This window comes from Arthrobacter bambusae (assembly GCF_022606295.1).
Classification (GTDB): domain Bacteria; phylum Actinomycetota; class Actinomycetes; order Actinomycetales; family Micrococcaceae; genus Arthrobacter; species Arthrobacter bambusae_A.
The window spans coordinates 1-56,873 of sequence record NZ_JAHHZS010000017.1 but is presented as its reverse complement, the minus strand read 5'-3'; the positions used below and the strand labels follow the sequence as shown (position 1 = coordinate 56,873).

The following is a 56,873-nucleotide window of genomic DNA, read 5'->3' as shown; positions in this document are numbered from 1 at the left end:
ATGCGGGTAGCCGCCGTCTTCGTCGTAGCTCACCATGACGTGCGGCTTGAAATCGCGGACCAAGCGGACGAGCGGTGCTGCCGCCCGCTCAAGGGGCTGAAGCGCAAAGCAGCCGTTGGGCAGGGGCGGCAACGGATCGCCGTCGGGCAGTCCGGAATCCACGAAACCGAGCCAACGCTGCTTGATTCCCAAGACCGCTGCGGCCTGCTTCATTTCCAAGCGGCGCGCGCCTGCCATGTCCCGCTTCGGGTGCGGAGCCGACTCCATGGCCGGGTTCTGGATGTCCCCGCGGGAACCGTCGGTGCACGTGGCCACCATCACTTCCACTCCGGAAGCCGCATACATCGCCATGGTTGCCGCGCCCTTGCTTGATTCGTCGTCCGGGTGTGCATGGACGGCGAGCAGCCGGAGCTGCGTGTGGGGGCTGGTGGATGTGCTCATCCGGTACGGTTCCTCTTTCCGGGTCATGCTGTTCTGGGCTTGCTCGTGGCTGTGCTGATCAGGTGTTTCCAACGCGTGCGGCTCCGCCGTGTGCAGGGACGCGCCAGAAGCCCACTAAACTAGGTGGGTGACTTCGGAAGACCCCTCGGGCACGGCGCTGCCGGCAACTACCAGCCTAGCCAATCGCTACGGCAGCCAAAAGCGCGCCTTCGGGGGGAAGACCAAACGCAACATCTTCATCGCTGTCCTGGTCGTGGCCATAGGGCTCTTGTTCTGGGTCACCACGTCTTCTTCGCAGTCGTCTGTGTCATTCAAGGACATCGGCTACAGCGCCACCGATGCCACCCAGCTTTCGGTCGATTTCCAGGTCACCAAGAACCCTGGCGCCACCGCAAAATGCGCGGTCAAGGCCATGGACTCCGGGTTCGGGGTGGTCGGCTGGAAGGTCGTCCAGATCGGCCCGAATGCCCCAAAGGACGGCGCCGACGGCGGCCAGACAACCGCCCAGAGGACCATCCTGCGTACCGAGTCCGCGGCCGTGTCCGCTGTCGTGGACAACTGCTGGATTGTGGACAGCGGCAAATAGCATAGGTGTGACCCGCGACTCAGTGAGCTTGGGTTTGTCCACAGGATTGACTACACTGGATCAATACCTTAACCCCGCTGAGTTGGTTGCTGAGTTCCACGAGTGGCCTGCACCGGCGGGGTCTTTGCTTGTCAGATCCATAAGGAGAAGTCCGTGTCGACCACCAACAGCGCGCCTGCAGCTTGGCTTACCCAGGACGCATTTGACCGCCTGAAGGCAGAGCTGGACCACCTTTCCGGCCCTGGCCGTGCGGAGATCGTACAGAAGATCGAAGCCGCCCGTCAGGAAGGCGACCTCAAGGAAAACGGTGGATACCACGCCGCGAAGGAAGAACAGGGCAAGATCGAGGCCCGCATCCGCCAGCTGACCGTACTGCTGCGCGACGCCCAGGTCGGAGAAGCTCCGGCCGATGACGGAATCGTCGAGCAGGGCATGGTCGTCGTCGCGCGCATCGCCGGTGACGAAGAAACCTTCCTGCTGGGATCCCGCGAAATCGCCGGCGATTCAGATCTCAACGTCTTCAGCGAGAAGTCCCCGCTGGGCGTGGCAATCATGGGCCACAAGGAGGGCGACAAGCTCAGCTACGTCGCCCCCAATGGCAAGGAAATTCCGGTGGAGATCGTTTCCGCCAAGCCGTTCGCCGGCTAATAGCTCCGCAAAAACAACGACGCCGGCCCACCCCTTCGCGGGGCGGGCCGGCGTTTTGCTTTGTGTTCCCCCAACTGACTCGCAGTTGTTGTCGTTTTGAAGGCTCATAACGACAACAACTGCGAGTCAGTTGGGCTGGGTTACGGCGTCAGTGCACCACGATCGGGTGGAAGCCCTCCGCGCGAAGGGCTGCCAGGACCTGCTCGCTGTGCTCGTGGCCCTTGGTTTCCAGGTTGACGGTGATGGAGACGTCGCCCATGCTGATCGCGCCTCCCACCCGGGTGTGGTCCAGGCCGGTCACGTTGGCATCGTTCTCGGCGATGATGCGGGCGATCGTGGCCAAGGAACCCGGCCTGTCATCCAGCATCATGCGCACGGTCATATAGCGTCCCGCAGCCGAGAGGCCGCGCTGGATCACCTTGAGCATCAGCATGGGATCGATGTTGCCGCCGGAGAGAATGACGGCGGTGGTCCCCGGGTTTTCGATCTTGCCGTCCATGAGGGCAGCGACGCCGACGGCACCGGCCGGCTCAACCACCATCTTGGCGCGCTCGAGCAGGAAGATGAGCGCCCGGGCCAAGGAGTCTTCGCTCACGGTGACGACGTCGTCCACAAGTTCGCGGATGATGCTGAACGGCAGCTGGCCGGGGCGTCCGACGGCGATGCCATCCGCCATCGTGGAAACCTTCTTGAGCGGCACCAGGGCATCGGCGGCGAGCGACGGCGGGTAGGCGGCCGCGTTCTCGGCCTGTACGCCGATGATCCGGATCTCGCGTCCCAGCTCCCTGGCCCTCGCTTTGATCGCGACGGCGACTCCGGCCAGCAGACCGCCGCCGCCGACGCCCATGAGGACGGTGTCGACATTGGGGACCTGGTCCAGGATTTCGAGCCCTACCGTCCCCTGGCCCGCCACGACGTCGACGTTGTCGAAGGGGTGGACAAAGACGGCGCCCGTTTCGTCCGCGTAGCGCTGCGCCTCGGCCAGGGCCTCATCGACGTTGTGACCGTGGAGGATGACTTCCGCTCCGTGGCTGCGGGTCGCAGCGAGCTTCGGAAGCGCCACGCCGAGCGGCATGTAGATGCGCGCCTTGATGCCCAGGCTCTTCGCCGCCACAGCAACGCCTTGGGCGTGGTTGCCTGCCGAAGCCGCGACCACGCCGCGCTTCTTGTCCTCGTCCGACAGGCGCGCCATCCGCACGTAGGCACCACGGACCTTGAAGGAACCTGCCCGCTGGAGGTTTTCGCATTTGAAGAAGACCTCGCCGCCTACCATGGCTCCCAAGGCCCGCGAGGACTCGATGGGGGTCTTGGTAATAATGCCCTCGAGCAGCTCCCGCGCCTTAAGGACATCGTCCAGGGTGACGGGCAGGGTATCGAGGGTATTCACGGGTTAGTCTCCTTTGTTGGTGTGCGCTGCGGCATCCTTGGGGAATGTCCGTTCCGCAGCCGCGTGCTGACCTGCGGCGCCTTCACCGCTGTTGGACCGTGCGGCCGCGTTGGCGCCGGGACGGTGGACTTCCTTGATGGTGGGGTCCTCATCGAAGTCCGGTGCTGCAGTCCCTGCGCCGGCGTACGCCGTCATCAGTCCTTCCTCATGTTCCCACGTCCGCGCGGCAATATAGCGAACCGCCGTATTTGCTACGGCGAGGAGCGGAACCGCGAAGAGCGCTCCCGGGATTCCGGCCAGGTATGAACCGGCTGCGACTGACAAGATCACGGCGACGGGATGCAACGACACGGCTTTGCCCATGATGAGCGGCTGGAGGATATGGCTTTCGAGCTGCTGCACGAACAACACGATGGCCAACATGCCGAGCGCGTTCAGGGGACCGTTGGCCACCAAAGCCAGGAGCACGGCAATGGCTCCCGTCACGAGGGCACCGACCACCGGGATAAATGAACCGATGAACACCAGGACACCCAGGGGCAAGGCCAGGGGAACCTGGATGATGGCGGCCCCGACGCCGATCCCCACGGCGTCCACGAACGCCACGAACATCTGGATGCGCACGTAGCTGACCATGGACGACCAGCCGCGCTTGCCCGCACCGTAAGCCGCTGCGCGGGCAGTCCTGGGCAGGAGTCCTACAATGAACCGCCAGATCCGGGATCCTTCCAGAAGGAAGAAGATCAGGATGAAGAGGGCCAGGACCATGCCCGCGGCGAAATGTCCGGCAGAACTACCGAAGGACAGTGCACCGCTCAGGATGCTGCTGCTGTTGTTCTGCAAGGCCGAGGTTGCGCTCTGGATGTATGTGTCGATCTGGTCCGCGGTCAGGTGCAGCGGCCCGTCAGCGAGCCACGCCTGGATTTGCTGGATGCCGGCAAAGGCTTCCTGCCACAGCTCGCCGAACCCCGCGGCAAGCTGCCGCCCCACCAACGCCAGGGCTCCGGCAATGACCCCGAGGAATCCCACCACCGTGATGGCGACGGCCGCTCCTTGCGGCATCTTGAGCGTCCTGAGCCACCCCGTGACGGGGTAGAGCAAGCCGGCCAGGAGGGAAGCGACCATGAGCGGGATGATCAGGAAGCTGACCCTCCCCAACAGCCAGATGAGGGCTCCCACCACCACCATGATGAGGCCCACCCGCCAGGCCCACGCGGCGGCAATCCGCACTCCGTATGGAATGTCTTGCGCGATGTGAAGCTCGGACATTGGTCCGGACATGGCCGAAACGGGGTCGCGTGGAGGGGTGGCGTCCTGTCTTGGCGTCATTTACCCATAATTCCGCAGGGAGTGCCGGATGGGAAACCCATCTACAGCGCGCCCACAATTCCCCACCTCATGGTGAAGGTCTCCCCTGGTCCAAGCCACCGGAGGCCCTCCCCCGAGTTGAAGGCGTTCGCCGGACCGGTCATGGGCTCGATCGCTACCGCCTTGGAGCGGCCGGGAAAAGTGTCCGTGACGAAGACGTGGGCGAAGGCGCAGTTTTCGTCCTGCTCCAGGGAGACGCTGCGGCCGTCAGGCGCCGAGAGCGTTTGGCGGGCGATGCCGCCGTCGAACTCCAGATCGGTGAACGACACATCGACGTCCAGGCTGCCCACGCTCCGGCCGCCGCCAAAATCAAACTCACCGGAAACAGGCACCGAGCTCCGCGGAATGAGCCGCTCGTCGGCCACGAGCCGCGTTCCGGCGTGGACAGTCAGGACCATCTCTTCCGGCGAAACGTCCCCGATGCGCAAATACGGGTGCGCGCCGAGCACGAAAGGCGCGGGCGCGTCCGAATCGTTGATGAAAGTCTGGGAGACCCGTAGAGCGAGCCCGGCGTCGATCTCGTAATGGACCCGGTGCCGGGCCAGGAAGGGGTAGCCGTGCTGCGGGAAGATCACGGCTTCGAGGGTCACGGAGAACTCGTCTTCCGCCACGAGGGCGTACGACGAGTTGCGCAGGAGCCCGTGGCTCGCGTTGTTGCGGGACACCTCGGTGATGTCCAGTTGTTGCTTCTTCCCGTCGAGGTACCAGATACCGTCCTCGATCCGGTTGGCCCACGGAGCCAGGGTGATTCCGGTGGCGCCGGGCGGCAGTTGCCCGTCGCCGTAGCTCTCGGTGAACTGGACGCCGTCGCGGCTGAACAGCCGCAAACCTGCAGCGAGTTCGGTGACGACGGCGAGCGCGTCGCCGCGGATGATCTCGAACTGGCGCCCGCTGGCAAAGCGGCGGGATACGGTCTCGTCGCCCTGCGCGGGAAATGGTGTTGTGGGAGGCATGGCACCACCGTACTGCATCGCCCGCTTTGCCTGCCTCACTCTCAATGTTCCTTTTTGTTAGATATTTTGCCTTTTTGAGCACTCTGTGGCACCATGAATCCATGACTCGCCTTACCAGCACGCGTCTCGCCGATGGCCGGGAGCTGATCTATTTCGACGACGCCGGCTCACCGGAGCGCGACGCCGGCTCACTGACAGATCACCGCGAGCTGCCGCCGCGCGCCGATCCGGGCGAGTTGCGTTTCGACGCCCTGAGCGGCGAATGGGTCGCCGTCGCGGCCCACCGCCAAAGCCGCACCCACCTGCCGCCCGCGGACCAATGTCCGATCTGCCCCACCACTGCCGCGAACCCTTCCGAAATCCCCGCGCCGGACTACGACGTCGTGGTCTTCGAGAACCGCTTCCCCTCGCTGGGACCCGCGGTCGGAACGATCCCCGGCACGCCCGCCTGGGGCACCTCGGGCCCCGCCTACGGCCGCTGCGAAGTGGTCTCGTTCACCCCCAGCCACACCGGCTCCTTTGCCGAACTCGGCGACACCAGGGCCCGCACGGTCATTGAGGCGTGGGCGCACAGGACCGAGGCGCTCAGCGCGCTCCCCGGAATCCAGCAGGTGTTCCCGTTCGAAAACCGCGGTGCGGACATCGGGGTAACGCTCCACCACCCGCACGGACAGATCTACGCCTACCCCTACATCACTCCCCGCGCGGCGAGCCTCGGTGCCGCCGCCAACCGGTACTTCGACAACTCCAAGGGCCGGGAATCGCTGACGTCCTCGATCCTCAAAGCCGAACGGCTGGACGGGAGCCGAATGGTGCTCGAAGCAGAGCACTTCAGTGCCTACGTGCCGTTCGCCGCCCGTTGGCCGCTGGAGGTGCACCTCGTCCCGCACCGCCAAGTTCCGGACCTCGCGGCCCTGAGCGGCGAAGAACGCGACGAACTGGCCCACGTCTACCTTGAGCTGCTCAAGCGCCTCGACGCCCTGTATCCAACCCCCACGCCGTACATTTCCGCCTGGCACCAGGCACCCTTGGATCCCGCCTTGAGGCCCTCCGGGCACCTGCATCTGCAACTCACCTCCCCGCGCCGTGCCGCCGACAAGCTCAAGTACCTTGCCGGTTCCGAGGCCGCCATGGGAGCCTTCATCAACGACACCACGCCCGAATCCGTGGCAGAACGGCTGCGTGCCGTCGCCAGCGATTCGCAGCGCGCTATTCCGGAAGGGGCCCCAGCATGACTTCCACTCCCGACGCCCCCGCCGTGGGCGCCTTGTCCGGGCTTTTCGAGTCGACTTTCAGTTCAGCCCCCGACGGCGTGTGGCAGGCACCGGGACGCGTGAACCTGATCGGCGAGCACACCGATTACAACGAAGGTTTCGTGTTGCCCTTCGCGATCGACAAGACCGCGAAGGTTGCGGTCCGGATCCGCCATGATTCACGGGTCCGTCTGCTGTCCACTTTCGGCGGGCAGGGCATGGTCGAGGCCGACGTGGACATGTTGGCTCCGAAAGCAGCCCACGGCTGGACGAAGTACCCGCTCGGCGTGGTTTGGGCCTTGCAGCAACGCGGCGTCCTTGTCCCGGGCTTCGACCTCCTCATGGATTCGAATGTCCCCTTGGGCGCCGGGCTGTCCTCCTCGCACGCCATCGAATGCGCAGTCATCTCGGCCCTCAACGAGCTGAGCGGGGCGGGACTCGGAGCCGAAGACATGGTCCTGGCGACGCAGCGTGCCGAAAACGACTTCGTGGGCGCCCCCACCGGAATCATGGACCAGTCCGCCTCGCTCCGCGGGTCAAAGGGCCATGCGGTCTTCCTGGACTGCCGCGACCAAAGCGTGCAACTGGTGCCCTTCGACGCCGAAGAAGCCGGGCTCGTGCTGCTGGTCATCGACACCAAGGTCTCCCATTCCCATGCCGACGGCGGCTATGCCTCCCGCCGGGCTTCCTGCGAACTCGGGGCGCAGGTACTGGGAGTCCCGGCCCTCCGCGACGTGGGGGTCGGCGATCTGGAGGAAGCCAGCGGCCTCCTGGACAGCACGACTTTCCGGCGGGTGCGGCACATCGTCACGGAGAACGACCGCGTGCTGCAGACCGTGGAACGCCTCACCACCCAGGGACCCGCCCACATCGGCAGGCTCCTGGATGCGAGCCACGCCTCCATGCGCGATGACTTCGAGATATCGTGCCCGGAACTCGATCTCGCCGTGGAAACGTCCCGCGCCCACGGAGCCATCGGTGCCCGGATGACGGGAGGCGGTTTCGGCGGCTCGGCCATCGCCCTCACCCCGGTGGGCCATGAGCAAGAGGTGCGCGACGCCGTCGTACTCGCCTTCGCTGCGGCCGGTTTCACGACGCCGGACATCTTCACCGTGACCCCGGCCGACGGGGCCGCACGCCTCGCCTGACGTCGGCTCATTCGCCGCCTTCGGCGAGCCGGCCCCGGCGTAAGCTGGGGGCATGACTGAGGCCGTCATCGTTTCCACCGCCAGAAGCCCCATCGGACGGGCCTTCAAAGGGTCCCTCAAGGACGAACGCCCCGATGACCTCGCCGCGGCCATGGTGACTGCCGCGCTGGCCAAGATACCGGCTTTCGATCCGGGAGCACTGGACGGGCGCGGCCTCGATGACCTCTATCTTGGTTGCGCCGAACCCAGCGGCGAAGCCGGTTCGAACATGGCCCGGGTGGTGACCGTGCTGACCGGCCTGGACACCGTCCCCGCAGCCACGATCAACCGCTTTTGCGCCTCGAGCCTGCAGACCCTGCGGATGGCGTTCCACGCCATCCGCTCCGGGGAAGGCCACGCCTTCGTCTCGGCGGGGGTCGAGTCCGTGTCGCGTTACCAGAACTGGGTCGGGGCAGGCGAAACGGACACCAGCCTGCACAACCCCTTGTTTGAGGCGGCGCGTGCCCGCACGACTGCCCGCGCCGGGTCCAACACCCCATGGACGGATCCCCGCCTGGGTGGACGGATGCCGGACGTCTACATCGCAATGGGACAGACGGCGGAAAACGTCGCCACGAGCCACGGAATCAGCCGGGAAGAGCAGGATCTGTGGGCGGTCCGGAGCCAGAACCGGGCAGAAGCGGCCGTTGCGTCCGGTTTCTACGCCCGCGAGATCACGCCTTACACCCGCAAGGACGGAACCGTCGTGGAGCGCGACGATTCACCGCGCTCCGGCGTCACGCTTGAAGCGGTCAGCGCCTTGCAGCCTGTCTTCCGGAAGGAAGGGACAGTGACAGCCGGCAACGCATGCCCGCTCAACGATGGCGCCGCGGCCGTGGTGGTCATGAGCGACGTCGGGGCCCGGGAGCTTGGCCTCGAGCCGCTGGCACGCATCGTCTCGACCGGCGTCAGTGCACTTTCCCCGGAACTCATGGGCATGGGACCCGTGGAGTCCTCGCGCCGGGCCCTGGCCTTGGCGGGCCTTAGCATGGCGGACATCGACCTCGTGGAGCTCAACGAGGCCTTCGCCGTCCAGGTGGTGGCGAGCGCACGTGAACTCGGCATCGATCCGGAGAAGCTCAACGTTCATGGCGGCGCCATCGCCCTGGGGCACCCGTTTGGCATGACAGGCGCCCGGATGACCACCACCTTGCTCAACGGCCTCCGGGAACGGGATGGGACCTTGGGACTGGCGACCCTGTGCGTCGGCGGTGGGCAGGGCATGGCGGTGGTCTTCGAGCGGCTGTCTTAGGTCCCTGGATTTCGCACACGCGTAATGCCCCCAAAGACGCATCTTCGGGGGCATTACGCTGAGCCAATCCTGGGAGGCTAGTCGTCGCCCCGCAGGATCGCCAACAGGCGGATGATTTCCACGTAGAGCCATACGAGCGTGACGGTCAGGCCAAAAGCGGCCGTCCAGGAGTACTTCTCCGGAGCACCGTGCCGGACGCCCTGCTCAATGCTCGTGAAGTCCATGACCAACGAGAACGCGGCCAGGCCGATGGCCAGGATCCCGATGAAAACGCCCAGCGGGATGCCGAAGATGTGCACGCTGCTGCTCAGCCCGAACGGCGACTGGACGGCGCCGGTCCACAACAGGACCATGTTGATCACCGAGAAGACGAGGTAGCCGAGGACGGCGATCATGAAGAAGCGCATTGCCTTGGGGGTTGCGCGCACCTTGCCGCTCTTGAAGAGAGCCAAGGTTACGCCGAACACCGCGAGGGTGCCGATGACTGCCTGCAGGCCAACGCCCGGGAACATACCGTCCAGCAGGCGGGTCAGGCCTCCGAGGAACAAGCCCTCAAGGCCGGCATAAGCCAGGATCAGCGCTGGCGAAGGCTGCTTCTTGAAGGAGTTGACCATGCCCAGCACGAAGCCACCCAACGCGCCGGCAACCATGAGGAGGTTTGCCGTGCCGGGAGCAACGAACAAGGTGACGGCTGCGCCAATCAACAGCACCGCGAGGCAGGCCGCGGTCTTCACGATGACGTCGTCGAAAGTCATACGGCCCGTCTCGGCCGGACCGGCCGCGGGCTGGTTGTACATCTGCTGCAGCTGATCGCTCGTCATGGGCTGCTGCGCGGTCCAAGCCGGCTGGCCGTACTGGTTTTGGCCGTACTGGGGCTGGCCGTGGGAGTAGCTGGGAACAGGCGGAGCCTGTGTGGCTCCACGGAAATTCTTTCCGTTGAAGATCGGGTTGCCGCCGAGTGCCATGGTGGGTGTCCTTCTTGCTGTGGGTGCGAAGTGATAGTTCACGCTACCAATTCCCACGCTTGGTCCGCACCGAAAGTTCCACCTCCGTCGATGCCGGCACCCGCTCCTTGAGAGGGTGCCGGCACACGCGGCTATCCGACGCCGAGGTACGCTTCCTTGACCGCCGGGTTGGCAAGCAGTTCCTTGCCGGTGCCCCGGTGCGTAATCGACCCGGTTTCAAGCACGAAAGCACGGTGCGCACGGGCGAGCGCCTGGTTGGCGTTTTGCTCCACCAGGAGCACCGTGGTGCCTTGGTTGTTGATCTCCGTGACAATCTTGAAGATCTGGCGGATGAACTGCGGAGCAAGCCCCATGGAAGGTTCATCCAGCAGCAACAGCTTGGGGTTGGACATCAGCGCCCTGCCAATCGCGAGCATCTGCTGTTCGCCACCGCTCATGGTGCCGCCAAACTGCTTGATACGCTCCTTCAACCGTGGAAACAAGTCGAAGACACGTTCCAGGTCTTCTGCCACCTTGGTCCGGTCCTTGCGGCCGTAGGAACCCATGTCGAGGTTCTCCTCCACCGTCATGCCAGGGAAGATTCCACGTCCCTCCGGCGCTTGCGAAATGCCTTGGACAACACGGATGTGGGCCTTCATCCTGGTGATGTCCTGGCCGGCAAAGGTGATGGAGCCGGCCGAGGGAGCCAGCAATCCGGAAATCGTCCTCATGGTGGTGGTCTTTCCGGCACCATTCGCGCCGATGAGCGAAACGATCTCGCCTTCTTCCACGCTGAATGACATGTCGGAAATCGCCTGGATCCGGCCGTAGTGGACGGATACGTTCTTCAGCTCAAGCAAGGTCATCTTCAGGCTCCCCGAGATAGGCGGAAATAACTTTCGGGTCGTCGCGAATGATCTTGGGCAACGCGTCCGCGATCTTTTTGCCGAACTCCAGGACCACGATCCGGTCGGTGACGCCCATGACCAGCTTCATGTCGTGCTCAATGAGCAGGACCGTGTAGCCGTCGTCGCGGATGGTCCGGATCAGGGCCATGAGCTCTTCCTTCTCCGCGGGATTGAACCCGGCCGCAGGCTCGTCCAGGCACAGGACCTTGGGATCCGTGGCCAGTGCCCGCGCGATTTCCAGGCGACGCTGGTACCCATAAGGAAGGTGCCGCGACAGGAAATGGGCGTGATCGGCGATGCCCACGAATTCAAGCAATGCCATGCCGCGCTCGATCGAGGTCTTCTCTTCCCTCACATGGGTCGGCAGGCGCAAGAGAGCCCCGCCGACACTCGTGCGGTGGCGCGCGTCGAGGCCGACAACCACGTTTTCCAAAGCCGTCATCTCACCAAAGAGGCGGATGTTCTGGAACGTCCGCGCCAAGCCTCGCCGGGTGATCTTGTGCTGGGGCAGTCCGTTGAGCAACTGGCCTTCCAGCAAGACCTTTCCCGAAGTCGGCTTATACACCCCTGTCATGGCATTGAAACACGTGGTTTTTCCCGCACCGTTGGGACCAATCAAACCGAGGATTTCGCCCCGGTTGATATCGAACGTGACGTTGTCCAGGGCGACCAGGCCACCGAACTTGATCGTCAGGTCCTGGACCTGGACCAGGGCTTCGCCCACCTTGGTGGCGATCTCCCTCTCGGGTGCCACCTTCTCGGCGACATCAAGGTCCACACCCTGCTCCTTGAGTGCGTCGACGTCGATATCCGGTTCGATCGCTTCACTCATTTGTCAGCCCCCTTTCCCGGTTCCAGGACGACTTTGCCCGAAGGAGGGATATCGCCCACGGCACCCTTGAGCTTGTTGTAGGCCAAGCGTCCATAGGCGAGGAGGCTCTGGCGTGCCGGCAGGAGGCCGCCGGGACGGAAAATCATGATGATCACCAGCGCCGCCCCAAAGATCAGGTACTTGAACTCCGCAATCGCGGTGAAGCGGAGTGGGATATATGCCACCAACGCACCGCCAAGGATCGCACCCACCTTGTTTCCCGTGCCGCCCATGACGACAGCGGCGACGAACAGGATCGAGGTGGCGATATCGAATTTCTGGTTGTTCACAAAACCTACCTGGCCGGCGAACAACGCACCCGAGAGTCCGCCCACGGAAGCGCCGATCGCGAAGGCCCACACCTTGTACTTGAAGGTGGGGACACCCATGATTTCGGCAGCGTCTTCATCCTCGCGGATGGCAATCCACGCCCGTCCCACCCTGCTGCGCTCAAGGTTTCCGGCAGCCAGGAGCACCACAATGATGATGGTCAGCGTCAGCCAATACCACGGGGTTCCGTTCGAATTCTGGAAGATCGTTTGTCCGCTGGAATCCGTACCAGGCGGGTGGCCGACATTCTGGAAGCCGACCTGGCCCTTCATGGCCGGAATGATGGTGGCCAGAATGCGTACGATCTCACCGAAGCCGAGCGTGACGATCGCCAGGTAGTCGCCGCGGAGGCGAAGCGTGGGAACACCCAGGACCACGCCAAAGAACATGGCGACTGCCATCGCCAATGGCAGCGTCCACAAGTAGGGAATGTGCACATACGGCGAATCCGGACTGGTGAACATCGCTGCGGTATAGGACCCCAGGGCGAAGAAGGCCACATAACCCAGGTCGAGGAGGCCCGCATAGCCGACCACCACGTTCAGGCCGACAGCCACCAGGGCATAGACAGACATCTGCGCGAGTGCGATTTGCCAATTGTTGCCCGGTTCCGTCGTGATCAACGGCGGATTGAGGATAGGAAGCAAATACGCAAGGACAACAACGACGATCAGGATCAGCCATTGGGTCTGGCGCGGGAGCGCATTCCATTTGTCACTGAGCCCCGGGAACCAGCCCTTGCGCTGCCGCATCTTGGCTTCGCGGTCGGCAATCTCCTGTGCAGAAGCATCATCGGGAATAAGTGTGGGGCCGTCTGTTGTGCTCATGCCTTACTCTTTCCTAGCGAGCTACCCAAGACACCTTCGGGTCGCACAATCAATACCAACACCAGGACCACGAACGCGACAACGTCCGTCCATTGGGAACTGCCCAGGAGCACCTGGCCGTAGTTGCCAATCAAACCGATCAGCAGGCCGCCCAGCAAAGCACCGCGGACATTGCCGATGCCTCCAAGGACAGCGGCCGCGAACGCTTTGACGCCCAGGATGAATCCGCCGTTGTACTGCACGCCGGACGGAATTTTCATGACGTAGAACAAAGCAGCCGCGCCGGCCAGGATGCCGCCGATGATAAAGGTGGTCACAATGATTTTTTCCTTGTTGACACCCATCAGGGTTGCAGTATCCGGATCCTGCGCCACTGCCCGGATGCCTCGGCCGGTCCGGGACCGCCTAATGAACTGATCAGTGGCGATCATGAGGATAACCGCGGCGACGATAATCACAACCTGCTGCGAATCGACGATCGTCCCGAAGACGTCGAAAATCGCGAGCGGCCGGAACATTGTGAGCGCAGCTTCCGGGCTCGGTCCACGCCACCAGTAGATGGTGTACTGGATGGCGAAAGAAACACCGATGGCGGTAATCAAGAATGCCAGTCGGGGCGCCTTACGTTGACGCAAAGGTTTATAAGCCACCCGTTCCACGATCACTGCCATCAGGGCTGAGGCGATAATGGCGACGACGAGGGCGAGGATAAGGTTTCCCACAATGGCCCAAAAACCCAGCCTCGGAGCGGAGGGGCCGAAATTCAGGGCGCTGAGGGTAAAGAACACTCCGTAGCAGCCCGTGATGAACACTTCCGAGTGGGCAAAGTTGATGAGGTTGAGAACGCCGTAGACGAGCGTATAGCCGAGGGCAACCAAGGCGTAGATTGCGCCGAAGGTCAACCCGTCAAAGGTGGAACTCCAGAAGTTTTGGGTAAAGGAGTTTACGTCGAAGGTGATCCACGTGTCGTCCACGGGAACCGAGTGGAGCAGGGTGGGAATTACTTCACTGATCATGGCACTTTCCTGATGTAATCAAAAGAAATGCTGGGGGTCGGCATGGATGCTAACCCCCAGCATTCATCTGGGCTCGGTGTTATTTTCCGATGACGCCGATGGGAACGATCTTGCCGTTCTCAACTTTGTAGCCGTAGACATCAGGCGTTGCCAGTTCGCCGGTTGAATCCCACTTGTAGTGCTTCGACAGGCCATCTGCGTCGTAGGACTTGACCCAGGACAGCAGGTCCGCGCGGGACTGCTTGCCCTTGTCGATGCCCGAGAGCAGGACCGTGACGGCGTCGTAACCTTCGATGGAGTACGTTCCGGGCTCCGCGTTGGCCAGCTTCTTGTACTCGCTCTCGAAGCTCGGGATCAGCTCGCCCGGGATGCAGGGGCAGGTGAAGTACGCGTTGGACGACGCATCGCCGGCCAGCTTGATGAACTGGTCATCCTTCACTCCATCGGGGCCCACGAAGGATCCGGTGAATCCCTTTGCGACCAGTTGCTGGTCGAAGGGGGCACCCTCTGCGTAGTAGCCGGCGTAGTAGACCGTGTCTGCCTTGGAGTTCATGATCTTGGAAATCACGGCCGAGAAGTCCTTCTGGCCCGTGACGACCTTGTCGGATCCCACCATCGCGGAGCCAAGGGCGGCGGACGTTGTGGTTCCCAGACCAATGCCGTAGTCAGAGTCGTCCTGGACCAGGTAGACCTTCTTTGCCTGCAGCTTGTCCGTGAGGAACTTTGCTGCCGCAGGACCCTGGACGGCGTCATTGCCGAGGGCCCGGAAGAAAGTGGTCCAGCCGTTCTTGGTCAGGCTCGGGTTGGTAGCGGAGGGCGTGATGTGCACCAAGCCCTTCTGCTCGAAGATGTTGCCGGTGGCCTTGGACTCTCCGGAGAACGGCAAGCCCACCACTCCGATGATGTCCGGTTCGGAAACGATCTGCGTCACCGGGCCCGTGGCCTTGTTCGGATCGCCTTCAGTATCGAATTTCTTGAACTGGACCTGGCAGCCGGGGTTCGCGGCGTTGTGCTGGTTGATGGCCAGCTGGATGCCGTTGAAGATGTTGATACCCAGCTGGGCGTTGGGTCCTGTCTCGGCACCGGCATAGGCAAGGGTGGTGGTGGACGGGCATGTCCCCTTTCCATCGCCTGCAGGCAAAACAGCTCCGGCAGGAACGTCGACTTTGGAGATCGCGGGGATATTGACCCTGCTGCCGCCACCCGAGGTTTCCGTGCCGCTGGGAGCGGTCTGGTTCGCACAGCCCGCTACGAGCATGCCAAGGGTGGCTGCTGCTGCAATCGCCGAAATGACTTTCTTCCTGTACATAAATAGCCTCCGCGGTGCGTCTGATTCGTGGTCATTCGCCCGAAGTCACTTTCACTTCGAACATGTTCCATGAGAGTACTACCAAATATGTGTCCTAGAACACATATACGCAGGTCAGGATCTAATAACGGTGTGTCACCGCAGTAACCGGAGAGCTCTTCCCGTGAACACGGGGTTAAATCCTTGTCACGGCACAGCTTGGCGCAAACAAAGAAGGTGGCGCGGCCCGCATTTCTCGTGCGTGCCCCAGGTGGGACTCGAACCCACAACCCGCGGATTTTAAGTCCGCTGCCTCTGCCAATTGGGCTACTGGGGCGCCCGGATAATGGTAACCCAGCGCACTCCCCTCTTTTGGCCTCCTACAGCGCTTGGAAGGGCGCGGCATAACGAAAGGTTCCGCTGGCGCCGTCGGGCCATGCTTTGAGGGGCAAGAGCTGGAAATGGTCTCCCCACCCTGCGCCGGGGGCCGACACGCCCAGCTTGCGGGCGGGAAGAAATCCGAAGCGAGGGTAGTACTCGGTGCTGCCCAGCAGCGCGATGCCCAGCTCCCCCGCCTCCTCGGCCCGCCGGGCCGTTTCCCGCAAAAGCGCAGATCCGATGCCACGCCGCTGGAGGTGCGGCTGGACGCTGATGGGGCCCAGTCCCAAGAGCCGGAGTTCTCCGACCCTGCCGCGGGTGCAGATGACGTGGCCTACGATTTCCCCGCCCATCTCCGCCACGATGCTGAACTCCTGCAGGTACTCATCGGAGTCGAACAGTTCCGTCAGCAGCTTCACTTCGGCCGGGACTCCTTCGACGGGCAATCCGGTGACCGCGCTCGTGGAAAACGCGGCCGCCGTGAGCGCCAGCACCGACTCGCGGTCCGCCGGCCGCTCCGTCCGCAGCACTACGCCTTGGCCCAGCAGCTCCAGCACTTCCATGGCGTGCCGCCGCTCAGTGGACGGAACCAAAAGGTGGTCGTGATGGAACCCGGCGAGGACGTTGCAGCTGATGCCGGCCGCCGTCAGGGCGGAGCTGACTGCCGCGGTGAGCCCCACGGCTTCCAGCGCGGAGTGGATTTGAAGAGTGATCCACGCGGCCACGAAATCGTAGGACAGCCCCAGGCGGCCGGCTTCCTCGCGCCGCAGCACCACGGTGAGGCCTTCCGCTTCGCGGACAGCGGCTTCGATATTGCCTTCAAGCGGTCTTCCGTGCGGCCACAAAGCGTAGACGTAGTCGCCCTCCCGAATCACGGGATGCATGGATCTCAGGAGGGTGGTCAGATCGCTTTCGCCAGCCATGCTGCAAGTCTAGGACCCGGCGTCGCGGAGATGCCGAACCGCCGCCGCGGACCGGACGGCAAGGCACGAGGAATAAAACGACGACGGCGGCCGCCTCCCGCGTGGGAGATGGCCGCCGTCGGCGGGACTGCTTGAGGTGCTGCTACTTGGCGTCAGCCGTGACCGGAGCCTTGGCTTCGGAAGGTGCGGCAGCCGGTGCGGGTGCGGCGGCCGGCTTGGGAGCCGGGGTGGCCGCGGCAACGAAGGCGCCGCGCGGGTTGTCGAGGTCCAGCAGCTGCGTGGTGTCGCGGCCCATGGTCATGCCAAGGATCCAGTTGAAGATCACGCGGACCTTGCGCTCACCGGTGGGGATGGCCAAGCCGTGGTAGCCGCGGTGTGCCAGCCATGCGAGCCCGCCCTTGAGGCCGATGCGGCCCAGGAGGTTGATGTTGGCAACGCCCTTCCACTCGCCGAAGCCGGCGACCGCACCGAGGTTCTTGTGCTTGTAGTCACCCATGGGCTTGTCCCAGCGGGAGGCCCACAGGTTCTTGGCGAGGCGCTTGGCCTGGCGAAGGGCGTGCTGGGCGTTCGGAACACAGGTGCCGTCCGGCAGGCCGCTGCCCGTGAGGTCCGGAACCGCGGCGATGTCGCCGGCGGCCCAGGCGTTGTCGATGATGCCTTCGTCGCCAGCGATCCGCAGGTCCGGGAGGACGCGGACGCGTCCGCGCGGCTCGAGCGGGAAGTCGGTGGAACGGATCATCGGGTTGGCCTGCACGCCGGCGGTCCACACGAGGGTGTCGGCTTCGAACTCCTGGGCAGGGGTCTTGTCCGGCAGGTTGATGAGCTTGAGGCTGCCCTCTGCGTTGTCGAGGGAGGTGTTGAGCAGGACCTCGATGCCGCGGCTGCGGAGGTGTCCCACAACCCACTCGGCCTGGGCTGCGGTGACCTCGGGCATGATGCGGCCCATGGCTTCGACCAGGACGAAGCGGACTTCCTCCTGGCGGATGCGCGGGTTGTTCTTGACGGCAGCGCGGGCGAGGTCTTCCATCTCGGTGATGCACTCGATACCGGCGAAACCGCCACCCACCACCACGAAGGTCAGGGCCTTGGCGCGCTCGGCGGCGTCGGTCATGGTGGAGGCGACCTCGATGCGCTCAAGCACCTTGTTTCGCAGGGCGACCGCTTCTTCGATGGTCTTCAGGCCAATGCCTTCGTCCGCGAGGCCCTTGATGGGGAAGGTGCGGGTAATGGCACCGGCGGCAACCACGACGTCGAAGTAAGGGATCTCGAAGTTGTCTCCACCGTCGGCCGGAGCGACAACGGCGGTGCGGTTCTGGTGGTCGATGCTGGTGACGCGGCCCTGGATGAGTTCCGTTTGCTTGAGGTGCTGGCGGTGCGAGATGACGGCGTGGCGTGCCTCGATGTTGCCGCCTGCCACCTCGGGGAGGAAGGGCTGGTAGGTCATGTAGGGAAGAGGATCGACGACGGTGACGATGCCGCCGGCGTTCGCGATCTTCTTCTGCAGCTTGAGTGCTACGTACAGGCCGACGTATCCGCCGCCGACAACGAGAACACGGGGACGGTCAATGAGCTCAGGGGTGGTTGCCATAAGAATAGAGTACAGCACCTTGTGAAAATCTTCACTAACTATTTCCCGAAGCTACGCACCTGCGCCGGGGGCTATTTCGGGCCGCCCTGATCCACGACGTCCACCACGCCGGTCGCGGGCCCGTCGGGCAGTTCGGGGGTCGTCCGGTAGGCGCGCCTCAATTGGACGGAGGCGCCCGCAACGATCGCCACGAAGAGCGAACCGAAGCCGATCACCACAGCCGCCGGAACGGCTGTGTCGGGCTGCGAGGGCGCCTTGGCGACGGGAACAGTGGGATCGGCCAAGGTCGCCGCGGGGATGCTCGGCGACGACGCAGCCTGCGGCGTGGGGCTGCTGAGGTCCCCGCGTCGGTGGACCCTGATCCAGTCTGCAATGGATCCCACCGGATTACTCGTCACCTCCGGCACATCGGCTTTCAGGGCCGCCTCGGCGTTGAGGATGCCGTAGCCGTAGATCGGGTCCTTGCCGGGCGCGCCGGCATCCACGGCCGTGGACACTATCCTGTTGATGACCTGCTTGGCGCTCATATCAGGCCATTTCGAGCGGATGAGCGCCGCAACGCCGGAGACAATCGGCGCGGAACCCGATGTGCCTGCCCAATCCTCGTAGCTCCCCCCGGGCAGGCCCCCCACCAGCTTTTCCGCGGGCGCCGAGACGCCGATGCTGATTCCCTGCGATGAAGCATCCACGCTGGCCATGCGGTTCCGGTCGAGTCCTGCCACTGTCAGGACGCCTGGAATCGTGGCGGGGGCGCCCACCTGGACGTTGCCGCCGATCCGGTTGCCCGCCGCGGCCACGATCACCACGTCCTTTTGTTCGGCATAGAGGAATGCCGCGTCCCAGCTTTGGGGCCAATCCGGCGAGGTGCTGCCGAGGGAAATATTGATGACCTTGGCGCCGTTGTCCACGGCCCACCGGACAGCTTCGGGAATCTGTTCCTGGTCCGTCTTGCCCGCCGGGTTCGGTGAACCGAGCCAAGCGGAAACCGACAGGATCTGGGCCTCGGGGGCTACGCCCACGATTCCGTCGGTGCCGACGCCGGAACCTGGCGACGGAGACGACGACGGGGAGGCCGACGGGTTGGGAGCAGCGTGTCCACGCCCGGCAAGGAGCGTGGCCACGAGGGTTCCGTGCTCGGGTTTGGCCCCGATGCTCTTCTGCCCGTTCGGATCGCCCGCGCCGGAAGCGTCGGTTCCGCCAACCACCGCACCTTTGAGATCGGGGTGTTGTCCGTCCACCCCGCTGTCGATGATGGCCACCTTCACGCCCGCGCCCTTGGATACCTGCCAGGCGGCGGTGATGCCGTACTCGGTGAGCCAGTATTCCTTGTCCCGCCACGAGTCGGCGAACGCCGAGGGCGCGGCGACAAGGGCCCCCGCAAGGCTTCCCCCGGCCAGCATGGCGGCCAGCGCGGCCGATGCCGCGCGGCGGCGCCAACCGTGTGGCAACGTCATCAGCGGATACCCATCTTTAGCGGACACCCATCATGAGCGGATACTCAGCGCGATGCCGTCGAGGATGTCATGCTCGCTGGAGATGGCCGCTGTGATGGAGCCGTTTCCGGGCTCGGCCCAACGCTGGAGGATGCGGCGCCAGACGAGGGCTCCGGCTCCGATGACGTCAACACGTCCGGGGTGCATGTAGGGCAGCAGGGCACGCTCTTCGCGGCTCATTTCCAGCAGGCTCGTGGCGGCCTTGCTGATGGTCTCCAGGTCCAGGCTGGCACCGTGGATCAGTGCGGGATCGTACTCGCCCAGGCCCAGGGCGTGCGCCGTGATGGTGGTGACGGTTCCGGCAACGCCGACGACGGCGGTGGCCCGGCCCAGCGGGACCGTGCGGGCGACGAGATCAATGGCTGCGTCGACGTCGGCTTCCGCTGCGGCGATCTGCTCCGGCGTCGGAGGATCGCTGCGGAGGTGCCGTTCAGTCAAGCGCACGCAGCCGATGTCGACGGATTTGGCGGCAATGACGCCGTCGGAGTCGCCGAGGACGAACTCGGTGCTTCCGCCGCCGAGGTCAACCACCAGCACCGGATCCTTGCCGCGTGATGGAAGCACGCTGCTTGCACCCGCGAAGGACAGCGCGGCTTCTTCGTCGCCGGAGATGACCTCGGGTTCGACGCCCAGCAGCTCCCGGATCCCGTCAACGAAGACGTCCCGGTTGCGGGCGTCGCGGCTGGCAGAGGTCGCCACGAAACGGACGCCCCGGGCATCATGACGGCGGATCAGCTCGGCGTAGTCCGCGGTTGCCGCGAAGGTGCGTTCGAGCGCCTCGGGAGCAAGCTCGCCGGTGGCGTCAACCCCTTGGCCGAGGCGAACGACGCGCATCTCACGGACGATGTCCCGCAACGGAGACCCTGTTCCCGCGCCGTTGGAATCCGCAATGAGTAGGCGGATCGAATTGGTGCCACAATCGATGGCGGCTACCCGGTTCATGCGTTGCGCTCCCCTGCGACCGACTCCGCGGACGCTTGTGCTCCGTGGGAGGACGTGGATTTGCGGACAGGTGCGGGACGGCCCACGATGTCCGGCAGGCCCTGCGGTCCGTGGCGGCTGAGGTCCCTGGACGGGGCCTCCCCTGCGCTGTCCCACGCGCCGTCGCAATAGCAGCGGTCCGCGGTCCACCATTCGCTGATCGCCTCGATGGCCTCGTCGCCGAGCGGATTGACGCCGGGACCGGCCGCCAGGGAGTGGCCAACCAGGACGTGCAGGCACTTCACGCGGGTGGGCATGCCGCCGGCAGAGATGCCGGCGATCTCGGGGACGTCCCCGGTACCGGCACGTCCGGCAATCTCGTCACGCGCCTGGAGATAGGCCTCGTGGGCGCCCCTGTAAGCCGCAGCCAAAGGCCCGTCCGCGGTGAGCCGTTCGTTCATCTCATTCATGAGCCCGCCGGCCTCCAGGCGCGACACGGCTGCGGTGATGACGGGGTGCGTCAAGTAGAACGTCGTCGGAAACGGAGTGCCGTTGCTCAACCGCGGAGCGGTCGCGGCGACCAACGGGTTGCCGCACACGCAGCGCGCCGGGATTTCGACGACGTCGCGCACCGGCCGCCCGAGCTGGCGGCTGAGGATTTCGAGATCGTGTGCTGATGGCTTGCGTGACTCCTGCGATGCAGGTGCCGAGGTCTCTTCCACTGGCGCTGCCATCCTTCCTGCCCTGTTTGGTCGCGCCCGTCAGTGCGCGACGGCGGCGGGCACCGCGTCTAGTCTGTTGCCGAGCGCCTGATGGATTCCCATAGCCCATCCACCCACGGCAGATTGGACGGGCTTCCGGAAGCCCCTGAGCTGGTGCTTCCACCGGGTGTCCCGGCGGGAACGTCTCCACCAAACACCCAGTAGCCTGCTTCACCCGGCATAACCATGTTAATGCGGTCCCGGGCTTGTTGTTTCACGTAGTTGGGGTCCTGCCACCGCGTGATCTGCTTCTGGAGGCTGGCTTGCTCGGCCTGCTTGCTCGCAATATCGGCTTCCAGGCCCGAGATTTCAGCCTTTTTCTCCAACCAGATCTTGACCGTGGGCGCGAGCATGATGGTGATCGCTATCATCACCACGGCGAGGGCAAGCATGCGGCCGGAGAACGCCTTCGCGGGCACCGGGCGCGCGCCGTGGTCCTTGTCCTGGTGGGTGGAGCCAGCGCCGGACGTTTTGCCGGACGCCTTGCCGACAACCGGCAAGCTTCCCGGCCCGCCCGCATGCGGACGTCCCGGTTTCGGGGCAGCTCCGCCCTTTGTGCCGGACTGGCCCTTGCTTTGGGCGCTGCCTTCGGCTGTGGCATTGGACGGCGCCCTGGACCCGGCGTGAACTGCGCTTTCCTGTTGGGGCGCGGTTGCCTTGCGGGACTCGCCGAAGTCGGCACGGATGACATGGCCACTGTCGGGGTTCTTCTGGGGCGAACGGCCGAGGGCATCGGCCCGGGGGACCTTGGGGCGGCGGGTGGCCATGACACTCCTGTAATGCCTGGTGCTTGCCTGGCGGGTTGCTGCGCGTTGTGTGCCTCACGGAGCCTGCGGTTTGCCGAAGTGCTCGCACATTTCGTTAAACAGAACCGGTGGCTATGGTCTTTCCACCATAGCCACCGGTCAGCTGTTTCAGCGGATACTAGCCCTTGAAACGCGGGAACGCGCTGCGGCCGGCGTAGCGAGCGGCGTCGTCGAGTTCTTCTTCGATGCGCAGCAGCTGGTTGTATTTGGCGACGCGCTCGGAGCGGGCCGGGGCACCGGTCTTGATCTGGCCCGCGTTGGTGGCAACCGCGATGTCAGCAATGGTGGTGTCCTCGGTTTCGCCGGAGCGGTGCGAGGTGATGGTGGTGTAGCCCGAGCGCTGGGCCAGGGAAACGGCATCCAGGGTTTCGGTCAGGGAACCGATCTGGTTGACCTTCACGAGCAGGGAGTTGGCCGTGGCGGAGTCGATGCCCTGCTGCAGGCGGACCGGGTTGGTCACGAAGAGGTCGTCGCCGACCAGCTGGACCTTGTCACCGATGGTGTCGGTAAGGGTCTTCCAGCCTTCCCAGTCGTTTTCGTCCAGCGGGTCTTCGATGGAGACCAGCGGGTAGTCGGCAACGAGTTCGGCGTAGTAGGCGCTCATTTCGGTGGCCGAGAGTGCCTTGCCTTCGAACTGGTAGGCGCCGTCCTTGTAGAACTCGGACGAGGCGACGTCCAGCGCGAGGGCGATGTCCTTGCCCGGGGTGTAGCCGGCGTTCTTGATGGCTTCCTGGATCAGGTCCAGTGCCGCGCGGTTGGACGGCAGGTTCGGAGCGAAGCCGCCTTCGTCGCCGAGGCCGGTGGAGAGGCCCTTGGCCTGCAGGACCGACTTGAGGTTGTGGTAGACCTCAACGCCCCAGCGCAGGCCTTCGGAGAAAGTCTCCGCGCCGATCGGGGCGATCATGAATTCCTGGATGTCGACGTCGGAGTCGGCGTGCGAGCCACCGTTGAGGATGTTCATCAGCGGGACGGGCAGGACGTGGGCGTTCGGGCCGCCCAGGTACTTGTACAACGGCAGGTCCGCGGAGGCGGCGGCTGCGTTGGCCACCGCGAGGGAAACGCCGAGGATGGCGTTGGCGCCGAGCTTGCCCTTGTTCGGGGTGCCGTCGAGGTCGATCATGGCCTGGTCGATGCTGCGCTGGTCAGTGGCGTCGAAGCCGATCAGGGCCGGCGCGATTTCGTCGATGACCGCGTCAACGGCCTTCTGGACGCCCTTGCCGAGGTAACGGCCCTTGTCGCCGTCACGCAGTTCAACGGCTTCGTGCTCGCCGGTGGAAGCACCGGAGGGAACTGCCGCGCGGCCGATCTGGCCATCGGAAAGCAGAACTTCAACTTCTACTGTCGGGTTTCCGCGGGAATCAAGGATCTCGCGGGCGTGGATGGCATCGATAAGCGCCATGGACTGCTCCTTATGGTGAAGCGATTTACTGGGAATCTTGAGGGAAATTCTCGACGTCCTCGTCGCCACTAGCCTAGTCGAGACAGGCCAAGGTTACGGAACAGCGTCGGACCCCTCACGTTTTGTGGCATCGCCGTCGCGGCCCTGGTAGCGGCGGACCGCAGCGCGCAGGGCCCGTTCGGCGTCGAAACCCTTCTCCCGTGAGCCCGCGACCACGGCGAGCAGCAAGTCTCCAAGCGCAGCTTCGGAGTCGGGAACCTCCGCCGCCGCGACGGGTCGGCCTGTGCGCTCCGGGCCGCCCGAACGCTCGGCACGGTCAAGCGACTTTTGCGCCAGGGCGAGGGCAGGAAGGTGCGGCGGGATGCCTTCGAAAGGATCCGAACGCCCGGGCTTTTCGGCCTTCTTCACGGCGTCCCATTTTTCGACGATCTCCTCCACGGTGGCCGGGAAGGAATCCTGCAAGGATCCGTCAGGCCTGAAGACGTGCGGATTTCGCCGCACCATCTTTTCCGTGATGGTGCGGGCGACGTCGTCGAAGGTGAACTGGCCGCGTTCCTCGGCGAGCCGGGCGTGCAGCACTACTTGGAGCAGCACGTCACCCAGCTCGCCGCGGAGTTCGTCGGCCGTGTCGGTGCCGGCCGCGCCGGCTTCGATCGAGTCGACCACTTCGTACGCTTCCTCGATCAGGTACTCGACGAGGGATTCGTGGGTCAGCTCCCCCATCCACGGGCAGTGCTCCCGCAAAGAGGCTATCTTCCCCAGCAGCTCCCCAACCGCGCCTGCAGGGCTTTGTTCAGCCAAGGTTGGCGTAGGCGTCGTTGATGTACTCCACCAACGCTTCTTTTTCGTCCAGCGGCAAGAACGACGACTCGGCCGCGTTGAGGGTCAATTCGAGGAGGTCGTCGAGATCGTAGTCGAAGGTCTCCACGAGAAGCTCGAACTCGTCCGTGAGGGTCACGCCGCTCATGAGCCGGTTGTCCGTGTTGATGGTGACGTTGAAGCCCAGCTGGTACAGCATGTCCAGCGGGTGGTTCTCGATGCCTTCGCCGAAGTTCGCGATGGCGCCGGTCTGCAGGTTGGACGAGGGGCAGATTTCCAGCGCAATCCCGCGATCGCGGACCCAGCCGGCCACCTCACCCAACGTGACCATGCCGATGGTGTCCTCGGCGTCGTCGTCGGCTTCTTCGCCTTCGGCGTCCTCGAATTCAACCGTGATGTCCTCGGCGATACGCACTCCGTGGCCCAGGCGCAGGGCCCGGCCGTCCACGAGTGCGGACTGGATGCTTTCCAGGCCTGCGGCTTCGCCGGCGTGCACGGTAGCCGGAAAATTGTGTTCGGCCAGGTAGGTGAATGCGTCCTTGAAGCGGGACGGCAGGAAGCCGTCCTCGGCTCCGGCGATGTCGAAGCCCACGGCTCCGTTGTAGCGGTGGCGCACGGCGAGCTCGGCAATTTCCTGGCCGCGGTCCGCGTGGCGCATCGCCGTGATGAGCTGGCCCACCTGGATCTGGCGGCCGGACTCCTCAACGGCGTCCACGCCGGCGTCGAGCCCTTCCTGGACCGCGTACACGACCTCGTCCAGGGTGAGGCCCTTCTGCAGGTGCTGCTCAGGTGCCCAACGGATCTCGCCGTACACGACGCCGTCGTCCGCGAGGTCCTCAACGAACTCCTTGGCGACGCGCGCCAGGCCTTCCTTGGTCTGCATGACGGCAATCGTGTGGTCGAAGGTTTCGAGGTAGCGGACCAGGGAACCTGAATCCGCGGACTCACGGAACCACTGGCCCAGCGCTACGGGATCCGTGGAGGGAAGGGTGTGGCCGACGGCCTCCGCCAGCTCGATGATGGTGGCCGGGCGCAGTCCCCCGTCCAGGTGATCGTGAAGGGAAACCTTCGGCAGGCTCTTCAGGTCGAAATCAAGGGCAGGGGCGGCATCAACAATAGGCTCAGTCACGTCTCAACTCTAGGGGGACGGAAGAAGCTTAGCCAGCAGGGTGTGAGCGCTCGACGCCGGCCGCCGCGTTAATCGCGGTCCCTTCGTCTGCTGCGGCTGCTTCCGCGGAAGCTGATTCTTTCTTCTCCGCGTCCTTCTTCTCCAGGTGCTTGTGCCACCAACGCAAGGTGTGGTCCACGATGACGCCGAGTACCACGGCGAATGCCACGGCAATCCCCACGCCAAGGAGCGGGTTGTTGTGCACCCAGTGGCCGGCGAGTGATCCGACGCCGATCGAATAGACAACCCACGTGAAGCATGCGAAGGCATCCAGGAAGAAGAAGGTCTTGTGGCGAAATCCGGTCTGTCCGGCGACGTAGTTCACCGCGACGCGGCCCCAAGGGATGTACCGGGCCGTGAAGATGAGCACGGCGCCGCGTTTGTCCAGCTCGTAGTGTGCCCAGGCGAACATCTTCTGGACCTTGGGCTTGCGCATCCATTTCCAGCGGTCCAGGCCGATCTTGCGGCCCAGCATGTAGGCCATGTTGTCACCGGCCATGGCCCCGACCAGCGCGGTGGCGCCGAGGAGCCACAGGTTGGGCTCGCCGCGGTGCATCGCAAGGGCCGAGAGCCCGACGATGGCCGTCTCGCTGGGAAGGATCGTGGCAAAGCCGTCGATGAAAAAGAAAACCAGGAGCACCGGGTAGATCCACGGTTGCCCGGCGGCATGCTCGAGCATGTGGTTCATGAATTCCACGCAGGCATTGCTCCTCAAGGAAAGTCACGCGGTTGCGCGACACAGATCGCTATCCAGTGTCCCATGGCCGGGACCTCGTTCGCTACGCCCCAGCCGGGGAAGAACACAATTTAAGGCTAGCTCGAAAGGTGGAATGGAAGCATCCCCCTGTGGACGGATCTTCCGGTCCCGTGGGAGTCATACCCCAGGAGGAGGCGGCGCCGCCTTGGCCACCCCGTCTCACACGACGGCTTCCTCCTCGGGCTCCCCGGTCTCTTCGTCCTCTTCAGTGATCGGCGTGGCCCCGCGGACTTTGCTGATGATCCGGTCCACGATGATTCCGAGGATGACGGCCGCGACGATCGCGATGGTCGCCCCGAGCAGGTGGTTGTGCTCGAACCACTGGCCGAAGAACAATCCGATAGCCACCGAGTAGCTGGCCCACAGAATGGCGGACATGGCCGTGAGGGCCACAAAAACGCGGCGCGGAAATCCGGTTGCACCGGCTGTGAGGTTGACCGCCACGCGGCCGATGGGGACGAACCGGGCCACCATGATCAGTGACGCGGCCCGGCGTCGGAGTTCGCGCCCGGCCCAGCGAAAGGCGCTTTGCATCCTTGGTGAACGCATCCACCCCCAACGGTGGACACCTATCCTGCGGCCGATCGCATAGGCGATATTGTCGCCCGTGAATGCCCCGAGGGCGCCCACCAGGATCAGCAGCCACGTGTTGGGCGTCCCAGCCGTCGCCGAAACGGCCGCGAGTCCCACCACCACCGACTCGCTCGGGATGGGCGGGAAGAAACCGTCGATCACGCAGCAGGCAAAAACCAGAAGCAAGACCCAAGGCTGCCCGGCTGCCGAGAGGATGAAGTCGTTGATCGCCTGCACGGTCTTCCCAACGAATGGCCGCGGGGATTGTCTCCCGGGCATCCGAAAATGCCCGGGAGAACAACAGCTACGAGATCCGGTCGATGATGAGCCGTTGCGCCGGCCGTGAGCCTTCCGGCGCGATGAGCACGGCACCTTCCAGGGCTTCCTTTGCCCTTTCGAACTTTTCCGGAGTGTCGGTCAGGAGGGTCATGAGTGGCTCCCCTGCGCGGACCAAGGCACCTGGTTTGGCGTGCATCCGTACCCCCGCACCGGCCTGGACGATGTCTTCCTTCCGCGCACGACCGGCGCCGAGGCGCCACGCGGCCACGCCCACGGACAACGCATCGAGCTCCACCAGGACTCCGTCTGCCGGAGCCGCGATGACCTCGGATTCCTTCGCAACGGGCAGGGCGGCGCGCGGATCCCCGCCCTGGGCTTCAATCATCCGGTTCCAGACGTCCATAGCGCGGCCGTCCTTCAGGGCGGCCGCGGGGTCGGCATCGTGCACTCCGGCGCAGGCGAGCATTTCTTCGGCGAGCCTGACGGTCAGTTCCACGACGTCTTCCGGACCGCCGCCCGCAAGCACCTCCACCGATTCCTCCACCTCGATGGCGTTGCCCGCAGTCAAGCCCAGCGGGGTGCCCATGTTGGTCAGGAGGGCCACGGTGTTGACGCCCGCGTCCTTGCCTAGGGCCACCATGGTTTCGGCCAGCTCGCGGGCACGGGCTTCGTCCTTCATGAACGCCCCGGACCCGACCTTCACATCGAGCACGAGGGAGCCCGTGCCTTCGGCGATCTTCTTGCTCATGATGGACGACGCAATCAAGGGAATGGCTTCCACTGTGCCCGTCACGTCGCGCAAGGCGTAGAGCTTCTTGTCCGCCGGAGCCAAGCCCGTGCCGGCGGCGCAGATGACCGCACCCACGTCCTGCAGCTGGGCAAGGATTTCCTCGTTGCTCAGGTTCGCCCGCCACCCGGGAATGGCTTCGAGCTTGTCAAGCGTGCCGCCCGTGTGGCCCAGTCCCCTGCCGGAAAGCTGGGGAACGGCCACCCCGAAGACTGCGACCAACGGCGCCAGCGGAAGCGTGATCTTGTCCCCGACACCCCCGGTGGAGTGTTTGTCGGTGGTGGCCTTCACGCCGCCGTCGGGACGCCGAAGGCTGGAGAAGTCCATCCGCTCGCCCGAGGCGATCATCGCCTCGGTCCAGCGGGAGATCTCGGCACGATCCATCCCGTTGAGCAGGATGGCCATGTTCAGGGCCGCCATCTGCTCGTCGGCGATGACGCCACGGGTGTAGGCATCGATGGTCCAGTCAATCTGCTCCGGGCTCAGTGTGCCCTTGTCCCGCTTGATGCTGATGATCTGGACGGCATCAAACGCTTCAGTCTGTGTCACAGGTTCTCCTCCAGGTTGTCGGGACCGAATGCATCCGGCAGCACTTGGTCCATGGTCTTGATGCCCTGCGTGGTCATGAGTTGCATGCCGGGTGCCCGGAATTCATAGAGCAATTGCCTGCAACGGCCACACGGCATGAGGACATTGCCCTTCGCGTCGACGCAATAGAACGCCCGCAACCTGCCGCCGCCACCCATGTGGAGGTCTCCCACGAGGGCACACTCGGCGCACAGGGTGAGTCCGTAGCTGGCGTTCTCCACGTTGCAGCCGCTCACGATCCGTCCGTCCTCGGTGAGGGCAGCGGCCCCCACCGGGAACTTCGAATAGGGAGCGTACGCCTTCCCCATGGCGGCGACCGCGGCGGCCTCGAGGACCGCCCAGTCCACTTCGGTATCCGCCACGGTCAGCCCTTGACGTACGGTATGCCGCTTGCCGCCGGCGGTCGGGACCTGCCCACCAGTCCAGCGACGGCGAAGACCGTGAGGGCGTAAGGCAGCATGGCCATGAACTGGCTCGGCACGGGCGATCCGATGATGGTGATGACGCTCTGGAGGTTGTCCGCGAAGCCGAACAGCAACGCAGCCAAGAAGGCGCCGATCGGGTTCCAGCGCCCGAAGATCAGCGCCGCCAGGGCGATGTACCCGCGGCCACCCGACATGTCCTTGCTGAAGGCATCCACGGATACGAGCGTGAAGAACGAGCCGCCAATGCCCGCGATCGCACCACCCATGAGCACGTTCCAGAAACGGGTCCGGTTGACGTTGATGCCCACGGTGTCGGCCGCCTGCGGGTGCTCCCCGACGGCCCTCACGCGCAGTCCCCACTTGGTGTGGAAGAGGCCGAGGTAAACCACGATCACGGCGATGTACATCAAATAGCCCACGAGGGACTGGTGGAACAGGATGGGGCCGATGATGGGGATATCGGACAGGAAGGGAATGTCCACGGGAGGCAAGCGCCCCGGCTTGTTGAGCCCATCCGGGTCAGCCGTCAGCAGCGTGGAAAAGAGGAAGCTCGTCAGGCCACTGATGAGGACGTTGAGCACGACGCCGACGATGATCTGGTTGACGAGGTACTTGATGCTGACCACGGCCAGGACCAAGGAAACAAGCGCCCCGGCTACGGCAGCCGCGACCAGCCCGGCGTAGACATTGTGCGTCACCGTGGCAACAACGGCCGCGGAAAACGCTCCCAGCAGGAGCTGCCCTTCGATGGCGATGTTGACCACGCCGACGCGTTCGCACAGGACGCCGGACAGGGATCCGAAGACCAGCGGCACGGCCAGGGTGACGGATCCTGCGATCAGTCCGGCGAGCGAGATGGACGGCTCATCGCCGTTTCCGCCAGCCACGATCCAGACCATGAACCCGATGAGGAACACTGCGGCAAACGTACCGCCTACCCAGCGGGGGGTGGCCTTCTTCGCCTGTGTCAGGTACACCGTGTAGCCGGCCAGGCCCAGGAGAATCACCGAGGCGATCCAGCCGATGGCCGCGGAAGGAAGCGTGATCTTGGAAACCTTCGCCACTCCCAGCGCGGCGAGTCCAAGGACCACCACGGCGGCGACGGTGGATGGCGGCAACCAACCCGGAACTGAAGCCGAGCCCGAGGCGCGGCCTGAACGACGGCGGGCGAACCACATATATCCGAGGCCGACCGAAAGCAGCAGCGCCAGGATGAACGTGACCAACGCGGCAACACTGGAGGCTGCTTCATTGGCCGCCTCGGCAATGCCGAAGCCCGCCGACTTCGAATCGGACATGAACCCGAACAGCACGGTGCCCAGGATTGCGAGCAGGGACAGTCCGATTCCGGCCTTCCAGCTCACCAGCTCCGTGGCACCCGTCTTCCCCGGGCGCGCAGGGGCGTTACCGGCGGGTGTGCCACCGCCGGACTGAGTTGTTGTGGTGCTCATGCTGTTGCAGCTCCGCTCTCGATTTTTCCGGAGGGCATGGTTCCGGAGCCGGGGCCGCCAGTGGCCTTCTTCTTTTTCCGCGGGTTCAGTCCGAAGATCGCGCGCACCAGCGGCGGTGCCGCGATGAACAGGACGATCAGGGACTGGATGACCAAGACAATGTCGATGGGGGTCTGGGTCTCAGCCTGCATCGCGACGCCTCCCGCACGGAAGGCGCCGAACAGGAGCCCCGCGAAGAAGGTTCCCCACGGCGTCGAACGGCCCAGCAACGCGACCGTGATGGCGTCGAATCCGATGGAAGCAGCGACGCCTCCGCTGAGGTATTTCTCCGTTCCGGATACCTGCGCAATGCCGGCCAGGCCCGCAAGCGCGCCCGCGATCGCCATCACGAGGATCACGGCGCGGGGAACGTTGATTCCGGCCGTGCGTGCCGCGCTCTGGTTGGCGCCCACGGCCCGGAATTCAAAGCCGAGCGTGGAACGCTTCAGGAGCCACCACACGAAAACGGTCGCGAGCACGGCCAGGAGGAAGCCTGCGTGGAGCCTGAACTGGGGCCCAAGCAACTCCGGAAACAGTGCCGACTGGTCCAGGAAGGGCGAGATCGGGTTGGTTGAACCCTTTCGCTGGAAGGCCGGAGTTGTGAGGAGGAACAGGAGCAGGAAGTTGGCGATGTAGTTCAGCATGATGGTCACGATGACCTCATGCGCCCCGGTCCGGGCTTTGAGGAGGCCGACGACGCCGCCCCACACCGCGCCGCCGACGAATCCGGCAACGATGACGAGCAGCAGGTGAACCAGGAAAGGCAAATGCCAGGTGAATCCCACGTAGGCGCCGAACAGTGCGCCAAAAATGATCTGGCCTTGCGCGCCGATGTTGAACAGTCCCGCACGGAAGGCCAAGGCCACGCCGAGTCCTGCCAGGATCAGGGGCGTTGAGACCGTCAGGGTTTCAGTGATCGGGTACAGCTGGGCTGCGGTGTCGGCACCGGCCCAGTTGAAGATCGACCCCTGGACGAGCGCCACGTAGGGCCTGAAGACTTCGGTGAGCATGTCCCCCGGCCGCGCGAAGAAATAGCCCGCCGTTTCGGCCACTTTGGGGTTGGTCACGGCCATCAGGATTCCGCCGAGCACAATCGCGAGAACCACGGACAACACCGAGACCATGGCGTTTCCGGTCACGATCTGCCGGAAGACCGAACCACCGGCGGCGTGCGGGATCTGCCCGCCCTGGCTGGTGGCCGGAATGACCGACGGCGCCATGGCACCGTCTGCCGTGTCCAGCGCGAGATCCAGGACGACCTCGTCGTCCAATGTCTCCGGGCGCTCCGGCGCGACGTCGTTTTCCTGTCGAGGGGCGTTGGACTCAGACATGTGTTCCTCCCTCGAGGGTCTTGTGTGCAGTCAGTTCTGCCTCATGTTCCGGAACGCCTGCCATCATCAAGCCCAGCACATCGCGCGAGGTGCCGGCGGGAACGATCCCGACGAGCTTTCCCCGGTAGAGAACGGCGATCCGGTCAGCGAGTTCGAGTACTTCGTCGAGTTCCGTGGAAACGATCATCACGGGAGTTCCGTTGTCCCGTTCGGCGATGACCCGTTTGTGCACGAATTCGATGGAGCCGACGTCGAGGCCCCGGGTGGGTTGCGATGCGATGAAGAGCCTCAAGGGCCTGGACAGCTCCCTGGCCAGAACCACCTTTTGCTGGTTGCCGCCGGAGAGCGTGCCCACGGCGACGTCGATCGACGGCGTCCGGACATCGAACTCTTCGACCTTCTTCTCCGCGTGGGAAGCAATCAATGCCGGCTTCATGCCGATGCCTTGGGCAAACGGAGGCTTGTCGTAAAGGTCCAGGACCATGTTCTCGGAAATGGAGAACGTTCCCACCAGTCCGTCGATCTTGCGGTCCTCGGGGACAAACCCGACGCCGGCGGAAAGGACCTGCTTGACGCTCTTGCCGAGCAGTTCGACGCCGTCCAGGACGATGGACCCGGTGACGTGCGGCTGGACGCCGAGGATGGCTTCCGTGAGCTCCGTCTGGCCGTTGCCTTGGACACCGGCGATGGCCAGCACTTCACCCTTGGCGATGTCGAAACTCAGGCCGTCCACGACGTGCTGGCCATTGTGGTCGACAACGGTCAGGTCGCGGACCTTGAACGTCGCCTCGCCCGGTTGGGCAGGCTTCTTTTCCAGGGTCAGGCTGACTGCCCGGCCCACCATCGCCGAGGCGAGTTCGGTCGGGGAGGCGGAGGGGTCAGCCGAGCCCACCACTTTCCCTCGCCGGATCACCGTGATGATGTCCGAAATTTCCTTGACCTCACGCAGCTTGTGCGAAATGAAGACAATTGATTTTCCGGCGGCCTTGAGCTGCCGGATGATGTCCAGAAGCTCATCGGTTTCCTGCGGAGTCAGAACCGCGGTCGGTTCATCGAGAATCAGGACTTCGGCGTCGCGCACCAGCGCCTTGATGATCTCGACCCGCTGCTGCACGCCCACGGGCAGGTCTTCCACGAGGGCATCGGGATCGACGTGGAATCCGTACTGCTTGGAAATCTCGGAGATCTTGCGGCGGGTTTCATCCAGGTTCAGGAAGCCGGCTGCCTTGGTGGCTTCGTTTCCCAACGCGACATTCTCGGCCACGGTGAACACCGGAATCAGCATGAAGTGCTGGTGGACCATTCCAATCCCGGCCGCCATGGCATCGCCGGGGCCCTTGAAGACCACCGGCTTGCCGTCAACCAGGATTTCGCCCTCGCTGGGATCGTAGAGTCCGTAAAGGACATTCATCAGGGTGGATTTACCGGCACCGTTTTCGCCCAGGAGGCAATGGACTTGGCCGGGTTCAACCACCAGATCGATGTGGTCATTGGCTACGAGGGATCCGAAGCGCTTCGTGATCCCTTTCAGTTCGAGTTTCAAAACTCCAACCCATCTATAAAGGATGGCTCCTCGTCATCACCGTGCTCCCAGCATAGTGCTCGGCCACGGGGTGTCGAAGAGCAAATTGAGGGCAACGCAGAACGCGCTGCCCTTCCGCCAAAACTCGGCTGAAGGGCAGCGCGACGCGGTTTAGCCCGGATTATTACTTGGGGCTGGACTTCGATTCGACCTTGACAGCGCCGGAGATGATGTCCTTCTTCAACTGGTCAAGATCGCTCTTCATGTCAGCCGGAACTGCGGAGTCGAGATCATGGAACGGGGCGAGTGCCACGCCTCCGTTGTCGAGCGTGCCGACGTACGGGCTGGGATCGAACTTGCCGTCCTTGTCGGACTTGATGACGGTTTCGACGGCAGTCGCCATGGTCTTCTGGACCGAGGTCAGGATGACCGACTTGTAGGCGGGCGCGGTCAGGTAGCCGTCCGAGTCGACCCAGATCAGCTTTGCGTCCGTGCCCTTTGCCTTGGCATCAAGGATCGCGCTTCCGGCGCCCGCTCCCACCGGACCGGCGACGGGAAGGATGACGTCTGCGCCCTGGTCCAGGAATCCCTGGGTAAGGACCTTGCCCTTGTCGACCTGCTTGAAGTCGCCGACGAAGGTTCCGTCCTGCTTGTCCTTGTCCCAGCCGAGCAGCTGGACGGACTTGCCCTTCTTCTGGTTGTAGTACTTCACGCCATCGGAGAATCCGTCCATGAAGATGCTCACGGTGGGGATGTTGAGGCCACCGAACGTGGCAACCTTGCCCGTCTTGGAGGTGCCGGCGGCGAGGTACCCGGCGAGGAAAGCGGCCTGGGCCGTGTCATAGACAATCGGCTTGACGTTCTTCGGGAAGGTGGGGTCCGAGTAGTCGATGATGGCGAAGTGGCTGTTCGGGTTCGCCGTCGCGATGTTCTTCGTGGCATCGCCCAGGAGGAAGCCGACCGTGACCGTCAGCTTGCACCCTTGCTGGACCATGGAACGGAGGTTGGGGTCGTAGTCCGTGTCAGCCTTGGACTGGACGTGCTTCTCCTGGATGTTCAGGTCCTTGGCCGCAGCCTGAAGGCCTTCGTAGCCCGACTGGTTGAACGACTTGTCATCGAAGCCGCCCGAGTCGGACACCATGCATGCGGTGTAGTCCGACTTGGTGGCGCTGCCCGAGCTTGACGCAGACGGTGCGCTACCGCAGCCTGCCAGCAAAAGTGCAGCGGCGCCCGCAGTTGCGACGCCTGCAAATGAACCGCGCTTTAGGGTGGCACGCAGTGATTGCTTCAATTTTCCTCCAGGAAGAAAGTTATTGATGCTACGACAGTCGGTCAATGAGTGTCCGTTTCGAAAACTCGAGTCTGAAATTCTGTTTTCACTGATGCTTCGCAGCACTGCGCCTGGGGCGCACTGATGGCTCAACTTTAGTGGGATTGAACACACCCGGCTAACACAAAAGCCCAACAACCCGAAGATTGTTGGGCTTTTGTTACCAAGCAGTAGTGGAACTCCCAGCCAACGGTCCTAGGATGCCCGCTCACCAAGGCGTACGAGCATCTTGCCTGTGTTGGCTCCGTCCAGGAGGTCGATGAAAGCCTGTGGCGCGTTTTCCAGTCCGTCAATGATCGTCTCGTCGTAGCGGACCGTCCCGTCGGCCAGCCATCCGGCCATCTTCCCGCCGAACTCCGCCGCGTGCTGGCGCTGGCCGCTGACGAGGAAGCCGCGAAGGGTCAATTGCTTCCCGATGGCCACGGCCAGGTTCCGCGGGCCCGGCGTGGGCTCGGTGGAGTTGTACTGCGAAATGGCGCCGCACATTGCGACACGTCCACCCACAGTGAGGACTGCGAGGGCGGCCTCCAAGTGTTCGCCGCCTACGTTGTCAAAATAGACATCGATGCCCCGCTCCCCCGCGGCCTCACGAAGCTGCTCCACCACGGGACCATCGTGATAGTCGAAGGCCGCATCGAAGCCGAGTTCCAGCAGGCGCGCCACCTTCTCCGGAGAGCCGGCGCTGCCGATCACCTTGGAGGCGCCCATCGCCTTGGCAACCTGGCCGACAATCGAACCTACCGCGCCTGCGGCACCGGAAACGAAGACGACGTCACCGGCCTTGAACTCGGCCACCTTAAGCAGCCCGGCATACGCCGTCAGGCCCGTCATGCCAAGCGCTCCGAGGAACGCCGACGTCGGCGCCAGGCCGGCCGGAACCGGCATCGCGCTTGCCGCATCCACAACGGAATATTCGCGCCAGCCGAGCTGGTGCACGACGACGTCGCCCACCTTGAGCGCCTCGGAACGGGACGCGATCACCTCACCCACCGCACCGCCGTCGAGCGCTGCGTCGAGCTGGAAAGGCGCCGAATAGGACTTCGCGTCATTCATTCGGCCGCGCATGTAGGGATCGACGGACATGAACTCGTTGCGGACCAGGATCTGGCCGTCCTGAAGCTCCGGCAGATCGGACTCGGCCAAGCGGAAGTTCGCGGTGGCCGGGCGTCCCTGCGGACGGGACGCCAGCTGGATTTCGCGGGTGCGTGTGGGAAGTGCGGCGCTCATGCAGCCACCTCCACGAGCTTGATGTCGACGGCGATGTTCCCGCGGGTCGCGTTGGAGTAGGGGCAGATCTGGTGGGCCTTGGCCACGAGCTGCTCGGCGGTTTCCCGGTCGAGCGCGGGCAGTGCGATCTCGAGTTCGGCGGCGAGTCCGTAGCCTTCACGATCTTCCAGGGCACCGAAGTGGATCTTGGCGGCGACGGCGGAATCGCTGAGATCCACGCGGGCCTTCCGTCCTACCAACCGCAGCGCAGAGTGGAAGCATGCGGCGTATCCGGCGGCGAAGAGCTGCTCGGGGTTGGTGCCCTGGCCGTTCCCGCCCAGTTCCACCGGGCTGGCGAGTGTCACGTCCAGCTTGCCGTCATTGGTGCGTGCGCTGCCTTCGCGGCCTTCACCGGAGGCAAGCGCCTCCGCTATGTACAAAGTCTTCACTGTGGTTCCTTTTCCTTCGATGGGATGGATGATCAGATGGCTGACTGGAGGGCGGCGGTAAGCCGGCCCAGGGTGTCGTGAAGCTGCGCAAGCTCGGCAGCGCTCAGGCCTGCGGCGTCGGCGAGCCGTTGCGGTACCGCCCCGGCCCGTGCGCTGAGGGCCCGCCCGGCATCGCTCAAGTGGATCTCGACGCGACGCTCGTCCTCGGTTGAACGCAGGCGCTCCACGAGGCCCAGGGCTTCAAGCCTCTTGAGGAGCGGCGACAAGGTGCCCGAATCGAGTCCCAGCTCGATACCCAGTTCGCGGACGCTTCGGGGCTCGTTCTCCCAGAGCACCAGCATCACGAGGTACTGCGGATACGTCAGTCCAAGCTCGTCCAGCACCGGGCGGTAGACGGCCGTAGCCGCCTTCGAGGCGGAATAGAGCGCGAAACAGACCTGGCGGTCGAGGCGGGGAGCTTCACTCATGGGAATAACGATAGCCCACAATTAAATTGTGCACAACTCAATTGGCCCAACGACGCCCGCTCACAAACAAGCCCCACCCCACAAACGCCCGCTCACAAACAAGCCCCGACGGCGGGATCCTCCCGCAGATGAGCTGAGCGGGCGTCGGCCTGAACGGCGGCAAAGGTGAGCGGGCGTCCGCCGTTTTAGAGATCCCGGATGGTTCGCAACGCAGCGGCGGCCAGGACTTGGATCGCGAAGCCGAGGGCACGCTCGTCCACGATGAAGTCGCCTCGGTGGAGATCGTATTCTTCGCCACCGGGCGTGTGGGTTCCGAGCCGCATCATGGCACCGGGCAGGTCGGCGAGGAACCAGGCAAAGTCCTCACCGCCCATGGACTGCGGCGTCAGGACGACGGCGTGCTCGCCGAGTTCCGCACGGGCCGCGGCCTCGATGATGGCAGTCTCGTGTTCCGAGTTGACCACGGGAGGGACGCCGCGGGTGTGCTCAAGGTGTACGTCCACTCCGTACGGCGCAGCGACTTGCTGGACGACGTCGTCGAGCAGTTCCCCGGCGCTATGCCAGGCGTCACGGTCCAGGCAGCGCATGGTGCCTGCCATGTAGCCGCTGGCGGGGATGGCGTTGGGCGCGGAACCTGCCGTGATCTGGCCCCACACCACCGACACACCGCTGCGCACGTCCACGCGCCGGGAGAGGACAGCCGGGACGTTGACGGCGATCTGGGCCAGCGCGAAGACCAGGTCTTCAGTCAGATGCGGACGGGATGTATGGCCGCCGCGTCCGGTCAGTTCGATCTTGATGGTGTCCGAGGCGGAGGTGATGGCGCCGATGCGGGTACCGATCTTGCCGACGTTGATGCGCGGATCGCAGTGCAGTGCCAGAATCCGCGGGACACCCTGGAGCACGCCTTGCTCGATGCAGGACAACGCCCCGCCGGGCATGGTTTCCTCTGCCGGCTGGAAGATGATGCGGACCGTGCCGCCCAAGGGGGATTCCTGGTGCATGGCGTGCAGCACCAAAGCGATGCCGAGCATGCTGGTGGTGTGAACGTCATGCCCGCACGCGTGGGTGACCCCGTGGTTCTTCGATGCGAACGGAAGCCCGGTCTCTTCGATGATGGGGAGAGCGTCGATATCGCCGCGCAGGGCCGTGGCGATGGGCCCCTCGCCGACGTCGACCGTCAGCCCGGAGCCCTCCAGCCGACGGGGCTCGAGGCCTGCCGCCTCGAGCCGTTCAACCAGCTTGTCCGTGGTACGAAATTCCTTGAAGGAAAGTTCGGGGTGCGCATGCAGGTCCCTCCGGAATTCGATGAGTTCCGGCAAGAGATCATCAAGCCACGGTTTCACCACGGGGGTCGGCTCGGTTTCGGTAGTGAAATTGCGCACCTCACAACTCTAGCCATCCGCACCCTCCGAATAGCGAAAGGGGTCTCTTGGTTACGACCGGCGCCACCGGAGTGCGCTAGAGAACGTCGGTGTCCCCGCTGGCCTTGAGCGCGTCCACCGCTCCCTTGACCCGTTGGGCATGCTCCTTCGTGGTGACAAGCAGCGCGTCCGGCGTATCAACGATCACGACGTCCTTGATGCCGATCAGCGCAATCACACGCTTCGTATCGGAAACAACCACGCCGCTGGCGTTCTCGGTGAAGACACGGGCGCCTTCACCGAGGACCGTCACCTCATCGACGTCGCCGGCATTGTTGAGGCGACCGATCGCGGCGAAGTCTCCGACGTCGTCCCAGCGGAAGGTACCGGGCACGACTGCGACATCGCCCGCCGCCGCGGCGGGTTCGGCCACGGCGTAGTCAATGGCGATCTTCGGCAGTGTCGGCCAGACCCGGGCGGTCACTTCATCGCGGTCCGGGGTGTCCCAAGCGTCCGCAATTTCCTGCAGTCCGGCAAACAGCACCGGCTGGTTGGCTTCGAGGTGCTTGAGCATGAGTGCAACGGGAGCGACGAACATGCCGGCGTTCCAGACATAGTCGCCGGTCTCGAGGTACTTCTTGGCAATGTCTTCGCTCGGCTTCTCGACGAATTCGACCACCGCATGCGCGTTCGGCGCATTGTCGATATTGAGCAAGTCGCCGGTACGGATATAGCCGAATCCGGTTGACGGGTGCGTCGGCTTGATGCCGATGGTGACGATTTTTCCAGCGGCGGCAGTGTGGATGGCCTCGCGGACGGTTTCCCGGAAGAGATCGTCAGGGCTGATGACGTGGTCGGCGGCGAAGGAACCCATGATGGTGTCCGGGTCACGGCGGTGCAGGATGGCGGCGGCGAGTCCGATGGCCGCCCCCGAGTCCTTTGGCTCGCTTTCGAGGACCAGCTCGTCCTCGCCCACTTCGGGAAGCTGGCGGCAAACAGCAATGCGGTGCGCCACGCCCGTCACTACCAGCACGCGGTTGCCGGCCAACGGTTCGAGGCGGTCGTACGTTGCCCGCAGCAGCGTGCTCCCCGAACCCGTGAGGTCGTGCAGGAATTTGGGCGCGGCAGCGCGCGAAAGCGGCCACAGGCGCGTGCCCACTCCACCGGCCGGAATAACCGCGTGGAAGTGGCGCAATGGCGATTCGAGGCTTGCAGCGTTTTCTATACTCACCGCAACACCTTATCCGACACGCGCGCAAGTCCCACTTTGTGGTCTTCGTCTCACCCTCGCCGCGGAAAGGCCGGAATTCAGGCGAACACCCGCACTCTCGTTACAACAAGGGGCACCTAAATTGAATAAGCTGTGAGCGAAGCCTAGATTTAGGCTGAGCTACGAGTGCTCTCGCGGCTGGCGTTCCCCCCGCATGGATCCCGTGCAAGCGCCGCTGTGTTGCAGGAAGGTTTATTCAGTGCCGACAAAACCAGCTGGCACCTTGTACCGCGGCCGTGAAGGCATGTGGTCCTGGGTTGGACACCGCATTACCGGTGTTGTGATCTTTTTCTTCTTGTTGGTCCATGTGCTGGACACCTCATTGGTGCGTGTGTCCCCGGAGGCCTACACGGCCGTTATCGGCGCCTACAAGAACCCCCTCATGGCCCTGGGCGAGACGGGCCTCGTCGCAGCGATCGTATTCCACGCCTTCAATGGCCTGCGCGTGATCGCCATTGACTTCTGGAAGAAGGGCGCCAAGTACCAGCGCCAGCTGCTGTGGACCGTCCTGGTCTTGTGGCTGGTCGTTTTCGGCGCCTTCGCCATCCGCCACTTGTCCCTCGCACTGGGAGGCCACTAAGCCATGAGCACTGACATTCAAAGCCCGCGCAGCGGAAAAGTGAGCGGCGGGAAGATTGCTCCGCAGTACCGTCGCGGCGCCGGTTCCAAGGGTAACTTCGAGATGTTCGCTTGGCTGTTCATGCGGCTCTCCGGCGTCGTGCTCGTGGTTCTGATCTTCGGCCACCTCTTCGTGAACCTCATGGTGGGCGAGGGCATCCACGGCATCGACTTCGGCTTCGTGGCCGGCAAGTGGGCCGACCCGTTCTGGCAGTTCTGGGACCTGGCCATGCTGTGGCTCGCCATGCTGCACGGCACCAACGGCGTCCGCACCATCATCAACGACTACGCCGAGAAAGACGCCACCCGCCTCTGGCTCAAGGTGGTCCTTTACGCGGCTACAGTCGTCATCGTGGTTCTTGGCACACTGGTGATCTTCACGTTCAACCCGTGCCCTGTCGCCAACGGCGTTCAGCTGCCGGGCGGGTTCTGCCCGGCGCCGTAGCCGCTCCGCTGCACCACCGGCTCGTCCGGCTGTGCACAACACGCGCGGAGCAGGCTCCGCCGACCATCTGACTTAGAGAGAAAGAGCATCTGGTATGCAGGTCCATAAGTACGACGTCGTTATTGTCGGTGCCGGCGGCGCCGGCATGCGCGCCGCGATCGAATCCGGTCAGCGCGCACGCACCGCAGTACTGACCAAGCTCTACCCCACCCGTTCCCACACCGGCGCGGCCCAGGGCGGCATGTGTGCAGCCCTCGCCAACGTCGAAGAGGACAACTGGGAGTGGCACACATTCGACACCATCAAGGGCGGCGACTACCTGGTTGACCAGGATGCAGCCGAAGTCATGGCGAAGGAAGCCATCGACGCCGTGCTGGACCTGGAAAAGATGGGCCTTCCGTTCAACCGCACGCCCGAAGGCCGCATTGACCAGCGCCGTTTCGGTGGCCACACCCGTGACCACGGCAAGGCTCCCGTCCGCCGCGCCTGCTACGCAGCAGACCGCACGGGTCACATGATCCTGCAGACCCTGTACCAAAACTGCGTCAAGCACAATGTTGAGTTCTACAACGAGTACTACGTCCTGGACCTGCTGACCGTCGAGGAAGACGCAGTCCGCGAAGACGGAACGCCGTACAAGCAGAAGCGTGTTGCCGGCGTCGTGTCCTACGACCTCGCCTCCGGCGAATTGCACGTCTTCCAGGCGAAGTCCGTGGTGTTCGCCTCCGGCGGCGCTGGCAAGGTCTTCAAGACCACCTCCAACGCCCACACCCTGACCGGTGACGGCATGGGCATCGCCTTCCGCCGCGGAATCCCGCTCGAGGACATGGAGTTCTTCCAGTTCCACCCGACCGGTCTCGCCGGCTTGGGCATCCTCCTCTCGGAAGCTGCCCGCGGCGAGGGCGCGATCCTTCGCAACTCGGAGGGTGAGCGCTTCATGGAACGCTACGCACCCACCATCAAGGACCTCGCGCCCCGTGACATCGTGGCCCGGTCCATGGCCAACGAAGTCCGTGAGGGACGCGGCTGTGGCCCGAACAAGGACTACGTCCTCCTGGACCTGACCCACCTGGAGCCGGCGCACATTGACGCCAAGCTTCCGGACATCACCGAGTTCGCGCGCACTTACCTCGGCGTCGAGCCCTACACGGAACCCGTTCCCGTGTTCCCGACGGCGCACTACGCCATGGGCGGCATCCCCACCAACATCACCACCGAGGTCCTGCAGGACAACGACACCATCGTGCCGGGCCTGTACGCGGCCGGCGAAGTTGCTTGTGTTTCCGTGCACGGCTCCAACCGCTTGGGGACCAACTCGCTGCTGGACATCAACGTCTTCGGCAAGCGAGCGGGCATCGCCGCAGCCGAATACGCCAAGACGGCGGACTTCGTGGAGCTCCCGGAAGACCCGGAGGCCTACACGCTGGATCTGCTGAACCACGTCCGCACGGCAGATGGTGGTGAAAGGGTTGCCGCGATCCGCAAGGAACTGCAGGACACCATGGATGCCAACATGCAGGTCTTCCGTACCGCGGATACCCTGAACCAGGTGCTCACGGACATCGCGTCCCTCGAAGAGCGCTACCAGCGCATCAGCGTCCAGGACAAGGGAAAGCGCTTCAACCTTGACTTGCTCGAAGCAGTGGAGCTGGGGTTCCTGCTGGAACTGGCCAAGGTCATGACAGTTGCTGCCCTGCACCGCGAAGAGTCACGCGGAGGCCACTTCCGGGAGGACTTCCCGGAGCGCGACGACGAAAAATTCATGAAGCACTCCATGGCGTATAAGGATGAGCACGCCCCAGCGGACGGATCTGCGGAAGCAATCGCGGGCATCCGACTCGGCACCAAGCCTGTTGTCTTTACGCGCTACGAGCCGATGGTGAGGAAGTACTAAGATGTCTGCCGAACTTGCTGAGCCAGCATCCAAGATCGAGCTGCCCGCGCACATTGGTGGAGGCGGGGAAATTCCCACCTTCAACATCACCCTGCGAGTGCGACGCTACAACCCCGAGGTCTCGGAAGAGCCCGTATGGGAAGACCACCAGCTGACGATGTACGGCACCGACCGCGTGCTGGACGCCCTGCACAAGATCAAGTGGGAGATCGATGGCTCGCTGTCCTTCCGCCGTTCCTGCGCACACGGCGTGTGTGGCTCCGACGCCATGCGCATCAACGGCCGCAACCGCCTCGCGTGCAAGACCCTGCTGAAGGACCTGGACACCTCCAAGCCCATCACCGTTGAACCGATCAAGGGCCTCCCGGTGGAGAAGGACCTGATCGTGGACATGGAGCCGTTCTTCCAGTCCTTCCGCGAAGTCATGCCGTTCCTGATCAACAAGGGCCACGAGCCCACCAAGGAACGACTGCAGTCGGTCGAGGACCGTGAACGGTTCGATGACACCACCAAGTGCATCCTGTGCGCTGCGTGCACCTCGTCCTGCCCGGTGTTCTGGACTGACGGCCAGTACTTCGGCCCGGCCGCGATTGTGAACGCGCACCGTTTCATCTTCGACTCCCGTGACGATGCCGGTGACATGCGCTTGGAGATCCTCAACGACAAGGAAGGCGTGTGGCGTTGCCGCACCACCTTCAACTGCTCAGAGGCTTGCCCGCGTGGCATCCAGGTGACCCAGGCGATCGCCGAGGTCAAGCAGGCTATCCTGGCACGCAAGATCTAGTTTCCGAAGTTAGAGTACGACGACGGTGTCCCCCATGGCGGGGTACGCCGTCGTCGTTCTTTAAGAGTCGCCCGCGAAAGCCGGGCAAGCCGCACAACGAAAGGCGGACAGGTGTCCAAATCCATGAAGATCAGCTTCGAAGGCAGCACCGGAGATCTCCTGGCAGGTATCGTGGATGTTCCCGAGGGCCCGGTCCGGGGCTGGGGCGTGTTCTCCCATGGGTTGACCCTCGGCAAGGACAGCCCCTCTGCTTCGCGTATCTGCAAGGGCTTGGCGGACCTTGGGGTCGGCATGCTTCGCTTCGACAACCTCGGGCTGGGCGACTCTGCGGGCGAATGGTCCGCCGGATCGTTCAGCGTGAAAGTGGCGGACACTATCCGCGCGGCGGAGTTCATGCGTGCGGATGACAAGGAAATCTCCCTGCTGGTAGGCCACTCTTTCGGCGGGGCGGCTGTCCTGGCGGCGGCTCTAGGTCTTCCCGAGGTTCGGGCTGTTGCCACTGTGGGCGCTCCCTTCGAGCCCAAGCACGTGGAGCACATGTTCGACGCCGAAGTAAGCACGATCCTCAGTGAAGGCAGCGCAGAAGTCAATCTGGGCGGCAGGCGGATGGAGGTTCGCCGCCACTTTGTGGAGGACGTGGAGCAGGCCGACCTCAGGGACTGCATCCGCACTTTGCACCGGCCCCTCATGGTCCTGCACTCCCCCACGGACAATACCGTGGGCATCGACAATGCCAGCGAGATCTTCCAAACGGCGCGGCACCCGCGGAGCTTCGTTTCGCTCGAAGGCAGCGACCACCTGTTGACCGGCAAGGGACAGGCCGCCCGGGTTGCCCGGATCATCTCAGCGTGGGCCGGTCAATACCTCGGCGACTAACGCGAGCCCCAGCCCAACTGACTAGCAGTTGTTGTCGTTATGAGGGCTCAAAACGACAACAACTGCTAGTCAGTTGGGCCTCTGCTTGCCTTCAAGATCCCTTGCGTGGAAACGTGCGCGGCGAAGGGTGCCGCGATCCGAGGGCAGGCTTGGGGTGCTCGCTGGCACCTGTGTCCGCTTCCCTCACGGCCGCCCACGCTGCGGAGAGCAAATAGACCTGACTGACCAGGTTGAACCAGATGAGAAGCCCGATGATGATGGCGAATGAGGCCAGAATGGGGTTCCGTCCGGCGTTCGCGAGCAGTTCCGTGCTGAAGATCTGGAGGATGGTGGTTCCGATGCCGGCAAGCACCGTTCCTTCCACGAACGCCTGGCGGCGAAGTTTCAGGCGGCCCGCGAAACGGAACATGATGACCGCCGTCGCCCAGTTGAGGACCAGCGGAACGGCCGTGCGAACGAGCCAAGTGACAGGGCCGGCCACTGCGTCAGCCATTCCGAGCCGGTCGATGATCCATCCGGCCGCCGTCCCGAACACAAGCGAAACACCGGCACTGACCACCAGGGCTGCGCCAAGCAGCAGGAGGGTACCGGCGTCGCGCGCCTTCATCAGCAGCGGGTTCTCCTGCAAGGGGTCCAGCCCGATGACTCCGCGAAGTCCCTCCCGGATTCCGGCGATCCAGCCGAGCGCGGTAAATACGGTGACGACGGCGGCTATGGCAGCAGTCCAGCCAAGGCCCGTGGGATTCAAGAGATCATGCGGATCCACCAGGCCGTTGCCGCCGCTGGTTTTCAAAAGTCCCGGGGCCGCCGTGGCGACGCTGGAGACAATTGAATCAACCAGTTGGGGCTGTCCGTTGAGGACCAAGCCGGTCACGGCGAAACCCGTTGCCAGCAAGCCCGTCACGGAGAAGAACATGGTGAAGCCAATGCCGGCGCTCAAGAGCGGACCATGGCGCAGGTTGTAGAGATTGAAGGTGCGCATGGGCCGGAAGTTGCCCAGCCGCGCGAGGGCAAGGTTGATGAACGCCGGTATCGTGGCGCCCCGATTGCCCGAGCGCCGGGCTTTGCCCCATTCGACCTGCCGGTGAATGAGCTGCAGCTTCAGCTGCGCGCCTTCAGTCGGCAGAGGTGGCCTCTCGGCCTGCTGCCGGTTGTTGTGCTGTGCGTTTCCGTGATTGATCTGCGTCGCCGCCAAAGTCGAGCTCTTCCCGTAGCTGCCAGATGCCATTGTCGTCGTGCTCGTAAAGTCCCATGCTAACCACCGGGAAGGTGGCGGTGTAGTTCTTGAGCACCGTTTCGGCCTCGTCCAGGCTTTCCGGGGCGACATCGTGGGCCACCGTCACGTGCGGGTGGTACGGGAAAGGAAGATCGCGTTCCAGCGGCCCTGTCTGCAGCTGTTCGTGAAGGCCCACGCACTCCTCGAAACCGTCTTCCACCTTCAGGAACACCACTGGTGAGACCGGCCGGAAGGAGCCTGTGCCGGAAATCGTGATCTTGAAGGGTGCCTGGCGGCGGGCGACATCGCGAACATGTTCGCGGGTGGCCTCCCAGTCCTGGGCGGGCGTAGTGGTGACGAGGGTGATGTGGGCCGGAATGACCTCTGCCATGGGATCACCGAAGGAAGCACGCCATTGCTGGAGTTCCTGGGCGACCTCCCTGGGGAAGCCCAGGATGACTCCTACGCACAAGCTGTCCCCGCAGGCGCTGGCAGACTGCCGCGTAGCCTCGTCCCGGCGGGCATCAGTGGCCTGGCCGGCTCCCCTTGAACGGGAGCCGACCTGGACGCTGAGCTTGCCAGCTGCGCACATGGCTTTAGCGGATTCCTTGTGCTCCGCCGTAAGGCAGGAAGCCCACCTTGGCGTAGACGTCGGCGAGGGTGGCCGAGGCGATTTCGCGCGCTTTGTCCGCTCCGTGGGCCAGGAGCCGGTCGAGCTCGGCCGGATCGGCCAGCAACTCGTTGGCGCGGTCCCGGATCGGCCCAAGGTGGGCCGCAACGAGTTCCGCGAGGTCGACCTTCAGGTGGCCGTACATCTTGCCTTCGTAGTCCGCTACGATCTTCTCCACCGGCTGGCCGCTGATGGACGAGTAGATGCTCAGCAGGTTGGACACCCCGGGCTTGGCCTCGCGGTCGAAGCGGATTTCCGTCTCGGTGTCCGTGACTGCCGACTTGATGCGCTTGGCCGTGATCTTCGGGTCATCGAGCAGGTTGATCAGGCCGGCCGGCGACTCCGCGGACTTGGACATCTTGGCCGTCGGGTTCTGGAGATCGTAGATCTTGGCCGTTTCCTTCTGGATGAAGGCCTGCGGCACCTGGAACGTCTCGCCGTAGCGGCTGTTGAAACGCTGGGCGAGGTCGCGGCTGAGCTCAATGTGCTGCCGCTGGTCTTCGCCTACGGGCACCCCGTGTGGCTGGTACAACAGGATGTCGGCGGCCTGCAGGATCGGGTACGTAAAGAGCCCGACGCTTGCATGGTCCGAACCGTGCTGAAGCGACTTGTCCTTGAACTGGATCATGCGCGAGGCCTCGCCGAAGCCTGTGATGCAGCCGAGGACCCACGCCAGCTGGGCGTGTTCAGGAACCTGCGACTGGACGAACAGCGTGCACTTGTTCACGTCGACGCCGCCGGCGATGTACTGCGCGGCGGTAACGCGCGTACGGCGGGCCAGCTCAGCGGGATCCTGAGGCACCGTGATGGCATGCAGGTCCGGGATGAAGAAGATGGCGTCGTATTCGTCCTGCATGCGGACCCAGTTGACCAGGGCACCGAGGTAGTTGCCCAGGTGGAGGGAATCAGCGGAGGGCTGCATGCCGGACAGCACGCGGTGCTTGGCCCCGGCGGCCAGTTTGGTTGATGTTGCCTTGGCTGCGGCTGCAGCGGGTTCAGTCGTGGTGGAACTGGTCATGAGGAAACTTTCGAAAGCTTAGAGCTGGTAGTCGACTACCAGCGGTGCGTGGTCGGAGAAACGGGTGTCCCACGACGGCGCCCGGTCAACGACGGCCGAAAGTGCGGCTGCCGCGAGTCCGGGAGTGGCCATGTGGTAGTCGATGCGCCAGCCAGTGTCAGTGTCAAAGGCCTTACCGCGCTGGGACCACCAGGTGTAGGGGCCTTCGACATTTCCTGCCAGGCCCCTGTGGACATCCCTCCATCCGATCTCGTCGCCGAAGAAGCGGTCGAAGTACGCGCGCTCCTCAGGAAGGAAACCGGCACGCTTGGTGTTGCCCTTCCAATTCTTGATGTCGAGTTCGGTGTGGCCCACGTTGAGGTCGCCGACCACCAGGGCGTGCTCGCTGTGCTTGGCAAGTTCCGGAAGCCTTGTGGTCATGACGTCCAGGAAGCGGTACTTGTCCACCTGCTTGGGCGTGTCCGCTTCCCCGGAGTGCACATAAGCGCTGACGACCGTCAGCGTAGTGTCCTTGCCGCCGCGGTCCCGCACGACGTAGTCCGCTTCGACCCAGCGTCCAGTCGTGGCGAAGTAGTCGTCGCCGATACCCACGCGGGTGGCAACGGGTTCCTGCCGGGAGGCAATAGCGACGCCGGCACGGCCCTTCGCCTCGGCTTCGGCGTGGAGGATGTACCAGCCTTCGCCGATGAGCTGGTTGACCACCTCGTCAGGCGCGCGGACTTCCTGCAGGCACAGGATGTCGACGTCGCGGGGTTCCAGCCACTCCGCCATGCCCTTCTTGTAGGCGGCGCGAATGCCGTTGACGTTGACCGTTGCGATGCGAAGGAAGTCCTTCTTCAATGCCGAGCTCACCCCGCCTACTCTAGTCGATGATGGTGCCCGAAACGGGCTCGTCGCCGCCGCTGGAGGACTTGATCATGTCCCGGGCATTGCTTGATGTAATGGCGATGGTTTCCAAGGCGCGGTTGATGGTGTCCTGATCGGCGGCGTCGCCCTTGGCGCGTTCGTCCTCCACCACGCGTACCTGCACCTGGACGATCTTGAAAGAGTGGTCCAGTTTGAGGTCCCGCATTTCGTCCGCTTCGTTCCGTTCCGAGACCACCCGGGTGCCACCGTGATCGGCGCTCGACGACGACGGCGCCCGGCCGGTTGCCGCGTTGAAGGCGTTCTGGGCTTCGGTGAGTTTTTCACCGGCCCGCCGGGCGGCCTTCTGGATGCTGAAGACCACGAAAGCGGCGAGCGCGAGCCAGCCGAAGGAGATAACGGCAACGATCCAGCCGACGACGTCGTTGTGGTTGGCGGCGAAGATGACGGCCACCAGGAAGGCGATGAGCACCACCGTCATGCCCAGTCCACCGATGCGGAAGCCTTTGAAGGGGCTCCGGGCGGAAGCGGACGAGGGAACAGATGACGGGGAGTCGCCGAGGGATCGCATGCACCCATTGTCGCAAACTCCGGGCGACGAACCCCTCGCTTCCACCCCCGGCGAACAGCCCGCGCCGCTATTTCAGGAAGAGCTTGCGCAACCTTCCGGTCGTGAGGGTGATGCCGAGCGCGATCATCACGAGGTAGTAGGCGATATGGACTGCCGTTGCCGGGCTGAAGGAACCAATGCTGATCTGCCGCAGGAGTTCCACGCCGTGCCACAGGGGCATCGCCTGGATGAGCCACTGGATGTATTGCGGGTAGACGGTCAGCGGGTAGAAGGTGGCGCTGAAAAGGAACATGGGCAGCATGAAGAAGTTGATCCAGTCCATCTGTTGGAAAGTCTTCATGAAGCTGGTGATGCCCATGCCGAAACTCGCAAAGCCGAAAGCGATCAGCACCGAGGCCGGAATGACGAGGATGGCCCATGGCGTGGTGATGAGTCCCATGACGGCCATGACGGCGGTGAACCCCGTGGCATACAGGAGTCCGCGCAGCAGGGCCAGGAAGATCTCCCCGATGGCTACGTCCAATGGTCCGAGCGAGGTGTAGAGCATTCCCTGGTACAGCTTGGCGAAGTTCATCTTGAAGAACACGTTCCACGTGGAGTCATAGACGGCTCCGTTCATGGCGGACACGGCCAGGAGCGCGGGCGCGATATAGGCCGCATAGCTGATTTCCTGGCCTCCCGGGCCCGCCACAGTACCCACGATGGGGCCGAGTCCCACGCCCATGGAGACCAAGTAAAGCACCGGCTCGAAGAACCCGGACACCAGGATCAACCAGGTGCTGCTTTTCGCGGCCATGAGGCCCCGGGACACCACAGCAAGCGCGTTGCGGGAGTACAGCGGACCGAAGGTGCGTTCACGGGCAGCGTCAGTGGCACTGTGGCCGCCGGTCAGTACGCTCATGCGCCCATCCTCCTGGCGAACTGCCGTCGTGTCAGCGTCCAACCCGCAGCGGCAGCTCCCACGAGGAACAGGACGTGGGCCAGCATCAACAAGGGACTCTCCTCGAGTCCATAAGTGAAGACGCGGCCCAGCTGCGTGCCGTGCCAGACCGGGGAAATCCAACCGATCCAGCGCACTCCGAGCGGCAGCGAATCCAGCGGAAAGAACGTGCCCGAAAACAGGAACAGCGGCACCACGATGAATCGCTGCACCAGCGCGAACTGGCCGGAGTCCTTGGTGATGGTCGAGGCATAGGCCATGAGCGGCAGCCCGAAGGACAGCCCGGCCACCGTGGCAACTATCGCCGACACCCAGCCCCACGGACTCGGCGACGCACCGAACATGGCCACGATGGCGAAGTACACCACCGATTGCACCAGGAACTTCAAGGCGCTGGCCATGATGTGGCCCGCGGCGATCTGCTGCGGCACCAGCGGGGAGGCATGCGGGCCGTAGAACACGCGGCGCCATTTGAAGCCGTCCATGATCGGGTAGGAAAAGTCCCCCGACGCCGTCATGACCGCAGATGAGACCAACAGCGCCGGCGCGATGAAGGTCAAGTAGTTCACGCCACCAAACACCGCCCCGCTGTTCGCATCCACGAGGCTCGCGAGCCCGATGCCCATCGCGAACAAGTAGGCGACCGGCTGCCCCACGCTGTAGAGGAACACCGACCAGCCGTAGCCACGCATCACTCGCAGGACCTGCTCGGCGTAGAAGAAGGATCCCCAGCGCTTCGCCCGTCTGGCCGAGACAGCCGGGGAGTGGGCGCTAATCAACGAGGCTCCGTCCGGTCAGCCGGAGGAAGACATCCTCCAGCGAAGAACGCCGCACCAGCGAGGTCAAGGGTCGGAGCCGGCGTGCGGAGACTTGTTCGAGCGCCGCTTCGCCGTCGTTCGCGTAGATGAGCACCCGGTCCGGTAGCGTCTCGACGCGTTCGCCGATGCCCGCGAGTTCGACGCCGATGGTGGAGTTGCGTTCCGAACCGAAGCGGAGTTCCAGGACCTCGCGGGTGGAATATTCGCGGATCAGGCTCGCCGGCGAGCCTTCGGCCATGATCCGGCCTTTGTCCACCACGATCAACCGGTCGCAAAGTTGTTCGGCCTCGTCCATGTAGTGCGTTGTAAGGATCAGCGTGACACCTTGCTCCTTGAGCCTGAACAGCCTGTCCCAGAGGATGTGGCGGGCCTGCGGATCCAGCCCCGTGGTGGGCTCGTCCAGGAGCAGGATCTTCGGTTCGTTGATGAGCGAGCGGGCAATCGTGAGGCGCCGTTTCATGCCGCCCGAAAGGGCATCGACCCTGGACCTGGCCTTGTCCGTCAGCTGGGCGAACTCGAGCAGTTCGTCGGCCTTGGGGCGCAAGTAGCTCAAGGGCAGGCCGAAGTAGCGGCCATAGACAATAAGGTTTTCGCGGACCTTCAGTTCCTCGTCCAGGTTGTCCTGTTGCGGTACCACTCCGAGGTGCGCACGGACTTCCGGCCCATGGGTTTCCGGGTCCAGGCCCATGATGCTGAGCTTCCCGGACGTGCGCTGGGAGACCCCGCCGATCATTTTCATGGTGGTCGATTTGCCGGCGCCGTTGGGGCCAAGCAGGCCGAAGGACTCCCCTGCCGGAACCTCGAACGAGATACCGTCGACGGCGGTGAGCTCGCCGTAGCTCTTGGTGAGGTTTTCGGCTGTGATGACTGCGGCTGGGTTCATCTCGAAGCTGGCTGACGTGGAGAAAGAGCGGGTGGCTTCATTGTGCACCCCAGCAGACTAGTAGAGCCAAGGAATGCGTGAAAGAGGTATTCCGCAATTTTCTGGATTAACCTGCTGGACCCTGCGCGGCATGCTGCTGGATCACTCCACACCTCAGGCCCTGGAACCGCGTGGTTCCAAGGCCTGATGGTTCATCCCGGCGAGTGATCCAGCAGAATCCGCCGGTTCCTCATTTCGTGGGATGTGCCCGTAGCACTTCCAGGCGCTGGCGGTACTCGGTCTCGTCGATTTCCCCGCGTGCGTAGCGCTCCCTCAGCACGCTTTCGGCGCCCTGGGTTGCTGCCCAGTAGTGGTTACGGCGCCACATCCGGCGCCCGAAGAAGATGAAGAATCCAATCACGAGGATCCAAAACAGCGGGATCAGGAGGAAAAACGGCCAGAAGACGAATCCGCCCCCGGGTCCATGGACGACGTCGGCGGGCAGCTGGGCGGCCGCGACGCCGAGGGTGGTGCTCAGTGATGTCAACATGTCCAGTCCAAACTCTCAACAGGCCGTATCTCGGCTCTGGTTCCAGTCTGGTTTTCGGCCCATCGAATCGCGTCGGCCACCGGGAGTCACTTGCGGCCTGCCGCCTACTCCCCCGGGAGACTGCGTGCCCTGGCTAGCTGCTCCAGCCGGGCCGGACCAGGCCGGATTCGTACGCCAGCACCACCAATTGCGCACGGTCCCGGACCAGCAGTTTGGTCATGATCCGTGAAACGTGCGTCTTCGCCGTCAGTGGGGTGATGAAGAGCCGCTCGGCGATCTCTGCGTTGTTCAGGCCCTCCCCTACCAATGCAAGGACTTCCCGCTCGCGCTCAGTGATTTGGTCGAGGGGCACGGTCTTCGACGCCGCTTTGCTGTGCAGGGCGAGCTGGGCCATGATGCGGCGTGTCACGGACGGCGAAAGGAGGGCGTCGCCGTCGTGCACTACCCGCACGGCGCGGATCAGTTCCTCCGGTTCGGTGTCCTTGACGAGGAAGCCTGCGGCACCCGCGCGCACGGCTTCGGCGATGTATTCGTCCAGCTCGAACGTGGTGAGGATGATGATGCGGGTGTGCGCGAGGCCGGGGTTGGCCAGGATGTCCCTGGTGGCGGCCAGTCCGTCACCATCGGGCATGCGGATGTCCATGAGGACGACGTCGGGCGCCTCGCGCTCGGCCAGCCTGACGGCATCCCGGCCGGTACCGGCTTCGGCCACCACTTCCATGTCCGGTTCGGCGTCCAGGAGGGCCCGGAATCCGGCCCGGATCAGGTTCTGGTCGTCGACGAGCAGCAAACGGATCATGCCTGGTGTCCTTGCACGGGGTTCAACGGGAGGTTCGCTTCCACGCGCAGCCCGGGCTCCAGCGACGTGAGGCCGAGAATGCCGCCGAGGGCCTCGACGCGCTCGCGCATGCCCCTCAATCCGTTCCCCGCGGGCGCTCCCCGGAGGCCTGCGCCGTCGTCGTCGATCCTGACGGTCAGCGCGTTCCCTGCCACGTCCAGATGCACGACGGCGGACGCCGCGCCTGAGTGCCTGCGGACGTTGCTCAGCCCTTCCTGGACGATCCGGTAGGCAGCTTCCTGCTGTGCAGCACCTACTCTGTCCCCGTCTAGGGAGTTCTCGAACCGCACCTCCAGCCCGCCGCGCCGCGCGTCTTCCACGAGTTCCAGGATCCGTCCCAGATTCGGCGGTGCCGCGGGACTGAGCGGGGCGTCGTCGCGCAGCACCCCGAGGAGTTGACGGACCTCGGCCAGGGATTCCTTGCTCGCGGCCTTGATGGCTTCCAGCGCCGGGCGGAGCTTCTCGGGATCGTTCGTGCCCAGGTGGAGCGCCACGGAGGCCTGGACGTTGATCATCGACAGGGAGTGAGCCACCACGTCGTGGATGTCACGGGCGAGGGTGAGGCGGTATTCGTCCCGTTCGGCCTGTTTCGCGGCCTCCCGCCGTCGCCGGTATTCGGCCATCCGTTCGCCCCGCCGTCGGAAGCCTTCACCGATCAGGACGAGGATCGCCGCCCAGGCAACGCCGGCGGAGGCCCGGACAAGCCCTGTCTCATCCCCGGCGAGGACAGCCGTCAGAACGACGGCCGCGGCCGAAATCCCGGCCCCAAGCCACGCCAGCCAGCGCAACCCCGCGGCGGCGGTCAGGATGATCGAGAGCGCCAGGGACAGCGCGATGGGACCCCAGGCATAACCAAGGAGGAGGTAGATGGCCGTGGCCGCCAGGGTGGTCGGCAGCATGACGGCGGGCCTGCGGGTCCGGAAAGCCAGGGCCGCGGGGCCCGCCAGCAACAGCAGGAACGCGAGCGGGTCCAAGGGGCGGGGGCCGGCTTGGTGGCTCGCCGAGAAGACGGTCCCGAGGACCTGGATCAGGGCCGCCGCGATCACGATGAAACTCGTGGGAGGGCCCTGGAATCGCCGCTGCATGCTCCGAGCCTAGCCGCGGACGGCGCCCGCGTCGTCGGGTTAACGGCGTAGGGCGCCTACTCCTGCGGGAGTAGGCGCCCTACGCGCTGGTGGGAAGCAATATCAGGCGACGCCGGAGACGCTTCCCGCTGCCAATTGGCGTTCCGCTGCTTCGACCACGTTGGTCATGAGCAGCGCCACGGTCATGGGACCCACGCCGCCGGGGTTCGGCGAAATCCAGCCGGCCACCTCGGCAACGGCGGGATCGATGTCGCCGTGGACCTTGCTCTTGCCCGTCTCGGGGTCGGTTTCACGGGTGACGCCGACGTCGAGCACGGCCGCGCCCGGCTTCACGTCCCCAGGCTTGACGATGTGCTTGGCACCCGCCGCGCCCACAATCACGTCTGCCTGCCGCAGCAACTCCGGGAGGTTCTTGGTGCCGGTGTGCGTCAGGGTCACGGTGGCGTTCACGGCCCGCCGGGTGAGCAGCAGGCCGATCGAGCGGCCGATCGTGACGCCACGGCCGACCACCACAACGTGCTTGCCGGCGAGGCTGTAGCCGTTGCGCTCCAGGAGCTCGATGACACCGCGGGGCGTGCACGGCAGCGGCGAGGTGATCTCTCCGTTGACGTTGAGCACCAGCCGGCCCAGGTTGGTCGGGTGCAGGCCGTCTGCATCCTTGGCGGGGTCGATCCGCTCGAGGATGGCGTCGGTGTCCAGGTGCTTGGGCAGCGGCAGCTGCACAATATAGCCGTGACAGGCGGGGTCCGCATTGAGTTCGTCGATGAGGGCCTCAACCTGGGCCTGGGTGGCGTCCGCCGGAAGCTCTCGCTGGATCGAGTTCATCCCGATCTCCACAGACTGCTTGTGCTTCATGGACACGTAAAGCTGCGAGGCAGGGTCAGCACCAATGAGCACAGTGGCAATGCCCGGAGTGATGCCGTGGGCCCTCAGCGCGGCGACACGCTCGGTCAGCTCAGACTTGATGGCGGCGGCAGCGGCCTTGCCGTCAAGGATCTTCGCGGTCTGCGTCATGGAAGGGTTCACCACTGCTCGTGCTGCGGGTACAGCGGGAAGTCGGCGGCGAGCTTGTCGACGCGGGCTTGGAGGGCTTCAACATCGGTGGCGGAGCCGGCCTTCAGCGCCGAAGCGATGATCTCGGCAACCTCGGTGAATTCGGTGGCACCGAAGCCGCGGGTAGCCAGGGCCGGGGTACCGATGCGCAGGCCGGAGGTGACCATCGGCGGACGGGGGTCGAACGGAACGGCGTTGCGGTTGACGGTGATGCCCACCGAGTGCAGGAGGTCTTCGGCCTGCTGGCCGTCCAGCTGCGAGTTGCGCAGGTCCACGAGGACCAAGTGCACGTCGGTTCCTCCGGTCAACACGGAAACGCCGGCTTCGGCGACGTCGGCCTGGTTGAGGCGATCGGCGATGATCTTGGCACCTTCGAGGACGCGCTCCTGGCGCTCCTTGAATTCCTCGCCGGCAGCGATCTTGAAGGCAACAGCCTTCGCGGCGATCACGTGCATGAGCGGGCCGCCCTGCTGGCCCGGGAACACGTTGGAGTTGAGCTTCTTCGCCCATTCCTGCTTGGCGAGGATCACGCCGGAGCGGGGGCCGGAGAGCGTCTTGTGCACCGTGGAGGTAACGACGTCGGAGTGCGGCACCGGGCTCGGGTGCAGCCCTGCTGCGACGAGGCCCGCGAAATGGGCCATGTCCGTCCAGAGGAGCGCACCGACCTCGTCGGCGATGGAACGGAAGGCAGCGAAGTCGAGGTGGCGCGGGTAAGCGGACCAGCCGGCGATGATGACCTGGGGCTTCTCGGCAATGGCCTGTTCGCGGAGCTTGTCCATGTCCACGCGGAAGGTGTCTTCTTCAACCTGGTAGGCAGCTACGTTGTAGAGCTTTCCGGAGAAGTTGAGCTTCATGCCGTGGGTCAGGTGGCCGCCGTGGGCGAGCGAAAGGCCGAGGATCTTGTCGCCGGGAGTGATCATGGCCGACAGGGCTGCTGCGTTGGCCTGCGCGCCGGAGTGCGGCTGCACGTTGGCATACTCTGCGCCGAAGAGGGCCTTCACGCGGTCGATGGCCAGCTGCTCGGCGATGTCCACGTATTCGCAGCCACCGTAGTAGCGGCGGCCCGGGTAGCCTTCAGCGTACTTGTTGGTCAGGACGGAACCCTGGGCCTCCATGACGGCGCGGGGCGCAAAGTTCTCGGAAGCGATCATTTCCAGGGTGCCGCGCTGGCGGCCGAGTTCCTGTTCCAGAACCGCGGCGATCTCGGGGTCGAGCTCGGCGAGCGGCTGGTTGCTGATGGTCGCGGAGGTGATGGTGGAGGTGGTCACGAAGATCTCCTGGATAGGCAACGGGTATTTCTACAGGTCAGGCTACCGGCTGGGTTTTTTCCATGCCTTTGATTACGGGGCGTGGCAGAGCGACGGTAAAACGTGACCCTCGGCCCAGGCGTACGATCCGTGGTCTTCATCAGTGCCGCTCCCTGGTGGTACACCACCCAACGCCAGTCGCGACGACTTAAACAGTACAACAGGTGCGCAACGGTAGGCTTGATCGTGTGACTGAATCCACCCTGCCTACGTCTTTTGTTGTAACCCTGTCCTGCCCGGACCGGCCCGGAATTGTGCACGCCGTTGCAGGCGCCTTGTTGGAGGCAGGCTGCAACATCGCCGATTCCCAGCAATACGGCAGCCCCAGCACGGGAAACTTTTTCATGCGGGTGGAAGCCACCACGTCCTCGACCGAGGCCGAGCTGAGTTCGGCGCTGGCCCCGGTGGCCCAAGCATTCGGCATGAAGTGGCAGATCAACCCGGTGGGCCAGAAAGTCCGTACCCTGATCCTGGGTTCGAAGGACGCACACTGCCTCAACGACCTGCTCTTCCAGCAACGCACCGGAACCCTCCCCATCGAGGTACCGGCCATCGTGTCGAACCACCGGGACCTCGAAGGCCTGGCGGAGTTCTACGGGATCCCCTTCCACCACATCCCGGTCACCCCGGACACCAAACCCCGGGCCGAGGCGAAGCTGCTCGAACTCATCCACGAGCACGGCATCGAGCTGACCGTCCTGGCGCGGTACATGCAGGTCCTCTCCAACGAGCTCTGCACCGAGCTCAACGGCAAGGCCATCAACATCCATCACTCCTTCCTGCCGTCCTTCAAGGGCGCCAAGCCCTACCACCAGGCGCATGCCCGGGGAGTGAAGATCATCGGCGCAACTGCGCATTACGTCACGGCGGACCTCGACGAGGGTCCGATCATCGAGCAGGAAGTCATCCGGGTGGACCACGCCCGCACGGCCGAGCAATTCGTGCAGATGGGCCGCGACGTCGAAGGCCGCACGCTCGCCCAGGCCGTGCAGTGGCACGCCGAACACCGCGTCCTGCTCGACGGCACCCGCACGGTGGTGTTCAACTAACGCTCTCCCCACCCAACTGGCTCGCATTTAATGTCGTTTTGACGCCCCATAACGACACCTAC

The 56,873-nt window shown here is 64.3% G+C and carries 56 protein-coding genes, 1 tRNA gene and 1 riboswitch (1 of these 58 running past the window's edge); of the genes, 11 read left to right on the top strand and 46 right to left on the bottom strand.

Annotated features, from left to right (window positions below; all coding sequences use genetic code 11):
• A protein-coding gene (gene mca, locus KNN17_RS13165; RefSeq protein WP_241709488.1) for a mycothiol conjugate amidase Mca crosses the window boundary here: on the bottom strand, window positions 1–441 show its 5' portion. The gene continues 465 nt to the left of window position 1, outside the view; 441 of the gene's 906 nt are visible here — the first part of the coding sequence; the start codon lies at window positions 439–441; its stop codon lies off the left edge, out of view.
• A 127-nt stretch (window positions 442–568) separates the two neighbouring features.
• Between mca and KNN17_RS13160 the strand changes: the two genes are divergently transcribed.
• Window positions 569–1,027, top strand: coding sequence for a DUF4307 domain-containing protein (locus KNN17_RS13160; protein WP_241709487.1), 459 nt, complete (start codon window positions 569–571; stop codon window positions 1,025–1,027).
• A gap of 153 nt (window positions 1,028–1,180) precedes the next feature.
• Entirely contained in the window at window positions 1,181–1,675 is a 495-nt protein-coding gene (gene greA / locus KNN17_RS13155; protein WP_078105953.1) for a transcription elongation factor GreA, read from the top strand.
• A gap of 148 nt (window positions 1,676–1,823) precedes the next feature.
• Here the strand turns inward: greA and ilvA are convergent, their stop codons facing one another.
• From ilvA to KNN17_RS13140, 3 genes are read right to left on the bottom strand one after another with little or no spacing between them, the layout of a single operon-like run.
• Window positions 1,824–3,062: a threonine ammonia-lyase gene (gene ilvA, locus KNN17_RS13150; RefSeq protein WP_078105954.1), complete on the bottom strand. Its 1,239-nt coding sequence runs from the start codon at window positions 3,060–3,062 to the stop codon at window positions 1,824–1,826.
• Window positions 3,063–3,065: 3 nt separating this feature from the next.
• Complete coding sequence (locus KNN17_RS13145; RefSeq protein WP_372489674.1) at window positions 3,066–4,391, bottom strand: AI-2E family transporter; 1,326 nt, start codon at window positions 4,389–4,391, stop codon at window positions 3,066–3,068.
• Window positions 4,392–4,432: 41 nt separating this feature from the next.
• Window positions 4,433–5,401: an aldose 1-epimerase family protein gene (locus tag KNN17_RS13140; protein ID WP_372489679.1), complete on the bottom strand. Its 969-nt coding sequence runs from the start codon at window positions 5,399–5,401 to the stop codon at window positions 4,433–4,435.
• 83 nt (window positions 5,402–5,484) lie between these two features.
• On the opposite strand from KNN17_RS13140, the gene galT reads away from it, so the two are divergent.
• From galT to KNN17_RS13125, 3 genes are read left to right on the top strand one after another with little or no spacing between them, the layout of a single operon-like run.
• Entirely contained in the window at window positions 5,485–6,618 is a 1,134-nt protein-coding gene (gene galT / locus KNN17_RS13135) for a galactose-1-phosphate uridylyltransferase (protein ID WP_241709486.1), read from the top strand.
• The gene (gene galK, locus KNN17_RS13130) at window positions 6,615–7,784 is read left to right on the top strand and encodes a galactokinase (RefSeq protein ID WP_241709485.1); all 1,170 of its coding nucleotides are present in this window, start codon (window positions 6,615–6,617) and stop codon (window positions 7,782–7,784) included. The genes galT and galK overlap by 4 nt, the downstream gene beginning before the upstream one ends.
• Window positions 7,785–7,836: 52 nt before the next feature.
• Entirely contained in the window at window positions 7,837–9,075 is a 1,239-nt protein-coding gene (locus tag KNN17_RS13125; protein WP_241709484.1) for an acetyl-CoA C-acetyltransferase, read from the top strand.
• Window positions 9,076–9,152: 77 nt separating this feature from the next.
• On the opposite strand, the gene KNN17_RS13120 is transcribed toward KNN17_RS13125, so the two are convergent.
• The 29 genes from KNN17_RS13120 to KNN17_RS12980 all read right to left on the bottom strand — a co-directional run bounded on the left by KNN17_RS13120 (window position 9,153) and on the right by KNN17_RS12980 (window position 39,314).
• The gene (locus KNN17_RS13120) at window positions 9,153–10,040 is read right to left on the bottom strand and encodes a Bax inhibitor-1/YccA family protein (RefSeq protein ID WP_241709483.1); all 888 of its coding nucleotides are present in this window, start codon (window positions 10,038–10,040) and stop codon (window positions 9,153–9,155) included.
• A 131-nt stretch (window positions 10,041–10,171) separates the two neighbouring features.
• The gene (locus KNN17_RS13115; RefSeq protein ID WP_078105961.1) at window positions 10,172–10,885 is read right to left on the bottom strand and encodes an ABC transporter ATP-binding protein; all 714 of its coding nucleotides are present in this window, start codon (window positions 10,883–10,885) and stop codon (window positions 10,172–10,174) included.
• Window positions 10,872–11,759, bottom strand: coding sequence for an ABC transporter ATP-binding protein (locus KNN17_RS13110; protein ID WP_078105962.1), 888 nt, complete (start codon window positions 11,757–11,759; stop codon window positions 10,872–10,874). The genes KNN17_RS13115 and KNN17_RS13110 overlap by 14 nt, the downstream gene beginning before the upstream one ends.
• A complete protein-coding gene (locus KNN17_RS13105) occupies window positions 11,756–12,955 on the bottom strand; it encodes a branched-chain amino acid ABC transporter permease (protein ID WP_241709482.1) in 1,200 nt (399 codons plus the stop codon). The genes KNN17_RS13110 and KNN17_RS13105 overlap by 4 nt, the downstream gene beginning before the upstream one ends.
• On the bottom strand, window positions 12,952–13,971 hold the full coding sequence (locus KNN17_RS13100) for a branched-chain amino acid ABC transporter permease (protein WP_241709481.1): 1,020 nt from the start codon (window positions 13,969–13,971) through the stop codon (window positions 12,952–12,954). Before KNN17_RS13100 ends, KNN17_RS13105 begins: the two co-directional genes overlap by 4 nt.
• Before the next feature lie 79 nt (window positions 13,972–14,050).
• Window positions 14,051–15,280, bottom strand: a complete 1,230-nt coding sequence (locus KNN17_RS13095; RefSeq protein WP_241709480.1) for a branched-chain amino acid ABC transporter substrate-binding protein — start codon at window positions 15,278–15,280, stop codon at window positions 14,051–14,053.
• Between the two features lie 242 nt (window positions 15,281–15,522).
• Window positions 15,523–15,596 (bottom strand) — tRNA-Leu (locus KNN17_RS13090).
• Between the two features lie 43 nt (window positions 15,597–15,639).
• Window positions 15,640–16,560 carry an N-acetyltransferase gene (locus KNN17_RS13085; RefSeq protein ID WP_241709479.1) on the bottom strand — a complete coding sequence of 307 codons (921 nt, stop codon included), beginning with the start codon at window positions 16,558–16,560 and terminating at the stop codon, window positions 15,640–15,642.
• A gap of 142 nt (window positions 16,561–16,702) precedes the next feature.
• Window positions 16,703–18,148, bottom strand: coding sequence for an NAD(P)/FAD-dependent oxidoreductase (locus KNN17_RS13080; RefSeq protein ID WP_078105967.1), 1,446 nt, complete (start codon window positions 18,146–18,148; stop codon window positions 16,703–16,705).
• A gap of 71 nt (window positions 18,149–18,219) precedes the next feature.
• A complete protein-coding gene (locus KNN17_RS13075; protein ID WP_241709478.1) occupies window positions 18,220–19,602 on the bottom strand; it encodes a S8 family serine peptidase in 1,383 nt (460 codons plus the stop codon).
• Window positions 19,603–19,632: 30 nt separating this feature from the next.
• Entirely contained in the window at window positions 19,633–20,583 is a 951-nt protein-coding gene (locus KNN17_RS13070; protein WP_241709477.1) for a Ppx/GppA phosphatase family protein, read from the bottom strand.
• Complete coding sequence (locus KNN17_RS13065) at window positions 20,580–21,296, bottom strand: DUF501 domain-containing protein (RefSeq protein WP_241709476.1); 717 nt, start codon at window positions 21,294–21,296, stop codon at window positions 20,580–20,582. Before KNN17_RS13065 ends, KNN17_RS13070 begins: the two co-directional genes overlap by 4 nt.
• Before the next feature lie 56 nt (window positions 21,297–21,352).
• Window positions 21,353–22,090 (bottom strand): FtsB family cell division protein, encoded by a 738-nt coding sequence (locus KNN17_RS13060; protein ID WP_241709475.1) that lies wholly within the window; start codon window positions 22,088–22,090, stop codon window positions 21,353–21,355.
• A 157-nt stretch (window positions 22,091–22,247) separates the two neighbouring features.
• The gene (gene eno / locus KNN17_RS13055) at window positions 22,248–23,528 is read right to left on the bottom strand and encodes a phosphopyruvate hydratase (protein WP_078105972.1); all 1,281 of its coding nucleotides are present in this window, start codon (window positions 23,526–23,528) and stop codon (window positions 22,248–22,250) included.
• Between the two features lie 93 nt (window positions 23,529–23,621).
• Window positions 23,622–24,251: a MazG nucleotide pyrophosphohydrolase domain-containing protein gene (locus tag KNN17_RS13050; RefSeq protein ID WP_241709474.1), complete on the bottom strand. Its 630-nt coding sequence runs from the start codon at window positions 24,249–24,251 to the stop codon at window positions 23,622–23,624.
• 70 nt (window positions 24,252–24,321) lie between these two features.
• Window positions 24,322–25,476 (bottom strand): adenosine deaminase, encoded by a 1,155-nt coding sequence (locus KNN17_RS13045; RefSeq protein WP_241709473.1) that lies wholly within the window; start codon window positions 25,474–25,476, stop codon window positions 24,322–24,324.
• A 28-nt stretch (window positions 25,477–25,504) separates the two neighbouring features.
• Complete coding sequence (locus KNN17_RS13040) at window positions 25,505–26,194, bottom strand: DedA family protein (protein WP_242598812.1); 690 nt, start codon at window positions 26,192–26,194, stop codon at window positions 25,505–25,507.
• A gap of 237 nt (window positions 26,195–26,431) precedes the next feature.
• The gene (locus KNN17_RS13035) at window positions 26,432–27,082 is read right to left on the bottom strand and encodes a DedA family protein (protein ID WP_241709471.1); all 651 of its coding nucleotides are present in this window, start codon (window positions 27,080–27,082) and stop codon (window positions 26,432–26,434) included.
• Window positions 27,083–27,149: 67 nt separating this feature from the next.
• Window positions 27,150–28,460, bottom strand: a complete 1,311-nt coding sequence (locus KNN17_RS13030; protein WP_241709470.1) for a thymidine phosphorylase — start codon at window positions 28,458–28,460, stop codon at window positions 27,150–27,152.
• Window positions 28,457–28,861 carry a cytidine deaminase gene (locus KNN17_RS13025; RefSeq protein WP_241709469.1) on the bottom strand — a complete coding sequence of 135 codons (405 nt, stop codon included), beginning with the start codon at window positions 28,859–28,861 and terminating at the stop codon, window positions 28,457–28,459. The genes KNN17_RS13030 and KNN17_RS13025 overlap by 4 nt, the downstream gene beginning before the upstream one ends.
• A gap of 2 nt (window positions 28,862–28,863) precedes the next feature.
• Entirely contained in the window at window positions 28,864–30,102 is a 1,239-nt protein-coding gene (locus KNN17_RS13020; protein WP_370873915.1) for an ABC transporter permease, read from the bottom strand.
• A 269-nt stretch (window positions 30,103–30,371) separates the two neighbouring features.
• Window positions 30,372–31,745, bottom strand: a complete 1,374-nt coding sequence (locus KNN17_RS13015) for an ABC transporter permease (RefSeq protein WP_372489673.1) — start codon at window positions 31,743–31,745, stop codon at window positions 30,372–30,374.
• The gene (locus tag KNN17_RS13010) at window positions 31,738–33,288 is read right to left on the bottom strand and encodes an ABC transporter ATP-binding protein (RefSeq protein ID WP_241709467.1); all 1,551 of its coding nucleotides are present in this window, start codon (window positions 33,286–33,288) and stop codon (window positions 31,738–31,740) included. The genes KNN17_RS13015 and KNN17_RS13010 overlap by 8 nt, the downstream gene beginning before the upstream one ends.
• Window positions 33,289–33,451: 163 nt before the next feature.
• Window positions 33,452–34,558: a BMP family lipoprotein gene (locus KNN17_RS13005; protein WP_171983400.1), complete on the bottom strand. Its 1,107-nt coding sequence runs from the start codon at window positions 34,556–34,558 to the stop codon at window positions 33,452–33,454.
• Window positions 34,559–34,792: 234 nt separating this feature from the next.
• Entirely contained in the window at window positions 34,793–35,824 is a 1,032-nt protein-coding gene (locus tag KNN17_RS13000) for an NADP-dependent oxidoreductase (RefSeq protein ID WP_241709466.1), read from the bottom strand.
• Window positions 35,821–36,252: an organic hydroperoxide resistance protein gene (locus KNN17_RS12995; protein WP_078105983.1), complete on the bottom strand. Its 432-nt coding sequence runs from the start codon at window positions 36,250–36,252 to the stop codon at window positions 35,821–35,823. Before KNN17_RS12995 ends, KNN17_RS13000 begins: the two co-directional genes overlap by 4 nt.
• 32 nt (window positions 36,253–36,284) lie before the next feature.
• Window positions 36,285–36,719, bottom strand: coding sequence for a MarR family winged helix-turn-helix transcriptional regulator (locus tag KNN17_RS12990; RefSeq protein WP_241709465.1), 435 nt, complete (start codon window positions 36,717–36,719; stop codon window positions 36,285–36,287).
• A gap of 185 nt (window positions 36,720–36,904) precedes the next feature.
• The gene (locus KNN17_RS12985; protein ID WP_078105985.1) at window positions 36,905–38,104 is read right to left on the bottom strand and encodes an amidohydrolase; all 1,200 of its coding nucleotides are present in this window, start codon (window positions 38,102–38,104) and stop codon (window positions 36,905–36,907) included.
• A 76-nt stretch (window positions 38,105–38,180) separates the two neighbouring features.
• Window positions 38,181–39,314, bottom strand: a complete 1,134-nt coding sequence (locus KNN17_RS12980; protein ID WP_078105986.1) for a mannose-1-phosphate guanylyltransferase — start codon at window positions 39,312–39,314, stop codon at window positions 38,181–38,183.
• A 238-nt stretch (window positions 39,315–39,552) separates the two neighbouring features.
• On the opposite strand from KNN17_RS12980, the gene sdhC reads away from it, so the two are divergent.
• The 5 genes from sdhC to KNN17_RS12955 all read left to right on the top strand — a co-directional run bounded on the left by sdhC (window position 39,553) and on the right by KNN17_RS12955 (window position 43,970).
• Window positions 39,553–39,933 (top strand): succinate dehydrogenase, cytochrome b556 subunit, encoded by a 381-nt coding sequence (gene sdhC, locus KNN17_RS12975; RefSeq protein ID WP_241709464.1) that lies wholly within the window; start codon window positions 39,553–39,555, stop codon window positions 39,931–39,933.
• Window positions 39,934–39,936: 3 nt separating this feature from the next.
• Complete coding sequence (locus KNN17_RS12970) at window positions 39,937–40,416, top strand: succinate dehydrogenase hydrophobic membrane anchor subunit (RefSeq protein ID WP_078105988.1); 480 nt, start codon at window positions 39,937–39,939, stop codon at window positions 40,414–40,416.
• Between the two features lie 94 nt (window positions 40,417–40,510).
• Window positions 40,511–42,310, top strand: coding sequence for a succinate dehydrogenase flavoprotein subunit (gene sdhA, locus KNN17_RS12965; protein ID WP_241709463.1), 1,800 nt, complete (start codon window positions 40,511–40,513; stop codon window positions 42,308–42,310).
• Window position 42,311: 1 nt separating this feature from the next.
• Window positions 42,312–43,094, top strand: coding sequence for a succinate dehydrogenase iron-sulfur subunit (locus KNN17_RS12960; protein ID WP_078105990.1), 783 nt, complete (start codon window positions 42,312–42,314; stop codon window positions 43,092–43,094).
• 111 nt (window positions 43,095–43,205) lie between these two features.
• The gene (locus KNN17_RS12955) at window positions 43,206–43,970 is read left to right on the top strand and encodes an alpha/beta hydrolase family protein (protein WP_078105991.1); all 765 of its coding nucleotides are present in this window, start codon (window positions 43,206–43,208) and stop codon (window positions 43,968–43,970) included.
• 91 nt (window positions 43,971–44,061) lie between these two features.
• Here the strand turns inward: KNN17_RS12955 and KNN17_RS12950 are convergent, their stop codons facing one another.
• From KNN17_RS12950 to glyA, 13 genes are all read right to left on the bottom strand, one after another.
• A complete protein-coding gene (locus tag KNN17_RS12950) occupies window positions 44,062–45,198 on the bottom strand; it encodes a YihY/virulence factor BrkB family protein (protein WP_242598798.1) in 1,137 nt (378 codons plus the stop codon).
• Window positions 45,086–45,778: a 2'-5' RNA ligase family protein gene (locus KNN17_RS12945; RefSeq protein ID WP_241709462.1), complete on the bottom strand. Its 693-nt coding sequence runs from the start codon at window positions 45,776–45,778 to the stop codon at window positions 45,086–45,088. The genes KNN17_RS12950 and KNN17_RS12945 overlap by 113 nt, the downstream gene beginning before the upstream one ends.
• Window positions 45,779–45,782: 4 nt before the next feature.
• The gene (gene trpS / locus KNN17_RS12940) at window positions 45,783–46,874 is read right to left on the bottom strand and encodes a tryptophan--tRNA ligase (RefSeq protein WP_241709461.1); all 1,092 of its coding nucleotides are present in this window, start codon (window positions 46,872–46,874) and stop codon (window positions 45,783–45,785) included.
• A gap of 18 nt (window positions 46,875–46,892) precedes the next feature.
• Window positions 46,893–47,726 (bottom strand): exodeoxyribonuclease III, encoded by an 834-nt coding sequence (locus KNN17_RS12935; RefSeq protein ID WP_078105994.1) that lies wholly within the window; start codon window positions 47,724–47,726, stop codon window positions 46,893–46,895.
• 10 nt (window positions 47,727–47,736) lie between these two features.
• Window positions 47,737–48,309: a hypothetical protein gene (locus KNN17_RS12930; protein ID WP_078105995.1), complete on the bottom strand. Its 573-nt coding sequence runs from the start codon at window positions 48,307–48,309 to the stop codon at window positions 47,737–47,739.
• A 67-nt stretch (window positions 48,310–48,376) separates the two neighbouring features.
• Entirely contained in the window at window positions 48,377–49,210 is an 834-nt protein-coding gene (locus tag KNN17_RS12925; RefSeq protein ID WP_241709460.1) for an ABC transporter permease, read from the bottom strand.
• The gene (locus KNN17_RS12920; protein ID WP_241709459.1) at window positions 49,207–50,028 is read right to left on the bottom strand and encodes an ABC transporter permease; all 822 of its coding nucleotides are present in this window, start codon (window positions 50,026–50,028) and stop codon (window positions 49,207–49,209) included. Before KNN17_RS12920 ends, KNN17_RS12925 begins: the two co-directional genes overlap by 4 nt.
• The gene (locus KNN17_RS12915) at window positions 50,021–50,950 is read right to left on the bottom strand and encodes an ABC transporter ATP-binding protein (protein WP_241709522.1); all 930 of its coding nucleotides are present in this window, start codon (window positions 50,948–50,950) and stop codon (window positions 50,021–50,023) included. Before KNN17_RS12915 ends, KNN17_RS12920 begins: the two co-directional genes overlap by 8 nt.
• 229 nt (window positions 50,951–51,179) lie before the next feature.
• Entirely contained in the window at window positions 51,180–51,479 is a 300-nt protein-coding gene (locus KNN17_RS12910) for an SHOCT domain-containing protein (RefSeq protein WP_078105997.1), read from the bottom strand.
• Window positions 51,480–51,612: 133 nt separating this feature from the next.
• Window positions 51,613–52,278 (bottom strand): response regulator, encoded by a 666-nt coding sequence (locus KNN17_RS12905; protein ID WP_241709458.1) that lies wholly within the window; start codon window positions 52,276–52,278, stop codon window positions 51,613–51,615.
• A complete protein-coding gene (locus tag KNN17_RS12900; protein WP_241709457.1) occupies window positions 52,275–53,402 on the bottom strand; it encodes a sensor histidine kinase in 1,128 nt (375 codons plus the stop codon). The genes KNN17_RS12905 and KNN17_RS12900 overlap by 4 nt, the downstream gene beginning before the upstream one ends.
• 102 nt (window positions 53,403–53,504) lie before the next feature.
• Window positions 53,505–54,416 carry a bifunctional methylenetetrahydrofolate dehydrogenase/methenyltetrahydrofolate cyclohydrolase gene (locus KNN17_RS12895; protein ID WP_241709456.1) on the bottom strand — a complete coding sequence of 304 codons (912 nt, stop codon included), beginning with the start codon at window positions 54,414–54,416 and terminating at the stop codon, window positions 53,505–53,507.
• Window positions 54,417–54,424: 8 nt separating this feature from the next.
• Window positions 54,425–55,723, bottom strand: a complete 1,299-nt coding sequence (glyA, locus tag KNN17_RS12890) for a serine hydroxymethyltransferase (RefSeq protein ID WP_078106001.1) — start codon at window positions 55,721–55,723, stop codon at window positions 54,425–54,427.
• Between the two features lie 105 nt (window positions 55,724–55,828).
• Window positions 55,829–55,914, bottom strand: a riboswitch (ZMP/ZTP riboswitch).
• 36 nt (window positions 55,915–55,950) lie between these two features.
• On the opposite strand from glyA, the gene purU reads away from it, so the two are divergent.
• A complete protein-coding gene (gene purU, locus KNN17_RS12885; protein WP_078106002.1) occupies window positions 55,951–56,811 on the top strand; it encodes a formyltetrahydrofolate deformylase in 861 nt (286 codons plus the stop codon).
• The last annotated feature ends 62 nt before the right edge of the window (window positions 56,812–56,873 follow it).

Excerpts from the sequence above, each read along its gene's own strand:
- KNN17_RS12925 (WP_241709460.1), bottom strand. The coding sequence starts at position 49,210 with ATGAGCGTACTGACCGGCGGCCACAGTGCCACTGACGCTGCCCGTGAA.
- KNN17_RS13075 (WP_241709478.1), bottom strand. The coding sequence starts at position 19,602 with ATGACGTTGCCACACGGTTGGCGCCGCCGCGCGGCATCGGCCGCGCTG.
- KNN17_RS13100 (WP_241709481.1), bottom strand. The coding sequence starts at position 13,971 with ATGATCAGTGAAGTAATTCCCACCCTGCTCCACTCGGTTCCCGTGGAC.
- KNN17_RS12970 (WP_078105988.1), top strand. The coding sequence starts at position 39,937 with ATGAGCACTGACATTCAAAGCCCGCGCAGCGGAAAAGTGAGCGGCGGG.
- KNN17_RS12910 (WP_078105997.1), bottom strand. The coding sequence starts at position 51,479 with ATGTTGACATCACTGAGCACCACCCTCGGCGTCGCGGCCGCCCAGCTG.
- KNN17_RS13040 (WP_242598812.1), bottom strand. The coding sequence starts at position 26,194 with ATGCTCGAGCATGCCGCCGGGCAACCGTGGATCTACCCGGTGCTCCTG.
- KNN17_RS13125 (WP_241709484.1), top strand. The coding sequence starts at position 7,837 with ATGACTGAGGCCGTCATCGTTTCCACCGCCAGAAGCCCCATCGGACGG.
- KNN17_RS12915 (WP_241709522.1), bottom strand. The coding sequence starts at position 50,950 with ATGAACCCAGCCGCAGTCATCACAGCCGAAAACCTCACCAAGAGCTAC.
- eno (WP_078105972.1), bottom strand. The coding sequence starts at position 23,528 with ATGGCGCTTATCGATGCCATCCACGCCCGCGAGATCCTTGATTCCCGC.
- KNN17_RS13105 (WP_241709482.1), bottom strand. The coding sequence starts at position 12,955 with ATGAGCACAACAGACGGCCCCACACTTATTCCCGATGATGCTTCTGCA.
- KNN17_RS13060 (WP_241709475.1), bottom strand. The coding sequence starts at position 22,090 with ATGGCCACCCGCCGCCCCAAGGTCCCCCGGGCCGATGCCCTCGGCCGT.
- KNN17_RS13140 (WP_372489679.1), bottom strand. The coding sequence starts at position 5,401 with ATGCAGTACGGTGGTGCCATGCCTCCCACAACACCATTTCCCGCGCAG.
- KNN17_RS12990 (WP_241709465.1), bottom strand. The coding sequence starts at position 36,719 with ATGAGTGAAGCTCCCCGCCTCGACCGCCAGGTCTGTTTCGCGCTCTAT.
- KNN17_RS13080 (WP_078105967.1), bottom strand. The coding sequence starts at position 18,148 with ATGGCAACCACCCCTGAGCTCATTGACCGTCCCCGTGTTCTCGTTGTC.
- KNN17_RS13145 (WP_372489674.1), bottom strand. The coding sequence starts at position 4,391 with ATGACGCCAAGACAGGACGCCACCCCTCCACGCGACCCCGTTTCGGCC.
- KNN17_RS13070 (WP_241709477.1), bottom strand. The coding sequence starts at position 20,583 with ATGAACCGGGTAGCCGCCATCGATTGTGGCACCAATTCGATCCGCCTA.
- KNN17_RS13015 (WP_372489673.1), bottom strand. The coding sequence starts at position 31,745 with ATGTCTGAGTCCAACGCCCCTCGACAGGAAAACGACGTCGCGCCGGAG.
- KNN17_RS12900 (WP_241709457.1), bottom strand. The coding sequence starts at position 53,402 with ATGCAGCGGCGATTCCAGGGCCCTCCCACGAGTTTCATCGTGATCGCG.
- KNN17_RS13110 (WP_078105962.1), bottom strand. The coding sequence starts at position 11,759 with ATGAGTGAAGCGATCGAACCGGATATCGACGTCGACGCACTCAAGGAG.
- galK (WP_241709485.1), top strand. The coding sequence starts at position 6,615 with ATGACTTCCACTCCCGACGCCCCCGCCGTGGGCGCCTTGTCCGGGCTT.
- KNN17_RS12950 (WP_242598798.1), bottom strand. The coding sequence starts at position 45,198 with ATGGCATCTGGCAGCTACGGGAAGAGCTCGACTTTGGCGGCGACGCAG.
- KNN17_RS12945 (WP_241709462.1), bottom strand. The coding sequence starts at position 45,778 with ATGTGCGCAGCTGGCAAGCTCAGCGTCCAGGTCGGCTCCCGTTCAAGG.
- KNN17_RS13050 (WP_241709474.1), bottom strand. The coding sequence starts at position 24,251 with ATGGGGGAGCTGACCCACGAATCCCTCGTCGAGTACCTGATCGAGGAA.
- KNN17_RS13095 (WP_241709480.1), bottom strand. The coding sequence starts at position 15,280 with ATGTACAGGAAGAAAGTCATTTCGGCGATTGCAGCAGCAGCCACCCTT.
- KNN17_RS13085 (WP_241709479.1), bottom strand. The coding sequence starts at position 16,560 with ATGGCTGGCGAAAGCGATCTGACCACCCTCCTGAGATCCATGCATCCC.
- KNN17_RS13115 (WP_078105961.1), bottom strand. The coding sequence starts at position 10,885 with ATGACCTTGCTTGAGCTGAAGAACGTATCCGTCCACTACGGCCGGATC.
- KNN17_RS12905 (WP_241709458.1), bottom strand. The coding sequence starts at position 52,278 with ATGATCCGTTTGCTGCTCGTCGACGACCAGAACCTGATCCGGGCCGGA.
- KNN17_RS13120 (WP_241709483.1), bottom strand. The coding sequence starts at position 10,040 with ATGGCACTCGGCGGCAACCCGATCTTCAACGGAAAGAATTTCCGTGGA.
- KNN17_RS13065 (WP_241709476.1), bottom strand. The coding sequence starts at position 21,296 with ATGGCAGCGCCAGTGGAAGAGACCTCGGCACCTGCATCGCAGGAGTCA.
- KNN17_RS13000 (WP_241709466.1), bottom strand. The coding sequence starts at position 35,824 with ATGAGCGCCGCACTTCCCACACGCACCCGCGAAATCCAGCTGGCGTCC.
- KNN17_RS12930 (WP_078105995.1), bottom strand. The coding sequence starts at position 48,309 with ATGCGATCCCTCGGCGACTCCCCGTCATCTGTTCCCTCGTCCGCTTCC.
- galT (WP_241709486.1), top strand. The coding sequence starts at position 5,485 with ATGACTCGCCTTACCAGCACGCGTCTCGCCGATGGCCGGGAGCTGATC.
- KNN17_RS12895 (WP_241709456.1), bottom strand. The coding sequence starts at position 54,416 with ATGACGCAGACCGCGAAGATCCTTGACGGCAAGGCCGCTGCCGCCGCC.
- trpS (WP_241709461.1), bottom strand. The coding sequence starts at position 46,874 with ATGACCAGTTCCACCACGACTGAACCCGCTGCAGCCGCAGCCAAGGCA.
- sdhA (WP_241709463.1), top strand. The coding sequence starts at position 40,511 with ATGCAGGTCCATAAGTACGACGTCGTTATTGTCGGTGCCGGCGGCGCC.
- KNN17_RS12960 (WP_078105990.1), top strand. The coding sequence starts at position 42,312 with ATGTCTGCCGAACTTGCTGAGCCAGCATCCAAGATCGAGCTGCCCGCG.
- KNN17_RS13020 (WP_370873915.1), bottom strand. The coding sequence starts at position 30,102 with ATGTGGTTCGCCCGCCGTCGTTCAGGCCGCGCCTCGGGCTCGGCTTCA.